At 62.9% G+C, this 56,889-nt stretch carries 53 protein-coding genes and 2 pseudogenes (2 of these 55 running past the window's edge); 26 read left to right on the plus strand and 29 right to left on the minus strand.

Annotation, left to right across the window (positions count from 1 at the left end):
• From AC07OT_RS02095 to AC07OT_RS02105, 3 genes are all read right to left on the minus strand, one after another.
• Positions 1–211 carry the start of a helix-turn-helix transcriptional regulator gene (locus AC07OT_RS02095; protein WP_495107305.1) on the minus strand. The gene continues 608 nt to the left of window position 1, outside the view, so the window shows 211 of its 819 coding nt (coding positions 1–211); it begins with the start codon at positions 209–211; its stop codon lies off the left edge, out of view.
• Between the two features lie 5 nt (positions 212–216).
• Positions 217–756, minus strand: coding sequence for a kinase inhibitor (locus AC07OT_RS02100; protein WP_495107306.1), 540 nt, complete (start codon positions 754–756; stop codon positions 217–219).
• 139 nt (positions 757–895) lie between these two features.
• Positions 896–1,378, minus strand: a complete 483-nt coding sequence (locus AC07OT_RS02105; protein WP_495107307.1) for an Lrp/AsnC family transcriptional regulator — start codon at positions 1,376–1,378, stop codon at positions 896–898.
• 143 nt (positions 1,379–1,521) lie between these two features.
• On the opposite strand from AC07OT_RS02105, the gene AC07OT_RS02110 reads away from it, so the two are divergent.
• The 14 genes from AC07OT_RS02110 (at position 1,522) to AC07OT_RS02175 (ending at position 16,815) form a co-directional block, all read left to right on the plus strand.
• Entirely contained in the window at positions 1,522–2,562 is a 1,041-nt protein-coding gene (locus tag AC07OT_RS02110) for a zinc-dependent alcohol dehydrogenase family protein (RefSeq protein ID WP_137212280.1), read from the plus strand.
• A 327-nt stretch (positions 2,563–2,889) separates the two neighbouring features.
• Positions 2,890–4,515, plus strand: coding sequence for a methyl-accepting chemotaxis protein (locus AC07OT_RS02115; protein ID WP_495107308.1), 1,626 nt, complete (start codon positions 2,890–2,892; stop codon positions 4,513–4,515).
• A gap of 208 nt (positions 4,516–4,723) precedes the next feature.
• Complete coding sequence (locus AC07OT_RS02120) at positions 4,724–5,740, plus strand: iron ABC transporter substrate-binding protein (RefSeq protein WP_495101460.1); 1,017 nt, start codon at positions 4,724–4,726, stop codon at positions 5,738–5,740.
• A gap of 3 nt (positions 5,741–5,743) precedes the next feature.
• Positions 5,744–7,342 (plus strand): ABC transporter permease, encoded by a 1,599-nt coding sequence (locus AC07OT_RS02125; RefSeq protein WP_373682403.1) that lies wholly within the window; start codon positions 5,744–5,746, stop codon positions 7,340–7,342.
• Positions 7,339–8,385 carry an ABC transporter ATP-binding protein gene (locus AC07OT_RS02130; protein WP_115487378.1) on the plus strand — a complete coding sequence of 349 codons (1,047 nt, stop codon included), beginning with the start codon at positions 7,339–7,341 and terminating at the stop codon, positions 8,383–8,385. Before AC07OT_RS02125 ends, AC07OT_RS02130 begins: the two co-directional genes overlap by 4 nt.
• A gap of 82 nt (positions 8,386–8,467) precedes the next feature.
• Positions 8,468–9,232: a COG4705 family protein gene (locus AC07OT_RS02135; protein ID WP_115487379.1), complete on the plus strand. Its 765-nt coding sequence runs from the start codon at positions 8,468–8,470 to the stop codon at positions 9,230–9,232.
• A gap of 25 nt (positions 9,233–9,257) precedes the next feature.
• Positions 9,258–9,689: a hypothetical protein gene (locus AC07OT_RS02140; protein ID WP_027606657.1), complete on the plus strand. Its 432-nt coding sequence runs from the start codon at positions 9,258–9,260 to the stop codon at positions 9,687–9,689.
• A gap of 91 nt (positions 9,690–9,780) precedes the next feature.
• Complete coding sequence (locus tag AC07OT_RS02145) at positions 9,781–10,446, plus strand: response regulator (RefSeq protein WP_115487380.1); 666 nt, start codon at positions 9,781–9,783, stop codon at positions 10,444–10,446.
• Complete coding sequence (locus tag AC07OT_RS02150) at positions 10,422–11,777, plus strand: ATP-binding protein (protein ID WP_115487381.1); 1,356 nt, start codon at positions 10,422–10,424, stop codon at positions 11,775–11,777. Before AC07OT_RS02145 ends, AC07OT_RS02150 begins: the two co-directional genes overlap by 25 nt.
• Positions 11,774–12,082: a cysteine hydrolase family protein gene (locus tag AC07OT_RS02155; RefSeq protein ID WP_495107309.1), complete on the plus strand. Its 309-nt coding sequence runs from the start codon at positions 11,774–11,776 to the stop codon at positions 12,080–12,082. Before AC07OT_RS02150 ends, AC07OT_RS02155 begins: the two co-directional genes overlap by 4 nt.
• Before the next feature lie 319 nt (positions 12,083–12,401).
• On the plus strand, positions 12,402–13,253 hold the full coding sequence (locus tag AC07OT_RS02160; RefSeq protein WP_495107310.1) for a sugar phosphate isomerase/epimerase family protein: 852 nt from the start codon (positions 12,402–12,404) through the stop codon (positions 13,251–13,253).
• Positions 13,254–13,266: 13 nt separating this feature from the next.
• Positions 13,267–14,319, plus strand: coding sequence for an isopenicillin N synthase family dioxygenase (locus AC07OT_RS02165; protein ID WP_495107311.1), 1,053 nt, complete (start codon positions 13,267–13,269; stop codon positions 14,317–14,319).
• A gap of 77 nt (positions 14,320–14,396) precedes the next feature.
• A complete protein-coding gene (locus tag AC07OT_RS02170) occupies positions 14,397–15,200 on the plus strand; it encodes an ABC transporter substrate-binding protein (protein ID WP_495107517.1) in 804 nt (267 codons plus the stop codon).
• A 106-nt stretch (positions 15,201–15,306) separates the two neighbouring features.
• Entirely contained in the window at positions 15,307–16,815 is a 1,509-nt protein-coding gene (locus tag AC07OT_RS02175) for an amino acid ABC transporter permease/ATP-binding protein (protein WP_495107312.1), read from the plus strand.
• A gap of 67 nt (positions 16,816–16,882) precedes the next feature.
• Here AC07OT_RS02175 and gbdR read toward each other — a convergent pair whose 3' ends face one another.
• From gbdR to AC07OT_RS02205, 6 genes are all read right to left on the minus strand, one after another.
• Positions 16,883–17,962, minus strand: a complete 1,080-nt coding sequence (gbdR, locus tag AC07OT_RS02180; RefSeq protein ID WP_495107313.1) for a choline metabolism transcriptional regulator GbdR — start codon at positions 17,960–17,962, stop codon at positions 16,883–16,885.
• The gene (gabP, locus tag AC07OT_RS02185; protein WP_027606665.1) at positions 17,959–19,368 is read right to left on the minus strand and encodes a GABA permease; all 1,410 of its coding nucleotides are present in this window, start codon (positions 19,366–19,368) and stop codon (positions 17,959–17,961) included. The genes gbdR and gabP overlap by 4 nt, the downstream gene beginning before the upstream one ends.
• A gap of 164 nt (positions 19,369–19,532) precedes the next feature.
• Positions 19,533–20,381, minus strand: a complete 849-nt coding sequence (locus tag AC07OT_RS02190) for an alpha/beta fold hydrolase (RefSeq protein WP_495107314.1) — start codon at positions 20,379–20,381, stop codon at positions 19,533–19,535.
• 12 nt (positions 20,382–20,393) lie between these two features.
• Positions 20,394–21,686: an NAD(P)/FAD-dependent oxidoreductase gene (locus tag AC07OT_RS02195; RefSeq protein ID WP_495107315.1), complete on the minus strand. Its 1,293-nt coding sequence runs from the start codon at positions 21,684–21,686 to the stop codon at positions 20,394–20,396.
• Positions 21,687–21,743: 57 nt separating this feature from the next.
• On the minus strand, positions 21,744–22,166 hold the full coding sequence (locus tag AC07OT_RS02200) for a RidA family protein (protein WP_027606668.1): 423 nt from the start codon (positions 22,164–22,166) through the stop codon (positions 21,744–21,746).
• A 35-nt stretch (positions 22,167–22,201) separates the two neighbouring features.
• Positions 22,202–23,341 (minus strand): ornithine cyclodeaminase family protein, encoded by a 1,140-nt coding sequence (locus AC07OT_RS02205; protein ID WP_146476295.1) that lies wholly within the window; start codon positions 23,339–23,341, stop codon positions 22,202–22,204.
• Positions 23,342–23,527: 186 nt separating this feature from the next.
• On the opposite strand from AC07OT_RS02205, the gene AC07OT_RS02210 reads away from it, so the two are divergent.
• The 6 genes from AC07OT_RS02210 to AC07OT_RS02235 all read left to right on the plus strand — a co-directional run bounded on the left by AC07OT_RS02210 (position 23,528) and on the right by AC07OT_RS02235 (position 27,857).
• Positions 23,528–24,355, plus strand: a complete 828-nt coding sequence (locus AC07OT_RS02210) for a helix-turn-helix domain-containing protein (protein ID WP_495107316.1) — start codon at positions 23,528–23,530, stop codon at positions 24,353–24,355.
• Positions 24,356–24,501: 146 nt separating this feature from the next.
• A complete protein-coding gene (locus AC07OT_RS02215) occupies positions 24,502–25,248 on the plus strand; it encodes a response regulator (RefSeq protein WP_495101470.1) in 747 nt (248 codons plus the stop codon).
• Complete coding sequence (locus AC07OT_RS02220; RefSeq protein WP_065927442.1) at positions 25,245–26,321, plus strand: ATP-binding protein; 1,077 nt, start codon at positions 25,245–25,247, stop codon at positions 26,319–26,321. The genes AC07OT_RS02215 and AC07OT_RS02220 overlap by 4 nt, the downstream gene beginning before the upstream one ends.
• A 24-nt stretch (positions 26,322–26,345) precedes the next feature.
• A complete protein-coding gene (locus AC07OT_RS02225; RefSeq protein WP_495107317.1) occupies positions 26,346–26,546 on the plus strand; it encodes a hypothetical protein in 201 nt (66 codons plus the stop codon).
• 19 nt (positions 26,547–26,565) lie between these two features.
• The gene (locus tag AC07OT_RS02230) at positions 26,566–26,964 is read left to right on the plus strand and encodes a hypothetical protein (RefSeq protein ID WP_065941637.1); all 399 of its coding nucleotides are present in this window, start codon (positions 26,566–26,568) and stop codon (positions 26,962–26,964) included.
• Complete coding sequence (locus tag AC07OT_RS02235) at positions 26,937–27,857, plus strand: ABC transporter six-transmembrane domain-containing protein (RefSeq protein WP_027606673.1); 921 nt, start codon at positions 26,937–26,939, stop codon at positions 27,855–27,857. The genes AC07OT_RS02230 and AC07OT_RS02235 overlap by 28 nt, the downstream gene beginning before the upstream one ends.
• 12 nt (positions 27,858–27,869) lie before the next feature.
• On the opposite strand, the gene AC07OT_RS02240 is transcribed toward AC07OT_RS02235, so the two are convergent.
• The 9 genes from AC07OT_RS02240 to AC07OT_RS02280 all read right to left on the minus strand — a co-directional run bounded on the left by AC07OT_RS02240 (position 27,870) and on the right by AC07OT_RS02280 (position 37,336).
• Entirely contained in the window at positions 27,870–28,811 is a 942-nt protein-coding gene (locus AC07OT_RS02240) for a helix-turn-helix domain-containing protein (protein ID WP_495107318.1), read from the minus strand.
• A gap of 77 nt (positions 28,812–28,888) precedes the next feature.
• Entirely contained in the window at positions 28,889–29,668 is a 780-nt protein-coding gene (locus AC07OT_RS02245) for a 2-keto-4-pentenoate hydratase (protein WP_495107319.1), read from the minus strand.
• Positions 29,665–31,272 (minus strand): bifunctional 3-(3-hydroxy-phenyl)propionate/3-hydroxycinnamic acid hydroxylase, encoded by a 1,608-nt coding sequence (locus AC07OT_RS02250; RefSeq protein WP_495107320.1) that lies wholly within the window; start codon positions 31,270–31,272, stop codon positions 29,665–29,667. The genes AC07OT_RS02245 and AC07OT_RS02250 overlap by 4 nt, the downstream gene beginning before the upstream one ends.
• A gap of 62 nt (positions 31,273–31,334) precedes the next feature.
• A complete protein-coding gene (locus AC07OT_RS02255) occupies positions 31,335–31,937 on the minus strand; it encodes an amino acid synthesis family protein (RefSeq protein WP_027606677.1) in 603 nt (200 codons plus the stop codon).
• Positions 31,938–31,947: 10 nt separating this feature from the next.
• Positions 31,948–32,406 (minus strand): VOC family protein, encoded by a 459-nt coding sequence (locus AC07OT_RS02260; protein ID WP_012724261.1) that lies wholly within the window; start codon positions 32,404–32,406, stop codon positions 31,948–31,950.
• Positions 32,407–32,417: 11 nt separating this feature from the next.
• Positions 32,418–33,458 carry a WD40/YVTN/BNR-like repeat-containing protein gene (locus tag AC07OT_RS02265; RefSeq protein WP_495107321.1) on the minus strand — a complete coding sequence of 347 codons (1,041 nt, stop codon included), beginning with the start codon at positions 33,456–33,458 and terminating at the stop codon, positions 32,418–32,420.
• 12 nt (positions 33,459–33,470) lie between these two features.
• Complete coding sequence (locus AC07OT_RS02270) at positions 33,471–34,265, minus strand: SDR family NAD(P)-dependent oxidoreductase (RefSeq protein ID WP_495107322.1); 795 nt, start codon at positions 34,263–34,265, stop codon at positions 33,471–33,473.
• 27 nt (positions 34,266–34,292) lie between these two features.
• The gene (locus AC07OT_RS02275) at positions 34,293–35,783 is read right to left on the minus strand and encodes an aldehyde dehydrogenase family protein (protein ID WP_495107323.1); all 1,491 of its coding nucleotides are present in this window, start codon (positions 35,781–35,783) and stop codon (positions 34,293–34,295) included.
• Between the two features lie 11 nt (positions 35,784–35,794).
• Complete coding sequence (locus AC07OT_RS02280; RefSeq protein ID WP_495107324.1) at positions 35,795–37,336, minus strand: acetolactate synthase large subunit; 1,542 nt, start codon at positions 37,334–37,336, stop codon at positions 35,795–35,797.
• 237 nt (positions 37,337–37,573) lie between these two features.
• On the opposite strand from AC07OT_RS02280, the gene AC07OT_RS02285 reads away from it, so the two are divergent.
• Positions 37,574–38,332 (plus strand): IclR family transcriptional regulator, encoded by a 759-nt coding sequence (locus tag AC07OT_RS02285; protein WP_065941646.1) that lies wholly within the window; start codon positions 37,574–37,576, stop codon positions 38,330–38,332.
• Positions 38,333–38,341: 9 nt separating this feature from the next.
• Here AC07OT_RS02285 and AC07OT_RS02290 read toward each other — a convergent pair whose 3' ends face one another.
• The 3 genes from AC07OT_RS02290 to AC07OT_RS02300 form a co-directional block, all read right to left on the minus strand.
• Positions 38,342–39,667: a hypothetical protein gene (locus AC07OT_RS02290; RefSeq protein WP_495107325.1), complete on the minus strand. Its 1,326-nt coding sequence runs from the start codon at positions 39,665–39,667 to the stop codon at positions 38,342–38,344.
• Between the two features lie 3 nt (positions 39,668–39,670).
• The gene (locus tag AC07OT_RS02295; RefSeq protein WP_495107326.1) at positions 39,671–41,101 is read right to left on the minus strand and encodes an aldehyde dehydrogenase family protein; all 1,431 of its coding nucleotides are present in this window, start codon (positions 41,099–41,101) and stop codon (positions 39,671–39,673) included.
• Between the two features lie 91 nt (positions 41,102–41,192).
• Entirely contained in the window at positions 41,193–42,641 is a 1,449-nt protein-coding gene (locus tag AC07OT_RS02300) for an APC family permease (protein ID WP_495107327.1), read from the minus strand.
• A gap of 712 nt (positions 42,642–43,353) precedes the next feature.
• On the opposite strand from AC07OT_RS02300, the pseudogene AC07OT_RS02305 reads away from it, so the two are divergent.
• Both AC07OT_RS02305 and AC07OT_RS02310 read left to right on the plus strand, forming a co-directional pair.
• Positions 43,354–44,163, plus strand: a pseudogene (locus AC07OT_RS02305) (HAMP domain-containing protein); the annotation flags it as partial.
• 315 nt (positions 44,164–44,478) lie between these two features.
• A pseudogene (locus tag AC07OT_RS02310) lies at positions 44,479–45,021 on the plus strand (methyl-accepting chemotaxis protein); the annotation flags it as partial.
• Positions 45,022–45,069: 48 nt separating this feature from the next.
• Here AC07OT_RS02310 and AC07OT_RS02315 read toward each other — a convergent pair.
• Together AC07OT_RS02315 and AC07OT_RS02320 are read right to left on the minus strand one after the other, a co-directional pair.
• Entirely contained in the window at positions 45,070–46,518 is a 1,449-nt protein-coding gene (locus AC07OT_RS02315; RefSeq protein WP_495107328.1) for an APC family permease, read from the minus strand.
• 223 nt (positions 46,519–46,741) lie between these two features.
• Positions 46,742–47,710: a helix-turn-helix domain-containing protein gene (locus tag AC07OT_RS02320; RefSeq protein WP_065927427.1), complete on the minus strand. Its 969-nt coding sequence runs from the start codon at positions 47,708–47,710 to the stop codon at positions 46,742–46,744.
• A 191-nt stretch (positions 47,711–47,901) separates the two neighbouring features.
• On the opposite strand from AC07OT_RS02320, the gene AC07OT_RS02325 reads away from it, so the two are divergent.
• The 3 genes from AC07OT_RS02325 (at position 47,902) to AC07OT_RS02335 (ending at position 51,406) form a co-directional block, all read left to right on the plus strand.
• On the plus strand, positions 47,902–49,278 hold the full coding sequence (locus tag AC07OT_RS02325; protein WP_065927426.1) for an aspartate aminotransferase family protein: 1,377 nt from the start codon (positions 47,902–47,904) through the stop codon (positions 49,276–49,278).
• A 27-nt stretch (positions 49,279–49,305) separates the two neighbouring features.
• Entirely contained in the window at positions 49,306–50,760 is a 1,455-nt protein-coding gene (locus tag AC07OT_RS02330) for an aldehyde dehydrogenase family protein (protein ID WP_098479422.1), read from the plus strand.
• Positions 50,761–50,842: 82 nt separating this feature from the next.
• Positions 50,843–51,406 carry a cytochrome b gene (locus tag AC07OT_RS02335; RefSeq protein WP_027606691.1) on the plus strand — a complete coding sequence of 188 codons (564 nt, stop codon included), beginning with the start codon at positions 50,843–50,845 and terminating at the stop codon, positions 51,404–51,406.
• 91 nt (positions 51,407–51,497) lie between these two features.
• Here the strand turns inward: AC07OT_RS02335 and AC07OT_RS02340 are convergent, their stop codons facing one another.
• From AC07OT_RS02340 to AC07OT_RS02365, 6 genes are all read right to left on the minus strand, one after another.
• Entirely contained in the window at positions 51,498–52,433 is a 936-nt protein-coding gene (locus AC07OT_RS02340; RefSeq protein WP_495107329.1) for a FecR family protein, read from the minus strand.
• The gene (locus AC07OT_RS02345) at positions 52,430–52,939 is read right to left on the minus strand and encodes a sigma-70 family RNA polymerase sigma factor (RefSeq protein ID WP_065927404.1); all 510 of its coding nucleotides are present in this window, start codon (positions 52,937–52,939) and stop codon (positions 52,430–52,432) included. The genes AC07OT_RS02340 and AC07OT_RS02345 overlap by 4 nt, the downstream gene beginning before the upstream one ends.
• Before the next feature lie 228 nt (positions 52,940–53,167).
• Positions 53,168–54,715 (minus strand): MFS transporter, encoded by a 1,548-nt coding sequence (locus AC07OT_RS02350; RefSeq protein WP_495107330.1) that lies wholly within the window; start codon positions 54,713–54,715, stop codon positions 53,168–53,170.
• Positions 54,716–54,729: 14 nt separating this feature from the next.
• Positions 54,730–55,947, minus strand: a complete 1,218-nt coding sequence (locus AC07OT_RS02355; protein ID WP_495107331.1) for a cytochrome P450 — start codon at positions 55,945–55,947, stop codon at positions 54,730–54,732.
• Entirely contained in the window at positions 55,947–56,624 is a 678-nt protein-coding gene (locus AC07OT_RS02360) for an HAD family hydrolase (protein ID WP_495107332.1), read from the minus strand. Before AC07OT_RS02360 ends, AC07OT_RS02355 begins: the two co-directional genes overlap by 1 nt.
• A protein-coding gene (locus tag AC07OT_RS02365; protein WP_495107333.1) for a ScbA/BarX family gamma-butyrolactone biosynthesis protein crosses the window boundary here: on the minus strand, positions 56,621–56,889 show its end. Its footprint extends 742 nt past the window's final position; 269 of the gene's 1,011 nt are visible here — the last part of the coding sequence; its start codon lies off the right edge, out of view; its stop codon occupies positions 56,621–56,623. Before AC07OT_RS02365 ends, AC07OT_RS02360 begins: the two co-directional genes overlap by 4 nt.

The following is a 56,889-nucleotide window of genomic DNA, read 5'->3' on the forward strand; positions in this document are numbered from 1 at the left end:
CCAGCTCGCGCCCGGCCGGCATCAGAATCAGATGCCGAGGCCCTGCGCGCATTTCCCGGTCATCCCATTGCAACAGTTTTTCCCCCTGCCGCACTCGACACAAGGTGGTCACGAACACCGGCACCCTGGGCAAGGTAAGGGCATGTCGCGCCCGTATGACACAGGCATCGATAATATTTTCCCGGTGCTGTATGCCGTCACAAGGGCGCATGGTTCTTAACGTCCGTAAGTGGAAGTAATGGTCGCTTTGGCCAGGACGTTGGCGTTGAGCATATAACCGACCAAGGCTCCGCTGGCCTGGTTGTCGAGCGGTAGCTTATCGACTTTCAAGGCCCACACGGTGAATTGATAGCGATGAGGTTTATCGCCGACAGGAGGGCAAGCGCCACCGAACCCCGGCTGGCCATAATCGGTTCGCCCTTGTACTGCACCCGCAGGCAGGCTCGCCCCCACGCCGCTGGGCAAACTATGGGTGGAGGCTGGCAGGTTGACCACCGTCCAATGCCACCAACCGCTGCCGGTGGGGGCATCGGGATCGTAAACGGTGATCGCGTAGCTTTTGGTCCCTGCCGGGGCGTTTGTCCACGAAAGCTCAGGAGACGTGTTGCCCCCGTCGCAACCGAAGCCCTGGAACACTTCGCGACGGGTCAGCGGGCGGTTGTCTGCAATATCCCGGCTGGTCAGTGAGAAATCCGCAGCGTAGCCACTGAGTGTGACGGCCATGGAAAGTGCTGGCAGGATCAATCTGATGTTCATCGCGGCTCCATCTGAGTCTGAAAGTGAAGCTCGAGTCTAGGTTGAACAAAACCGGGAGACTGTGCCGAAATGCTCGATAACAGTGCCGAAATGCTCGATTGTCCGGACGAACGATGGCTCTCGACGTGCCCGACCGCCTTCAGATGCTCAAGAGCTCGCTGACGGGCAGTCGATGAGTGGTCTTCATCTCGCGCAGGGAAAGGTTCGAGCGAATACTGGAAACCCCCGGGAGCTTCCTCAGCACTGTTTCGACAAAGCGGCTATAGCTGTCCAGGTCCCGTGCAACCACCTCAAGGAGAAAGTCCGCCTCCCCCGTTGTGTTATGGCAACTCAATACCTGCGGGGCCGCCTGGATAATCTTTTCAAACGTTGTCGTGGCTTCTTCGCTGTGATCCGTGCAGGAGATCTGGACAAACGCCTTCAGGCCCAGCCCAAGTTTCTTTCGATTGAGAATGGCCTGGTATCCCTCGATAACCCCGCATTCTTCCAGGCGTCTTTGCTTGCGCCAACAGGACGCTTCGCTGAGGGACAGCTGCTCGGCCAGCTTGACATTCGACAGCTTGCCGTCCCGCTGCAAACGCTCCGATATTGCAATGTCCGCTTTATCGAGTTGTTCAATCATGAAATAACCCCTCAAATTCATACTTAAAAATGAAGGCTAATTTCAATTCTTGCGTTCGGTCAATGGCAACTTGAAGGGTAATTTCAAGGCGCTCATTCATAATGGCAATGCCTGAATCGCCCCTCCAAGCCTAGGTAATTTGAATGAAAGCAGTCGTCTACGAAGCCTTTTCCAAACCGCCGCGCCTGATGAACGTGGCCGATCCATCCCCGGAACGCCATGGTGTAGTGATCCAGGTGCTTGGCACCGGAGTGTGCCGCAGCGACTGGCATGGCTGGAAAGGTCATGACCCCGACATTGAACTGCCCCATGTACCGGGTCATGAGCTGGCCGGCATCGTGGCCGAGGTGGGCCACGACGTCACGCGGTGGAAGGTCGGTGACCGAGTGACCGTGCCGTTCGTGGGTGGCTGTGGTGCTTGTGCGCAGTGCAACAGCGGCAATCAGCAGGTGTGTCACACGCAATTCCAGCCGGGCTTCACTCATTGGGGGTCGTTTGCCGAGTACGTCGGCATCCATCAGGCCGATCTGAACCTGGTCGCGCTGCCTGAGAGCATGGACTTCGCTACCGCCGCAAGCCTGGGTTGTCGCTTCGCCACCTCGTTCCGTGCAGTCGTCGACCAAGGCAACGTCAGCGCCGGTCAGTGGGTCGCGGTACACGGCTGCGGAGGTGTAGGCCTGTCTGCGGTGATGATCGCCCAGGCCATTGGCGCGAACGTGATCGCCATCGATATTTCCCAGGAAAAACTCGATCTGGCACGCGCCCTCGGCGCTGTCGCCACCATCAATGCCCAGTGCGTCGCGGACGTCACCGAAGCCGTGCTGGAAATCACCCAGGGCGGTGCCCACGTATCGCTGGACGCCTTGGGCCACCCAACCACCTGTTTCAACTCCATCAACAACCTGCGCCGTCGCGGCAAGCACGTCCAGGTCGGGTTGATGCTCGCTGATCACGCCACGCCGGCCATCCCCATGAGCAAGGTCATCGCCCACGAACTTGAGATCTACGGTAGCCACGGCATGCAGGCGCATCGCTATGGCGCCATGATCGAGATGATCACCTCAGGCAAGCTGGCGCCTGAAAAACTCGTGGGCAAAACCATCAGCCTGGAACAGTCCATCGACGCGCTGACGAACATGGACCGCTTCGAGACGGCAGGGGTAACCGTCATAACCGAGTTTTGACGCATAGCGCCACCCTGAACATCCACCTATCAAGGGCTTGCCTGATTAACCTCATGCAGGCCCTTGTTTCCTTCCCACGAATGTCCGGCCGCTTTGACAAAGGATCAGGCGCCCACGGAAATATTTAATAGACTAACGATTAGCGCGCAATAATTTATCGCAACTATCACCTCGATTCATTTTTTTGAATTCCTCACTGTACGCATCGCCGCCAGGATGACAGTCAGCGCCAATGTGCCGCCTGCAAAGGCAGCCCTTGTTCGTGATCAACAAAAACTGACGCAGGGGCTGCCCCCTCCCCTGACACCTCGGCCTTCGGAGGCCTATATGAAACTAAGATCCTTGAATATCGCGCGCAGAGCGTTCGTCTGCTTCGGTCTGATCACCCTCTTGCTGATCAGTTTGGCAGGCTTCTCCTATTTACAAATCGGTCATTTGCGCACGGCGGAGCAGAACATCGAGAAAAACTCCCTGCCGAGCATCCAGGTGATTGACGATATTCAGATCGCCCTTCTGCATGCGCGCCTTGAGAGTATCCGCATGCTCTCGAGTACCTCCAAAGACGTGCATGATGCGTCGCTGTCAAAGGTCGAAGAGGCCATGCGAACGCTTGAAGCGAAGAGCGCGTTTTATCGTGACAACCTGATCTCCGGCGAACAGGATCAACTGCAGTTTGAGAAGGCCAGCCAAACAATGGATGCCTACATTGAGGGCCTGAAAAAAGTACTCGCCCTCGATCAGCCTGACCATGAACAAGCGATCTCGTTCGCCAACACCGAGCAGGCACAGCGGGCCAGTGCCTATCAAGAGCAGCTCACACTTCTACGTGAGCAAAATGCACGCCAGGCGGTTTTGTCGGGGCAGGATGCAGCAGAGGTTTATACCCATAGCGTCAGGGTACTGATAGCTGTGCTGGTGGTGGCTTTTGCGCTCACTACCCTGCTGGCCACGTTGTTCACCAACAGTATTGTGAACCCCATCAGTTCGTCCCTGAAACTGGCGGAAGATATCGCGGCCGGCGACCTTACCCATGACCTGGAAGTCACCGGTTCGGATGAAGCATCCCGCTTGATGCATGCGCTCAATATCATGCAGAAGAACCTCCGGAGCACGATACTGGAAATATCAGGCGCCTCAGCTCAACTCAGCAGCGCTGCCGTCGAGATGATTTCGATCACGGAAAGTGCTGATCGCACCTTGCAACAGCAGAACAGCGAGATAGAGCAGGCTGCCACGGCCGTCACCGAGATGAGCGCTGCTGTCGAAGAGGTTGCCCGCAATGCCAACTCCACCTCGGAAGCCGCAATGCAGTCCAGCCTGGCAGCCGATCTTGGCAATAAAAGGGTCACTGAAACGCTCACGGCCATGCGCGGCCTGACGGGGTTAGTCGAAGTTTCCTCGGAGCAGGTAAAAGCGCTAGCAGGCCAGGCGCAAGACATCAGCAAGGTACTCGGCGTTATCCGGGCGATTGCCGAGCAAACCAATCTGCTGGCGTTGAACGCTGCAATTGAAGCAGCCCGCGCAGGAGAACAAGGCCGCGGTTTTGCAGTGGTCGCCGACGAAGTCAGGGCACTGGCGCACCGCACCCAAACCTCTACCCAGGAAATTGAACAGATGATCTCGACGATTCAAACAGGCTCCTCAGCCGCCGTCGAATCGATGCAGATGAGCACGTCTGAGGTCTACAGCACGCGAGATACGGCGGAGCAAGCCGGCCAGTCGCTGCGCCAGATCATAGATTCCGTACTCGAAATCAACGATCGCAATATCCAGATCGCAACCGCCTCCGAGGAACAGGCTCACGTAGCGCGTGATGTGGATCGCAGCCTGATAAGCATCCGCGACCTTGCCGTTCAAAGCAGCGAAGGCACTCGCCAGACGCTGACGGCAAGTAATGAGCTGTCACGGTTGGCTGTAAACCTGAACGACCTGGTGCTTCGCTTCAGAACTTAGTAATTGCCGTAGCGCGCCATTTCGGGTGAATGACACATGCCTGCAAACACCGTGGGGCGCGCTCGGTAAAACTCACCTTTTTTTCACGTTTTTTTTTCATTCCCGGCTCTACATTCGCCGCGCCTCAGCATGCAAATGATTCCTATTGGTCAGGAATCTCCAGCTATATTCCTCAAGCACACCCTCACCATCAGGAGCTTGCCCTCTCATGACTATCGGTTTTCCGTCGTTCCTTGAAAAAGCCCTGCTGGTCGGCGCGCTGCTTGCGGCCGGGCACGTCTATGCCGCGAGCGACAGCGTTGGCATCGTGGTGTACAACGCCCAGCACGAGAGCCTGACCAAGGCGTGGGTCGAAGGGTTTACCCAGGAAACCGGGATTCCGGTGACCATCCGCAATGGCGATGACACCGAGATGGGCAACCAGATTGTGCAGGAAGGTGCTGCCTCCCCGGCCGATGTGTTCCTCACCGAAAACTCACCGGCGATGGTGCTGGTCGATAACGCCGGGCTGTTTGCCCCCGTGGCGCCGACCACCCTGGAACAGGTCGGTGCAGCCTATCGTCCGGCCCACGGCAAATGGGTGGGTATCGCTGCGCGCTCGACGGTGTTTGTGTATAACCCGGGCGCGCTCAAGGAAGCCGACCTGCCCAAATCCCTGATGGACCTTGCCTCTCCACACTGGAAAGGCCGCTGGGCCGCCTCCCCGGCCGGGGCCGACTTCCAGGCGATCGTCGCTGCCGTGCTCGAACTCAAGGGCGAGGCCGCCACCCTCGACTGGCTCAAGGCAATGAAAGCCAACGCGAGCATTTACCGCGGCAACAGTGCGGTACTCAAGGCCGTCAATGCCGGCCAGGTCGACAGTGGCGTGATCTACCACTACTACAGCTTCGTCGATCAGTCCAAGACCGGCGAAAACAGCAAGAACACTTCACTGCACTACTTCAAGCACCAGGACCCGGGCGCGTTCGTCAGCATCTCCGGTGCCGGCGTGCTGGCCTCCAGCACACACAAGGAGCAGGCCCAGGCTTTCCTGGCGTGGATCACCGGCCCGGACGGCCAGGCGATTCTCAAGAGCGGCAATTCGTTCGAGTACGCCGTGGGCCGGAACGCCGAGTCGAACCCCAAGCTGGTACCGCTGACGCAGCTCGATGCTCCCAAGGTTGATGCGTCCAAACTCGACAGCAAAAAAGCCGTCGCATTGATGACCCAGGCCGGACTCCTCTGATTGTTGCCTGAAACCCTGGAGGCGGCTGCCGCCCGGTCGATACCCGCGCGACCTTCACAGCGCAGCCACGCGCGTTTTTTCAGGCGTGGCGGCGCATGGGTCACCGGTTTATCGGTGCTGGTTTCGCTGCTGGCCCTGTTGCCCATCGCCTTCGTGATCGGTGTGTCCTGGCAAATCGGCTGGGCACAGATCGAGGCCTTGGTGTTCCGGCCTCGGGTTGCCGAGTTGCTGGTCAACACCGTATTGCTGGTGGTCATCACCCTGCCCTTGTGCGTGGCGCTGGGCGTCGCGCTGGCCTGGTTGACCGAACGCACCGACCTGCCGGGACGCCGTCTGTGGTCATTGCTGGCAGTGGCTCCCCTCGCGGTGCCGGCCTTTGTGCACAGCTATGCCTGGGTCAGCCTGGTGCCGTCGATCCATGGCTTGCCGGCGGGCGTGCTGGTCTCGGTCATCGCCTACTTTCCGTTTCTGTACCTGCCAGTGGCGGCCACGTTGCGGCGGCTCGATCCTGCTATCGAAGACGTAGCCGAATCCCTGGGGCTCAAACCCTGGGCGGTGTTCTTCAGGGTGGTGGTGCCGCAGTTGCGCCTGGCGATCTGCGGCGGCGCGCTGCTGGTGGGCCTGCACCTGCTGGCCGAATACGGCCTGTACGCGATGATCCGCTTCGACACCTTCACCACGGCGATCTTCGACCAGTTCAAGTCGACCTTCAATGGCCCGGCCGCCAACATGCTGGCGGCGGTATTGGCACTGTGCTGCCTGGCGATGCTGACGATCGAATCGGCGGCCCGCGGTGCCGCGCGTTATGCACGGGTCGGCTCGGGCAGTGCCCGGGACCAGCGCACCCTGCGCCTGGGCACTCCCATCCGCATCGCCGCCCTTGGCCTGCAAGCGTTCACCTGCGCGCTGGCCCTGGGTGTGCCGCTGATCACCCTGGGCAAATGGTTGGTCGCCGGCGGCGTGGCCGTGTGGCAGATGAATGAACTGCTGCCGGCCCTCGAGCAAACCCTGTTGCTCGGCGCTGCCGGAGCGCTGCTGACCACCGGCGCGGCGGTACCGATTGCCTGGCTGTCGATACGTGCGCCAGGGCGCTTGCAGCGCATCCTGGAGAGCTGCAACTACATCACCAGCTCTTTGCCCGGCATCGTCGTCGCGCTGGCACTGGTGACCGTGACCATTCACTTCGCGCGACCGATCTACCAGACCACGATCACCGTGCTGCTCGCCTACCTGCTGATGTTTTTGCCAAGGGCGCTGGTGAGCTTGCGGGCCGGAATCGCCCAGGCGCCGGTGGAGCTGGAACACATGGCACGCAGCCTCGGCCGCTCGCCCGCCCGTGCACTCTGGCTGATCACCCTGCGCCTGGCCGCACCAGGTGCAGCGGCCGGTGCCGCACTGGTGTTCCTGGCGATCACCAATGAGCTGACCGCCACATTGCTGCTGGCCCCCAACGGCACCCGCACCCTGGCCACCGGCTTCTGGGCAATGACCAGTGAAATTGACTACGCCGCCGCAGCCCCCTACGCGCTGATCATGATCCTGTTGTCCCTGCCGTTGACCGGCCTCCTCTATCACCAATCCAAACGCACGGCTGGCCGATGAACGCCCTCGAACTCAATGCAATCTGTAAGTCCTTCGGCAGCCAGCGCGCCTTGGCCGACGTCAACCTGTCGGTGCCCACCGGCAGCCGAACGGTGATCGTCGGGCCGTCAGGTTCAGGCAAGACCACGCTGCTGCGGATGATCGCCGGATTCGAGTTTCCCGATAGCGGCAGCCTTGCGCTCAATGGCCAACTGCTGGTCGACGCCACGCACGCCGTCCCGGCCCATCAACGCCAGATCGGTTATGTGCCGCAGGACGGTGCGCTGTTCCCGCATATGAGCGTGGCCGACAATATCGCCTTTGGCCTGGCCGCCAAGGGCGCGCAACGCGAAACACGCATCGCCGAACTGATGGACAGCGTGGCCCTTGACGCCAGCATGGCGCGGCGCTGGCCCCACGAACTGTCCGGCGGGCAGCAACAACGGGTGGCCCTGGCCCGTGCACTGGCGCAACAACCACGCCTAATGCTGCTGGATGAACCCTTTTCGGCGCTGGACACCGGCCTGCGAGCAGCGATGCGCAAGATGGTCGCACGGCTGCTGAGCGACGCCGGTATTACCACGATTCTGGTGACGCACGACCAGAGTGAGGCGCTGTCGTTTGCCGATCAACTGGCCGTGATGCGTCAGGGACGCCTGGTGCAGTCCGGCCATCCGATGGACCTGTACCAGTCCCCCGGCGACCAACAGACCGCCTTGTTCCTGGGCGATGCAGTGATCCTGCCTGCCAGGCTCGAAGCCGGATGGGCCCATTGCGAACTGGGCCGTATCGCGGTCAACAGCCTGGACAATTGTCCCGTTGCACAGATCATGCTGCGCCCCGAGCAGTTGCAGGTCAGCACGGGGTCAGGCGCCGGCTGCCAGGGCGTGGTGACCGAGCGTGATTTTGGCGGGAACACCTGCACCCTGACCGTGGCGCTGCAGCCTGACGATGGCGCACCGGGGCGCACGATCCTGGTACGCAGTTCGGGCCTGCAGGCGCCCTTGACCGGCAGCACGGTGCAGCTGACGACAATCGGCGTGGCGCATGTATTTTCCGCATAGGTCGCCGGCCCTCAGTCCCGGCTAAGTTTCGTGCCGTACCTTCTCCCCTGCGCCACCACCGCGCACAGGAGAGGTAAACCCGATGAATGCCACAGCAGCCCGCTGGCTGAACAAAGTACCCGAGGTGACCCTGTCATTCTGGGTGATCAAGATCCTGTCCACCACCGTGGGCGAAACCGGCGCGGACTATCTCGCCGTCGATGCGGGCCTGGGTGCCGGCTGGACCAGCATCGGCATGGCCGCCCTGTTGGCCATCGCGCTGTTTTTCCAGCTGCGCACCAAAGCCTACACCCCCTGGATCTACTGGCTGACCGTGGTGCTGGTGAGCATTGTCGGGACGCAGATCACCGACATCCTCACCGATAAACTCGACGTCAGCCTGTATACCAGCACGGTGATCTTCTCGGTCCTGCTCGCCCTCAACTTCCTGGTCTGGTACCGCACCGAACGCAGCCTGTCGATCCGGGCCATCGTGACCCCACGGCGCGAGGTGTTCTACTGGGCCACCGTGTTGTGCACCTTCGCGCTCGGCACCGCCGCCGGCGACCTGGCCACCGAAGCGCTGGGCCTGGGCTTCACCCTGGGCGCGGTGATTTTTGCGCTGATGATCGGCGCAACCCTGCTCGCCTGGCGCCTGGGTGCCAATGTGGTCCTGACCTTCTGGATCACTTACATCCTGACTCGCCCCTTCGGTGCCTCCCTCGGCGACTTGCTGACCCAGGCCAAGACCTACGGCGGCCTGGGCATGGGCGCCAGTTGGACCAGCGCGATCTTCCTCTGCGTGATTGTCCTGTTGGTGGCCGTCGCACAAATCGGCGTCGGCAACCGCAGAACCCTGCGCCCATAACTCAATTACCCTCAAGGACCTCATCATGCGCCCTGTTCAAAACCTTATTCGCCGCGCCGCAATCGCCGCTTCGATCCTGTTGTTGGGTATCGCTGCCGGCTGCTCGAAACCTGCCGATAAACCCCAGGCCCCCGTCACGCCAGGTTCGACCAACAGCCAGGGCAAGGCCGCCTCGAAACTGGGCGACCTGTCCGAGTTCCGCAGCATCGCCGTCGAAGTGGCCGGCCTGGTCGACAAAAACGACCTGCCTGGCGCGAAAGCCCGGATCAAAGACCTGGAGTCCACCTGGGACTCGGCCGAAGCCGGCATCAAGCCGCGCGCGGCCAGTGACTGGCATGTACTGGACAAAGCCATCGACCGTGCCCTGTCGGCACTGCGTGACAGCAGCCCGAAACAGGCTGATTGCAAGGCTGCTATGGACGACCTGCTCAAGGCATTCGACGCGATGAAAGGCTGATACCGTCCGGTGCGGACAAATACCCGCGCAGGTGCTTCAATACAGGCGCGACAGTCAGCCCTGCCGCGCCTGTTTTTTTGCGGAGAGGGACATGCGGATACTGTTGGTCGAAGACGATTCGATGATTGGCGATGCTATCCAGCGCGCACTCAGCGACGCCAGCTATGCCGCGGACTGGGTCAAGAACGGCCTCAGCGGCCTGGCCGCACTCGACACCCATCACTATGACCTGGTGCTGCTGGACCTTGGCCTGCCCGGCAAGGACGGCCTCGACGTGCTGGCGACCATCCGCGAGCGTAACAACCCGGTGCCCTTGCTGATCATTACCGCCCGAGACAGCCTGGATGATCGCCTGCGCGGCCTGGATGGCGGCGCCGACGACTTCCTGCTCAAGCCGTTCAACATGGCGGAATTGCTCGCGCGCATGCGTGCCGTGCTGCGCCGCAAGGGCGGCAATGCATTACCCGTGCTCAGTAATGGCGTGGTCTCGCTGGACTTGCTGTCCAAGCAAGCGACAACCGTCGAACTCAGCGATATAGCGCTATCCAGCCGCGAGTTCGCGCTGCTGCAAGCCCTGTTGATCCGTCCCGGTGCGATCCTCTCGCGCAGCGAACTGGAAGAGCGCCTGTATGGTTGGGGCAATGAAGTTGAAAGCAACGCCATCGAGTTCCTGATTCACGCCTTGCGGCGCAAGTTGGGCAGTCATGTGATCAAGAACGTCAGGGGCATGGGATGGATGGTGTCAAGAAACGCTTGAGTGAATCGGTACAACTGCGGCTTTCGGTGGCCCTGTCGCTGGCCATTTTGCTGGTCGCCTTGATTGCCAGCGGGTTTGCATTCGTCTCAGCCTTCGAAGAAGCCCACGAACAGCAGGACGACACCCTGCGCCAGGTGGCGATCCTGTTTGATCGCCAGCACATGACCCTGCAGTACCCGCAAGGCACCACCATCGACGGCGACGACGAAGAGTCCCGGTTGATCATTCAACACCTTGGCGACGGTATCGATCCCTCGGGTCTCACCGATGAGGTCATTCCACTGCCATTCCCGGCCAACTTGGCCGAAGGGTTGTCCACGGTCGAGGTGGCGGGCGAGGCTTTCCGTGTACTGGTCAGGACCACCGCCAACGGCGAGCGTATTGCGGTGGCCCAGGAGTCCGACGCCCGCGACAACGATGCACGAGAAAGCGCCTGGCGCAGCCTGCTGCCGTTCCTGATCCTGTTTCCCGTGCTGTTGCTGGTCGTCGGCGACCTGGTGCGCAAGCTGTTTCGCCCCATCGCCAGCCTGTCGGCGGAAATAGATCAGCGCGCCGAACAGGAACTGCACCCGATACATGAACAGCATCTGCCCACCGAAATCCGCCCGTTTGTGGTGGCCATCAATCGCTTGCTGGCACGGGTTGCCCGGTCCATGGACAACCAACGCCGTTTCGTTGCCGACGCGGCCCATGAATTGCGCTCGCCCATGACCGCCCTGTCCCTGCAGGCCGAACGACTGGCCGCCACGCACATGTCATCCCAGACCCGCGAGCGCTTGCTGCCTCTTTCACGGGGTATCGAGCGCGGACGCCAATTGATCGACCAACTGCTGAGCCTGGCCGCGGCGCAATCGGAGGCAGCCCGGGATCAAAGCGTGGTGTCAGTGCATGAAATCTACCGACAGGTCCTGGAAGACCTGTTGCCATTGGCTGAATGCAAACAGCTCGATATTGGCGTCGAAAGCACCCAGGATGTGCACCTCACCTTCAACCGGATGGACCTGTTTACCCTGGTCAAGAACCTGGTGGATAACGCGATCCGCTATACCCCAGCGGGCGGCCGCGTCGATCTGTCGGTGGCGTCGGCGCCCGGTGCGGTCAAGCTGCTGATCCAGGACTCAGGGCCTGGAATCCCCCTCGAGGAACAGGCACGGGTATTCGATCCGTTCTATCGAGGCCTGGGCACCGATGAGGCGGGCTCGGGGCTCGGTTTGTCCATCGTCAAGGCGATCACCGAGCGCACCGGGGCACGCGTCCAATTGTCGTTTACCGATACCGCGCAACAACGCGGACTGAGTGTCACGGTCTGGCTCGATTCAACCCGTACATGAACGGTTGGGGCGTCGACATCAGCGAGGCGATTACCCGGGAAGCCGGCGACATCCTCGTGGAGGGCAAGCGCGGGCTGGACGGTTTTGCTACCACAGGCCTGGACCTGGTGCTGCGCAACAACGGCATCCAGACCCTGGTGGTGGCGGGCTTCCTGACCAATTGCTGTGTCGAAGGCACGGTTCGATCGGGTTATGAGAAGGGCTATAACGTGGTGACCCTGATCGATTGCACCGCGACCTTCACCGACGAACAACAACAGGCCGCAGAACGCTTCACGCTGCCGATGTTTTCCAGGACGTTGTAACACACAGAGTTTCTCGACGGGCTGAACGCCCAGTAGCCATAAAGCAGGAGGCGGCTTTACCGTCGCCTTCAGATTCGCAGTCACCCGCGCGTTACGCGTCGCCCCTCAATAGTTTAGAAATCTCTGAACTATCTATTTGCACTTCCCTATTCTTTCCGCCAAGCGCCTCTCCCTACTATTGGCGGCAACAAAGGAGCCTTTCCACAGAGATGCGGCCCGAAGATTGCCTTTTCTGATTGTCACTGCCGTTTTTGTGCGTTTCGGTCCACGCCGAAACGCCGCTGTGTCAATCATGCGAAGGCACCTTTGGAGCAGATCGATGAAGTTGGAAATATTCCGGACGTTGTGGGGCTACACCGCGAGCAAGGCACAAGCGCTCGAAGAGTTGCTTGAAGCCGGGTTCGATGGCATGGAAGCCCGCCTGCCCATGACCGCCAGCGAACGCGCCGAGTTCGCAGCCTTTCTACGCGCCAACCACGTCAGCTATATCAGTACTGTCTTCAGCGCCTACGATGTGCTGCCGCAACAATCGGCGAGCGTCGACGAACACCTGCTGGACCTCGATAAAAAACTCGCTTGGGCGGCTGAGTTGTCGCCGCGCTTCATCAACCTGCTGGCTGGCAACGACCGCTGGCCACTGGCACAGCAAGTCGACTTCTTTGGCCGCGCAATGGACGTCGCGCGCAAGCACGGCCAGGTGTGCGCCTTTGAAACCCATCGTGCGCGCTCGTTGTTCAACCCCTGGGTCACCCTCGAGCTGATTTGCCAACTGCCGGACCTGCGCTTCACCAGCGACATCAGTCATTGGGTCGTCACCTGCGAGCGCCTGCTCAACGATCCGGAAGATGACCTCAGCGCTTTCGTCGAGCGCGTTCACCACATTCAAGCCCGGGTCGGTTATGACCAGGGGCCCCAGGTTCCACACCCCGCCGCTCCCGAGTACACCCAAGCGCTGGCCTTCCATCAGCAGCATTGGGAGGCCATCTGGCGATCCCAGGAAAGTCGCGGCTATCAGGTCAGCACGCTGACACCGGAGTTTGGTGCCGACGGCTACCTGCATCACCTGCCCTTCACCAATGTGCCGGTGGCCGACCTGTGGTCGCTGAACGTATGGATGGCAACTACCGAGCGCGAGCATTTCCGGCGCTTCAGCGGTGCCTCAACCCGATAAGGAGCGTTACTTCATGCCTGACCAAACGCCAAAGGCCGCCAACTTCAATCGCATTCCGCTGGTGGACATCGCCGGGCTGTACAGCGACGACATCACACAGCGCCAGGCAGTGGCCGAAGAACTCGGTAACGCCGCCCGCGCAGTGGGTTTTCTGTACATCAAGAACCACGGCATCGAGTCGTCGCTGATCGACGGCTTGCGTCACGCGGCGAAGGACCTGTTTGCGCAATCTCTTGAGTACAAGATGCAGCATTACATCGGCACCTCCCGCAGCCACAAGGGGTTTGTGCCTGAAGGCGAAGAGGTCTATGCCAAAGGCAAACCGGACCACAAGGAGGCGTTCGATATCGGTTTTGAAGTGGGTGAAGACGATCCGCTGGTCAGGGCCGGGACCCCCTTGATCGGGGCCAATGAATGGCCGGACCTGCCGGGATTCCGTCCCGCCGTCGAAGCGTACTACGCTGCGGTGTTTGCGCTGGGGCGTCGCCTGTTCAAGGGCTTCGCGCTCGCATTGGGCCTTGAAGAGGACTATTTCGAGGCACTGGTTACCCGCCCACCGTCGAAACTGCGCCTGATTCACTACCCCTTTGACCTGGCCGCCCAAGACGCACCCGGCATTGGTGCGCATACCGACTACGAGTGCTTCACCATTTTGCTTGCCGACAAGCCAGGCCTCGAGGTGATGAACGATCAAGGGCAATGGATTGATGCGCCGCCCGTGGACGGTGCCTTTGTGGTCAACATCGGCGACATGCTGGAGGTCATGACCGCGGGTGCGTTCGTCGCTACGGCTCACCGAGTGCGAACCGTCAGCGAAGAGCGCTACGCCTTCCCACTCTTCTACGCGTGCGACTTCCATACGCAGATCAAGCCACTGCCACAGTTTCTTGAAGGCGCTAAGGATTACGAGGAAATCACCATCGGGGAGCACATGTTCGGCCAAGCGTTGCAGACCTATCAGTACCTGCGCCGCAAAGTCGAACGGGGCGAACTCAAGCTGTACGAGAAAGCACGCAAGCCGTCGAGCTTCGGTCACTTGAAGAGCCAGGCGCAGGACGCGTCCTGATGCAACCCTCAGCCTGGTCACACCGCCCTGTTTAACCACCCGCCCAACCCTACTTTACCGACGTGGAGTCATCGATGATGCGCAATCCAATCAATCATGCTGTCCGCTTGACCCTGCTGGCCGTCGCACTCCTTGGTGCGGCCGGCGCCCATGCAGCAACGACGGTGACACCCGGCGTACTCAAGGTCGGCATGGAAATCACCTATCCGCCCTTCGAGTCATACGACGAACATAAAAACGTCGTCGGTTCCGACCCCGAGCTGGCGCACCTGCTCGCCAAGCACCTGGACCTCAAGGCCGACTTCGTCGACGCCAAGTTTTCCAACCTGATCCTCAGCCTGAACGCCGGCCACTACGACGCGATCATCTCCGGCATGTACATCACGCCCCAGCGGCAGACGCAAGCGCAAACCATCCCGTACGCCAAGACCGGCGCAGCGATCATGGTGCTGAAGGACAGCCCGCTGAAACCGAAAGTACCGGAAGACCTCTGCGGCCTGAAAGTCGGCCTGGAAAAAGGCACCACGTGGGTGACGCAGTTCAACACGCTCTCAACCGACTACTGCACCCCGAATAACAAGGGCGCGATTATGGTCAGCGAGTTCCCGTCCGCACCGGAGGTAACCCAGGCGCTGCTCTCCGGCAATGTGCAGGCTCAGGTGGAGATCGACGGCGCCGCCGGCATGATCGCAGAACGCACCAAGGGCCGCGTCGTGGTGAGCACCGAGCACTCGATCTACCAGCAAACGCTGGGTATTTACGTCAAGAAAGGCAACGACGCGCTCTATCAGGCACTGCTCAAGGCCTTTGAGGCGAGCAAGGCCTCCGGTGAATACACCGCCCTGTTGAAGAAATACAACCTCGAAGAACCGACTAACTGACCCGGTGCAGCCCTGTGGGAGCGCAGCCGCTCCCACAGTCGGCGGCTTTCGCTTGACTGCCCGGCCCAGGTAAAGCCTGTGTCGACGCCAGCAGTTGGAGAGACACATGCAATTTGAATGGCCTTACTTTTTTTCACTGTTTTCGCTCTCGGACTTCTGGAAAGCCTGCATTACGGTGGTGGAGCTCAGCACGCTGGCCTGGTTCATCGGCATGCTGCTGGGCTTCCTGCTGGCTTCGGCCAAGCTTTCGGCCGCGCGTTGGATCAGCGTGCCGGCGTCGATTTATATCTGGTTCTTTCGCAGCGTGCCGCTGCTGGTACTGGTGGTGTTCGTCTATAACCTGCCGCAGATGTTCCCGGTCACCCGTGGCGTCCTGTCCAACCCGTTCTATTCCGGCCTGTTGGCCCTGGTGGTCACCGAAGCGGCCTATATGGCGGAAATCCACCGTGGTGGCTTGATATCCGTGGCCAAAGGTCAAAAAGAGGCCGGCCGCGCGCTGGGCATCGGCCTGATCGGTTTGCAGCGCCTGATCGTGATTCCCCAGGCGTTCCGCATTTCCCTGCCGACGCTGATCAACGAATACATCACCGTGGTGAAACTGACCTCGCTGGTCTCGGTGATTTCCTTGACCGAACTGTTGACCGTGGGCCAGCGCCTTTACGCGCAAAACTTCCTGGTGATGGAAACCCTGTCGGCTGTGGCGGTGTATTACGTGCTGATCGTGACCGTGCTCGGCTGGCTGTTTCATTGGCTGGAGCACCACCTGGAACTCAACAACCGCACACCCCGGACGCTGGATGACACCAGCATGGGGCGCCTACGCGCCTCACAACCCGCCCCTCCTTCGGCAAGCGCTCGGAAAGCCTCCGGGCCTGGCTCGGCACCCGCCCTGCAACTGGTCGACATTCACAAGCGCTACGGCCAGCACGCTGTGCTCAAAGGCATCAACCTTGATGTAAATGTGGGTCAGGTGGTTTCCATCATCGGCCCGTCCGGCTCGGGGAAAACCTCGCTGATTCGCACCGTCAACGCCCTGGAAAGCATCGACCAAGGCGAGATCATTCTGTTCGGCGAAAGCTATATCCACGCCGGTGACAACACCAACACGCTACAAGTACGCCGTGGGGTACAGCACATCGGCATGGTGTTCCAGGGCTTCAACCTGTTTCCCCATCGCACCATTCTCGACAACGTCACCCTCGCGCCGCGCTATCACGGCCGCGACAAGCTCATCAGCGAGCAGCTCGCCTACGCCCTGCTGGACAAGGTCGGACTGCTGGCTCACGCGCACAAGTATCCGCATCAGTTGTCTGGGGGTCAGCAACAACGCGTGGCAATCGCCCGCGCATTGGCCATGGATCCACATATCATGCTGTTTGATGAGCCGACGTCAGCCCTCGACCCGGAACTGGTAGGCGACGTGCTCAAGGTCATCGGCGACCTGGCCAAAGAAGGCATGACCATGCTGATCGTGACCCACGAGATGGACTTCGCCCTGTCCATTTCCGACCGGGTGATTTTCATGGAGGACGGCCTGGTTGCGCTGGATGCGGCGCCTGGGATGATTCGCGCCGATCAGTGCGGCGAGAGAATCAAGGCGTTCATGCGGGTTTGAACCCGGCGTGAGTGGGGCCTGAAATTCGAAACGCAAGCGTCGCTGATTAGCGCCACTCAACGTACCCTCAGCGCCTGGCCTTGAGCCGGACACTGGCAAAGGTCGACTCCCCTCGCGCCTGCTCCAGGGCACTCATTGGCATCGGCACAGGTACGGCTCGAATCATCGGCCTCAACATGCCAACTCGCTCGCCCGCCGTCACCTGTCGCTCGTCGCTGGGCGGCACGCCAAAGTACTCGCGGTAGCATTTGGAGAAGTGCGGCGTGGACACAAACCCGCAGAGCAAGGCAAGCTCCACGATCGAAATGGGGGTTTGCTTGAGCAACTGGCGCGCACGGATCAGCCGCAACCGCAGGTAGTAGCGCGAGGGCGAACAGTGCAGGTACTTCTGGAACATGCGCTCAAGCTGCCGGCGTGACAGGGCCACGTACTCGGCCAATTCATCCAGGTCGATCGGTTCTTCCAGGTTGGCCTCCATCAGCGCGACGATTTCCTGCAGCTTCGGTTGCTGGGTGCCGAGCATATGCTTGAGCGGCACGCGCTGATGATCCTGCTCGTTGCGCATGCGCTCGTACACGAACATGTCCGAAATCGCCGCCGACAACTCATGCCCATGCTCACGCCCGATCAGGTGCAGCATCATGTCCATGGGCGCGGTGCCGCCCGAGCTGGTCAGGCGATCGCGGTCGAGGGTGAACACGCTGGCGCTGAGGCTCACCCGTGGAAAGGCTTCCTGCATGGCCGCCAGCCATTCCCAATGCACGCTGCATTCAAACCCGTCGAGCAGCCCCGCACGAGCCAATACCCAACTGCCGGTACAAATACCACCCAGGCGCTTGGAATAACGCGCCTGGGTCCGCAGCCACTTCATCAGCTCATCGCTCAGGGTGTGTTGAATACCCGTGCCGCCGCACACCACAACGATATCCGCAGAGGGCGCAGCGGCTATGGAACAGTCCGGCGTGATGGGCATGCCGTCGCTGGCCCACACAGGATGGCCGTCGACACTGGCGGTGTGCCAACGATACAACTCCTGGCCGGACAGTTGGTTGGCCATGCGCAGCGGCTCTACCGCCGACGCCAACGAGATCAGGGTGAACTGATCCAGCAGCACGAATACCAAACAGGTGACCGGCCGGGGGTTCATGGGCGCGAAGCCAGGGGGATCGGTTTTTGGGTGCGGTCGGGCTGCCTCGCCGTGATCACGCCGACCAGGGAAATCAGCAAGGCCAGGCCGATGGTCGACGACACCTCGAAGCGGTGCTCGGGCGTCAACAGCATCACCGCCAATGCGCAACAGATGAAGACGATGACCACCCAGGTCAGCCAGGGAAACAGCCACATCTTGAACGTCAGGGTGACATTACGGCGTTGCAGGACCTTGCGCATGCGCAGTTGCGACACGGCGATCACCAGGTACACCAGCAAGGCGATGGCGCCCGAGCTGGCCAGCAGAAACTGGAACAATCCGGCGGGCATGAAGTAACTGAGCAAGGTCACGCCAGCCCCGAGGATCGTGCTGGCGATCACGGCGGCCCTCGGCACACTCGCGGCGGAGGTCTTTTTCATCAGCGTGGGCGCATCCCCGCGCTTGCCCAGGGAATACAGCATGCGTGAAGCAATGTAGATGGACGAGTTCATGCAGCTCGCCACGGCAATCAACACCACCACGTCCACCAGTAACTTGGCGTGGGGAATGTTCATCAGCTCCAGGGCACGCTGATAAGAGCCTACCGACGCCAACAGCGGGTCATTCCACGGCACCACGGAAATCACCACGAAGATCGACAACACGTAGAACACGCCGATGCGCCACATCACCGAGCGGGTGGCCCGGGCGATATTCTGCGCCGGGTTATTGGACTCGGCAGCCGCGATGGTGACGGCTTCCGTGCCGATAAAGCTGAACATGATGGTGATGAATGCCCCGACCACCGCCGACAAACCGTTAGGCGCGAAACCGCCGTGCTCTTCCATCAGGCGACTCAAGCCGCTGGCCTCCCGCTCGGGAATCCAGCCCATCAGCACCGCGCCTCCCAGGCCGATGAAGCCGATGATCGCCACCACCTTGGCCATGGCAAACCAGAACTCGAATTCACCGTACTTGGAGACGCTGAACAAATTGGTGACCACCAACAAAAAGATCGACAACAAGGCGAACAGCCAAGCGTCGATCTGCGGCAACCACTGGTTGAGGATATGCCCGGCGGCCAGGGCTTCGATGGGAATCACCAGCACCCAGAACCACCAGTACAGCCAGCCGATCGTAAACCCGGCCCAGCGGCCGATGGCCTGGTCGGCGTAGGTCGAGAATGAGCCGGTGTCGGGGTTGGCCACCGCCATCTCCCCCAGCATGCGCATGACCAGCACCACCAACAGGCCGGAAAACAGATACGCCAGCATCACCGCCGGCCCCGCCGCCGCGATGGCGTGCCCGGAGCCGACAAACAGCCCCGCGCCGATAATGCCTGCAATGGAGAGCATGGTGACATGACGCGGCTTGAAGCCCTGCGCCAGCTGGCCGTTGGAATCCTTGGAAATCAGGCTATTCATCGTTGTTTTTTATTCTCTGTGATCGACGTTAAGACGTACTGACTGGAAGGTCAGGCGATCATCATTTCTTAATGACGGGTCACAGTACGCGGCCTGCGCGCCGCAAAAATAGCCTCATAGCGGCACGCCGGTGCCTGATATCGACATTGGCGGGCGGCCGCCGCTCATTGCCTCGGCGGGTCAAGGTTCGCCAGAAAGCCTGCGATCAGCGCGTTAAACACCGCACCCTGATCGTCGTGCACATAGTGGCTCGCGTCGGCGACCTCCACCGTCCGCACATGGGGGTTGCTGGCCCTCATCGCCTGCAGCGTCGCCGGCGGCAGGAAGTCCGAGCGACCACCGCGAATGAACAGGCTGGGGCAATCCAGCGCGCGCACCGCTGGCCACAGGTCCGTCGGCTCGATACTCAGGCGGGCCTGGGCAATCCCCTGCTGATCATGGCGCCAGCCAATCACACCGTCGCGCTCCTGCATCGAATGTGCCAGCCTCGACGCCAGGCCCTGCTCCGACAACCCTGGGCGCGAAGCCTTCCAGAACGCGCGGGCCGCGTCCCAATTGTCGAACTGCAACGGCGTCTGGCCCATCTCGCGGCGGATACGTGCGGCGCCATCGCCCTGGGTTGAAGAGCCGGGGCCGATGTCCTCGATCAGCAACCCCAGCAAGCGTCCCGGATGTTGCCGCGCATACTCGAGGGCGTTGGCGCCGCCCAATGAATGCCCGAGCAGGACAAAACGCTGCAGGCCGACATGGGCGATCAGATCCTCAAGGTCCTCGACATAGGATTGGGTGTGATACGTGGAGGGCTCGGCCCAGTCGCTCAACCCACGACCACGTTGGTCGAGGGCATAGATGCAGTAGCCCTCCCCCAAGGATTGCACCAGCGACTCCCAGGTCTGGGCATAGGCGCGCAGGCCGTGCAACAGCACCAGGGGCACGCCACTCGATGCGCCCCAGCGCAAATAATGCAGGCGCAGGCCCGAACGGTTGGTGAAGAAACAGCTGTCTGCAGGCATGGGCTTGCTCCTTTAGAAACGGTCGAAGCGATAAGGGCTTGGGTCAATGATCGGCGCATGCCCACTGACCAGGTCCGCGGCGAGATGACCCGCCGCCGGCGATGTACCGAAGCCGTGCCCCGAAAAACCGGTGGCCACGGTCAGCCCCGGAATCTGCGCGACCGGGCCGATGACCGGGTTGGAATCGGGGGTCACGTCGATAGTGCCGGCCCAGGCCTGGGCGATCCGTGCCTGTTCAAACACCGGCCAGGCGGCCATCAGGTTGTTCATCGCGTCGTTATTGAGCTGCGGGTTGGCCGCCGGATCCTGCACCCTGACGCGCTCGAACGGGCTGACGCTGTCGGCGCGCCAACGCCGCGCCAGGGCCAGGTCATTGATGAACGGCTTGCCCAGCGACACGTTCAGCACACTGCGTTGCGCACGGAACTGCGGCATGTATTGCTTGGCGAGCAGCAGATGGTCGAGGGTCAGGAACGCATCCAACTTACCCCGTTGGGTAATGATGAAACCGCCGTCCTGGTGCTTGCGAAACGAAAAGTCCGGCGCGCCGACCGCGATCTGCGTCGGCCCCTCCATGGGGTAGGTACGCAGCACCGAGCAGGTCAGGGGCAGGGTCGGCAACGCCACACCGAGGTTGCCCAGAAAGCGCCTCGACCACATACCCCCCGCCAGCAGCACATGATCACAACGGATTTCGCCCTTTTCCGTGACCACACCGCTGACCGCGCCGCCGGACATCTGCAGCGTACGTACCGCGCACTGCTCGATGATCACCACGCCCTTGTCCATGGCGGCCCTGGCAATCGCGCTGCTGGCCAGCGTCGGTTCGGCACGCGCATCGGAAGGGGTAAAGATGCCGCCGGCCCAGTCACCCGTGCCGCCTGGCACCAGCGCGTCGATCTCACGCTTGCTGAGCAGGCGTGAATCCAGCGACAAATGCTCCACCGACTTGAGCCAGCCCTCGTGCATTGCCATTTGCGCCGGGGTGCGCCCGACAAACATGATGCCTTCCTGACGATACCCCACATCCGCCCCTACCCGCTCGGGCATCTGCGCCCACAAGCGGTCGGCGGCCAGGGCCAGCGGGATGTCGGCCGCGTGGCGGCTGGTCTTGCGCACCCAGCCCAGGTTGCGGGACGACTGTTCGGCGGCGATCCGGCCTTTTTCCAGGACCACCACGGCGATATTGCGCTCAGCCAAGGTCAGGGCAGCCGTGAGGCCGATGATCCCGCCGCCAATGATGACGACGGCGGTCGCGCTGGGAAACACGGTGGAGGTTGTCACGGGCGCTATTGTCGGTGCCATGGTCAGGACTCGGTAAACGAATAAGGGCGGCCAGGCCTGTGCATGGCCGCGTGACGATTATTGCGACAGGCGAATGAGATCGACCTGCGCCTTCGACGCGTTGCGATACGCCGTCACTTCCAGCTCTACCTTGTAGACCGTCGAGCCCAGTGGCGGGCAGGTCACGGTGCTGGCCGGGTCGACGCCGCGAAACTTCTCGCCGATCAGGCCCATCACCGCCGGCACGTCCTTGGGGTCCTGGATGAACACCCGCGAACACACCACGTCGGCCAGGCTCGAATCGACAGCCTTGAGGGCCGATTCGATGTTGGCGAACACCTGGTGCGCCTGTTCCAGGACATCCTCCGGGATCAGCTTGGTCTGGGGGTTACGGCCGGCGGTGTTGGACACGTAGATCCAGTTGTCCACGCACACCAGGCGCGAATAGCTGGCCTGGTCTTCGAACGGTGAGCCGGTCTTGAGCTTGGTGATTTTTGTCATGTCGAATGCCTCGTCAAAGTGAATGAAGCTACGGCTCAGCGCAGCTCCGGGGTTTCCCACAGGTTCAAGGTCACGCCGATGCCGTGCTTGACGGCGTTGCGGTACACCACCGTGCCCCAGGCCACGTCTTCGACGGGCATGCCGCCCACCGACATGATGATGATTTCCTCATCGTTCCTGCGGCCAGGCGCGGCCCCGGCGATGATCTTGCCGATGTCTTCGACGTCATCGAGCTGCATCTTGCCTTCGGCAATCATGTCCATGAAGCGCACGCCAATGACCGGCACGTTGTGATGCGCAGGCTTGGGCAACTCCTCGAACCAGGCCTGGTACAGACCGGTGTTGTCGAGCACCTTGCGTACGTCGGGCTGCTCCATTCCCGCGTCGAGGGAGCAAGACGCCGGCATCGCGAGGAAGGCACCTGGCTTGACCCACTCACGCCGCACAATTGGGTAGATCGAGGGGTCCCCCGTGGCACCGGAGCTACAATAAGTAACAAGGTCCGAGTCGCGGACCACCGCTTCGAGGGTGTCGACCACCTCTATCGTGGTGATCTGCGGATACGTCTGTTCCACCCACGCAATAAAGTTGTCGAGGCTCTGCTGGCCACGGCCCTTGATCTTCAGGGTGTCGATATGCGGGCACACCGCGATGAAGGCCGCCAGGGTGGTCTTGCCCATCACGCCAGGGCCAAGCAGGCCGACGACTTTCGAGTCCTTGCGCGCCAGGTGGCGTGCGCCCACGCCGGGGATCGCACCGGTGCGGTACGCCGACAACAGGTTGGCCGACATATGGGCCAACGGCGCGCCGGTGTCGGGGTCGTTCAGGGTGAACATCAGGATCGAACGCGGCAGGCCTTTTTCGCGGTTGGCGATATTGGAGCCGTACCATTTCACCCCGGCGGTGCAGAAGCTGCCGCCCAGGTAGGCCGGCATGGCCATCATGCGCCGATCCGCCGTGGGCTTGGGCATGTTCGGGAACGGCGAATCCTGCGGGAAAATCACCATCGCGCCATGGGAATCATTGTTCGGGCCGGCCATGCGGTAGTCACCGGCATACAGCAGGCCGAACATTTCCTCCATGGTGTTCACGCAGGCCAGCATGTCGGTCACACCCGCGCGGATCATGTCCTGCTCGGAGAGGTAGATAAAATCGATTTTTGTAGTTGCAGACATAGTTATTCTCGGGCTGAAGGTGATATCGCTGCGGTAGGCGCAGCTCCACGCTGTCGAGATCGAGTATCGGGCGGGGGATGGCGGCGGTATTGTAAATTTCGGACATACCGCTCAGTCGGGCATGACGATAGTTGGCGCGATTAATGCGTTAATTTTTCCCTGGCGCTGCCTGCCCAAGGAGCAACCATGATCAAACCGAGTATGCCGACTCCCCGGCTCCACACCGCGAACGAACAACCCTGGTTCGTGCTCAACTCTTCACGCTATTCAGTGATGCCGTCCGCGCACCCGGCAATCTCGCATTTCTATGCCTTCGATGTGGCGCAATCGACCAACCTGCTGGCCGTGCCGGATGGCTGCGTGGATATCCTGTTCGACTGTGATGCGACGCGACCGACTGCGCGCATCTGCGGCACCCCGCTGGTGGCCCAGGCGGTCGAGCTGCACCAGCACCACCATTATTTCGGCGTGCGTTTTTCGCCGGGTGTGATTCCCGGTTTCGTCAATGTACTGGCCGAAGAATTGACCGAGCGGGAGCTCGATCTGCTGGAAGTCTCCGAGTTCGCCCAACGCCTCTTCGAAAGCATCGTCCAGGCACCGCTGCTGGGCGACCAGATGCGGCTGTTCAACGACTACCTGACCCCGCGCCTGATGGGCAAGACGTCACGACTCACCGCCATGATCATCCAGCAGGCGCTGCACCATCGCGGCGATATCCGCATCCAGCAACTCGAAGACCTCAGCGGCTACACCAGCCGCACCCTGCACCGCCAGTTCAACCAGGACACCGGCATGTCACCCAAGGCGTTTTGCCGGATCATCCGCTGCCAGGCGGCCCTGGACACCCTCAATACCCAGCACGATGTATCGTTTTCGCAGTTGGCCCTCGACCTGGGGTTTTCCGACCAATCCCACTTCCTGCGCGACTTCAAGAAACTGGTCAGCACCACCCCCTGTGACTACCAGCGCACCATGACGCAAAACGCCTACAACGACAGGATCAGCTACGCCTGATCACGCTGTTTGCGAATAAACCCGCGTCTCCATCGTTTCTCCATAAAACCTCCCATGAAAGCGCATGCTCGTGGTGCACAGTAGCCTTCGTCGCCCCATGGTAATTCGCCATACTGCGATGACCGAACAGCACGACCGAGCCGACCATGACTGAATCACACCCTGTATCGACACCGACGGACCTCGCGGCCCCACGCCAGGCGTTGGTACTGATCGCCGAAGACGAGCCGGAAATCGCCGACATCCTCGCGGCCTATCTCAAGCGCAGCGGCTTCCAGACCGCCCATGCCCTGGATGGGCGCCGTGCCCTTGAACTGCATCAATCCCTCAAGCCCGACCTGGTGCTGCTGGACGTGCTGATGCCGAAGCTGGATGGCTGGATGGTCCTGGCCGAGATCCGCCACCGGGGCACCACACCGGTGATCATGCTGACCGCCCAGGACCAGGACATGGACAAACTCATGGGCCTGCGCATCGGTGCCGACGACTACATCGTCAAGCCGTTCAACCCCGCCGAGGTCGTCGCCAGGACCCAGGCGGTGCTGCGTCGCTCCCTCGATCATGGCTACGGCGCCCGCCAGCGCGTGCTGCGGGTGAATGCCTTTGAAATCGATATCGACAGCCATGAAGTCAGCGTGCAGATCGGTGCCCACACGCACAGGCTCAACCTGACGGTGACCGAGTTCAGATTGTTGGCGCAACTGGCCAAGGCCCCCAAGCGCGTATTCAGTCGCGCCGAGTTGCTGGCCCTGTGTTCGCCCGAGAGCGACAGCCTGGAGCGCACCGTCGACAGCCACATCAGCAAGTTGCGGCGCAAAATCGAAGACCTCGGCCTCCAGGGCGTACCAGCCAGCATCCGTGGGGTCGGCTACCGGTTCGGGAGCCAGCCATGAAGACCGCCAACAGTTTGAGCCGGCAGATCATCGTGTCGATGTCCGCCGTGGTGCTCTGCGTGATTGCCCTGGCCGTGGTCGGCTCCTACGTGTTTTACGCGCTGCTCTGGACGTTCTGGCCGCCGTCGGATCTGGACGTGGACGAATGGCTGCCCACCGGCATGGAGTGGGCCTGGATGGCGCTGATCACCTGCATCAGCCTGGCGGTGGGCGCCGTGGTGGCGATCAAACTGTCCCGGCGCATTCTGATGCCCTTGAACTCGGTCGCAGCCAGCCTTCGCCGGCTCGCCGATGGTGACCTCGATGCCCGGGCGACGGCGTCCGACCGCTCACTGGCAGAGGCCACCTTGCTGGTGGATGACTTCAACAGCATGGCCCAACGCTTGAAACGCATGGCGCAAGAGCAGTCGTTCTGGAACGCCGCGATTGCACATGAACTGCGCACCCCGCTGACCATCCTGCGCGGCCGCCTGCAAGGGTTGGCGGAAGGCGTGTTCACCCCGGACCAGGCACAGTTCTACAGCCTGCTGAGCCAGGTCGAAGGCCTGACGCGCCTGATCGAGGACCTGCGGGTCGTGGGCCTGGCGGACAACGGCTACCTCGAAGTGCAGATCCAGAGTGCCGACCTGGCCGAGGAGATCAAGGCCGACGCCTGCCTGTTCGAACCGGGCCTGCAGGCCTGCGGGTTCGTGCTGCACCTGGACCTGCTCGAACGGCCTGTGCAGTGTGATCCGGCGCGGATTCGCCAAGCCTTGCTGGCCATGCTCGACAACCTGAAACGCCATGCAACCCCCGGCAACGTCACGGTGCGCCTGGGCAACCAGGATGGCCTGAATACCTTGAGTGTCGCGGACGAAGGCCCGGGGATCGCAGAAGCGTTTGCAACGCACATCTTTGAGCCGTTCCAGCGCGGCGAAAGCTCGCGCTCCCGCGCCCAGGGCGGCAGCGGCCTGGGGCTCGCCGTCGTACGCGCGATTGCCCTGTCCCATGGAGGTCGCGCGACCTGCCGGAACCTCGACAACGGCGGCACCTTGTTCGAGCTGAGCTGGCCCGACCAGTTGGTCGCCATCTAACCCCAACCGCCCCCAGGTGAAGGCATGCGCCTCTGTATTTTCAGGGTCAATCGGTACCGCCACTTTGCCTTGCTCGATGCACAAGGACGTTGCATTGCTTTCAAGAGCTGCGAAGGGATTCCACAGAACGGCGAATGGGTACAAGTCAACGAAGTCAACCTGGCCTGGTTGAATCGCGCGCTGCCTGCGCGCGCCATGACCAGGCCACACACCCGCCGCTTGTAGTCAGCCTGGAATTGCCTGTATGCCTTTCAACTATCGTGATCGAAACGTGATTGACGTGGCGCTGCTTGAAGACTCGGTACGGCTCTATGGCGCCAAGCTCAAGCGGTTGCAGCGCTTCTGGATTCCCCTGCAGAAACAGGCGCCACGCCTGGTGTTGTCACTGTGGGTCCTGGGGGTTGTCGCATCGCTGTTCAGCCAGTCCTATTACCACTGGTTATTTACCGCGCCGGCGATTTGCCTGCTGATCACCCTGGAAATCGTGATCGAAGAAGTGCAGATCGACTTGTTATTGATGACCGAGGAAACGCGCTATCTGCTCGACATCACCCGCGGTCTTTATACCGGGACCCTGAGTTCCCGCCCCCCTACTTTGCGTAAACCAGGTGGCCCATGCCCTCCGTCACACCTCCACTACTGATCGAGCAGAGCCGCAAAATCGGTCAACAATCCGCCAGCCAGACACTCAAGGCGATCGCCAAGGCCTACCCCGGCAAGTTGTCCGGCACCCTGTCGCTGGTGGCGCTGGAAAACGCGCTGCTGCTGGCCTACCCGTTGTTTGCGGGGTTTGCCGTCGACGCGATTATCCGTGGCGACACCGGCAATGCCCTGCTCTACGCCGCCGTGGTCCTCGGGTTCTGGGTGGTGGGCGCCGCCCGACGGGCTCTGGACACCCGCACCTTTACGCGTATCTACGCCGACCTTGCCGTGCCGGTGATTCTTAACCAGCGCCTGCAACGCCACAGCACCTCAACGTCCGCCGCGCGGGTGGTGCTGGCACGGGAGTTCGTCGATTTCTTCGAAAAACACGTGCCCACCATTGCGACGGCGCTGGTCTCGATCATCGGTGCGGCGGCCATGTTGCTGGTAATCGAACCCTGGGTCGGCCTGGCGTGCCTGGTGGCGCTGGGCCTGTGCCTGGTGGTGGTGCCTGGCTTTGCACGGCGCAACCAGCGCTTGCATGAGCGGCTGAACAACCGCCTGGAAAAGGAAATCAGCCTGGTGGAAAAGGTCGGCGCCCCCACGCTGCGCCGCCACTATCAGGTGCTGTCGCGGCTGCGTATCGGGCTGTCGGACCGTGAGGCGGTTGCCTTCCTCACCATCGGCATCCTTGCGGCCCTGCTGTTCGTGGTCGCCATCAGCCAGTTGGCACTGGCGCCCGCGGTGAAGGCCGGCCATATCTATGCGGTGATGACGTACCTGTGGACGTTCGTCAGTTGCCTGGATGAAGCCCCCAGCGTGGTCGACCAATTGGCCCGGCTCAAGGACATCGGCAAACGCGTGGACCCGGGACTGGATGACACGGCGGCCTGACCCTTCGTCTATTCAGCCGACCGCCCGCTGGGTGTGCGAAGGCGACTCGCCAAACAACTCGCGGTAATGGGCGGCAAAGTGGCTCAGGTGGAAAAAGCCCATCGCCACCGCCACATCACCGACGTTCTGGCTGCAGGCCGGCGTTGCGATCAGGCGTCGACGCACCGCATTCAGGCGCAGGTTGCGCAGGTACTCGACCGGGCGCATGCCGGTCACCGCCTGGAAACTGTTCTGCAGGGTGCGCCGGCTGACCCGCAGGTGTTCGCACAGGTCGAGGATGCTCAGCGGGGTATCGCCGCTGGCATCGATCAACTCCTGGCAACGCTTGACCAGGTACGCACTCACGGCGAAGTTGCCACGCCGACAACGCACTTCGTCGGTGGCATTGCTGAACAGGTCGAGAAAGGCGCCAAGCAGCTCGTCTTCAAGCATCTTTTCGGCGCAGGCACTGATAGGGTCCGTCTGTTGCAATAGGTGACGAAACAGCGGGTAGATACGCTGGCGTATCCGCAACAGTAACGCGTCATCCACGCAAATCTGGGAACGGGTGGTGACGCGCTTGAGTTGGTCGCTGGACAATTCGAAAGCGGCGAGTTTGGCAAAACGTACGGTGTCGACGTTAAGCGCGAAGAAATGCGTGCCTTCGGGCGCATGCAGCACAAACTCCTCGCCATCGCGCAACAGCACCACGTTGTGCGCGCCCACCTGCTGCCCCTGTACCACCGGTGCACTGCCCAACGACATGGCCACGCACAGTCGTCCTTTAGGCGCAAAGCCACGCTGCACCACGCGCTTGTCCAGCACTTCCTGGAAGATCTGAAAGCGCTCGGCAGACAATTGGCACAGCCCACTGGTCAGGCAGCCACGCCCCAGTTGGTCATACACCTGCTGCCAGCCCTGGATGGAACCGGCGTGCAGTTGAGGGTCATTGAAGGTTCGAACTTCGGCAAGCATGGTGGTCGTTCCTCGGGGGCCCCGTTGTTGTCATCGGCCTGAAGGGGACTGGAGTCATCCTTGACGGCAGCTAGGGCTCACACTGCGGCAGTGTCCGCGGTGAAAAGCAAAGCCAGTTCCGTGCCAAACATCTGCAGGCGGTAGGTGGCGGGCTGGATGTCCATGGGCGCCAACAACGCACCGGACAGCACCACCTGCCCGGCCTCCACCGGCTGACCGTCGGCCAGCAGACGGCGAACCAGCCAGCACAGGTTGGTCAGCGGCGAGTCCTCCCGGCCCTCGGTATCGCCTTCGCCGCACAGCGCACCGGCACATTCCAGGCGATAGGCGACGTGGGTGTGCGCGACGGCATCGAACGCGCTTCGTGGCCCCAGGCAATACAGCCCCGCCGCCGCATTGTCGGCAAGAAAGGCTCCGACCTCGAACGCCCAGCCCCGCCAACGGCAGTCGGCAATCTCGAACGCCGGCGCCACTTCGGCAATCGCGTCCAGGATCTGGTCATCGCTGTAGTCGCCCGGCGCGAGGCTGCGCCCCAGTACAATCGCCACTTCGATCTCCAGCTTGGGCTGGATCAACCGTGAAAGCGCCACCGCCATGTTCGACGGCACGCGCATCTGATCGGTCAGGCCGCCATACACCGGTTCGTCAATGCCGAAGCGCCGTTGCGCGGCGCTGCCAGCGAAGGCGATTTTCCAACCGCTGAACTGTTCGCCCGCCGCCAGGCGCGCATCCAGCGCCTGGCGTTGCAGTGCGTAGCCGCCGCGCAGGTCCAACGCCTCGGGGGCCAGTGGCGCAATCGCTTGCACCGTACGCGTGGCCTGGTCTAACTGGCTCAATACGCCCGTATCGATGCTCATGACAGTTGCCCCGCTAACTTGCGTAATACCGCGTCAAGCCGCTCCGGCGTGGTGATGGCGGCAACAAACCGGTCCGGACGCACCACAACGATGCAATCGCGCACCCTGGAGAACCATTCGCCGAGGCGGTTATCCACGTCCTCCACGCTGATGGCGTCCGTCGCCGTCAATGGCTGGTGGCGGCCCAGGCCGCTGCGCGAGCGATTGACCTGGATAAAGCGCGTGTCCCAGCGCGCCCAGAACCTTGCCATGTCTTCGCTCAGTGGCTCACGGGGATTGACCCGGTAACCCAGCACCGCATAGGAATTGCCCAGCACGTCATCCAGGCGCCGACGCTGGCCCTGGGCGTCTTCGATAAACGGCTGCACAAACAGCTGGCCCACCAGGTCGTCTTCACGCAGTTCGGCACGTTCGTGATAGACCAGCCCTTTGGTGAGGGTGGCCTTGGGTTTGAACTTGAACTCCAGCAGGTGCGAACGCAGGTTATCGACGCTGTTCACCGCCTGGAACAACCAGTCGCGCACGCCGGCCATCAACGGGTTGGTCAGCCCCAGTACCGTGCCCATATTGTCGGCCAGGGCGACCAGTTCGGTGGCGTGTCCGCGACGTTCCTGCTCGTAGCTGGCAAGGATCCCATGGGCCGCACGCCCCTGGATGATCGCGGCCAGTTTCCAGGCCACGTTGGCCACGTCGCGCAACCCGGAATTAAGGCCCTGCCCGGCCCAGGGTGGCGATATATGCGCGGCATCGCCGACCAGTGCCACACGCCCCTGGACAAACCGTGCCGCCACACGCGAATGGTGGGTGTAGGCGCGGATACGGATGATATTCAGCGCGTCCACGGCGTCGCCGATATGCCCACGGATCAGGTCGCGGATGGTGTTCTCGTCACACATCTTCGCCTCGTCCTCGCCCTCCATCAGCATGAACTCCCAGCGCCGCTGCTGGTACGGCAGGTAGATGCACACGAAGGGCCGCTGCGGGTCGGCGTGCAGGGCGGTGTAAGGCGCATCCAGGGTGTCATTGGCGGTATCGACCACCACCCATTTGCGCGCATGGGTCAGCCCCAGCAGTTCGACGCCCAGCTTTTTGCGTACGGTGGAGCGCCCGCCATCGGCGCCGATCACGTAATCGGCGCGCAGCTGATAGACCTCGCCCTGGGCATCGCGCACCTGCAAGGTCACGCCCTCCCCATCCTGTTCCAGCTCCAGCATTTCATGGCCCTGGCGCAACACCACAGTGCTGCGCTGCCCCAGGGTTTCGCGCAGCGTGCCTTCGAGCAACTGCTGCATGAAAATGTTGCGCATCGGCCAGCCGTACTGCGCGGCACTTGGCTTGACCTCGGCAAAACACACGCCCCGCGCGTTGTAATAACGCAGCGGCACATCGCAGATCATGTCACGCACTGCCAATTCGGCGATGCCGATCGCCTGCAACACGCGCAGCGCTTCATCATCCATGCCCACCGCGCGTGGGTAAGGCAGTATGCAGTCGGCAAGCTCAAGGACGACGCAGTCGATACCGTACATTCCCATATAGTGCGCGGCCGTGATCCCATTGGGCCCGCCCCCGACAATCACAACCTGGGTCTTCTCCTGCTTCATCGCTGTTCACCGCTTTCTTGTTGTGGTTTTAAACCGGCGTTGCCAAGGCCGCACGCGTGTCATCAGTGCAGCCCGTCAACGCCCTGGATGTCTTCGGCACGCAGGCCACCCAGCCGTGCGTGCAGGCGCCCGCGCGTGGCGAAGGCCCAGATCACGATGACTTCGTCCGGCGCGGGGCCGTCGCCGAACATCAGCGACATGCTGTCGTAGTGGGAACGTACGTAGAGCGCATCCTTGTGCGCCAGGGGGACGTCGATGGTCGAACCCGGGCCGCCGCGCTTGCCGGTGGAAGGCACCCACGACTTGCCACCGCCCAGCGCGACGCGAATCGGATCGGCGGCCGGGTTGGTCAGGAACGCGTTGCCGTGCTCGTATTCGCCCGCGCTGCCCACCAGGATCGCCTTACCATAGCTGACAATCTCATGGGCACCGGCCAGTGCCTGTATGCGCCGGCCAAACTCTTCGCCCAGCAACGGCGAAGGGTCGACCAGTTCGGCGAGCGACTCGCTGTAACGACCGGCATAGGGGTTGGCGATCACGGCGGCGATCGCGTACTTGAACAGGGGCTCGCCATCGGCCAGCTGGCCGGTTTCGTTGGCCAGGGTTTCTTCGACAAAGCTGTACCATTTGCGGATGTGATACGTAGCAAAATTCGCGGTTTTCATCAGGGTTGCCTCAAAGTGGGTCGAGTGGATCCAGGTTGAAATGTCGGCTCGGCGCACCGGCGGCCTTGAACCGGGCCTTGCCGCGCGCATCGTCGTGTTCGGTCTCGAGGAAGAACTCCATGCGATTGCCGTCGGGGTCGTTGAAATACACGCCATGGCCGATCTCGTGATCGGTGATCTTCACCACCTCGACGCCCTTGCCCAGCAACATGCCGTAGAGCTGGCGCAGGGTGGTCATGTCCCCGGCGATTTCCAGGCCGTAGTGCTGCAGGCCCAACCCGCCTTGATGGGCGCCGGGGTCGGCGCGAATCAGGGCGATGTCGTGGTGCTTGCCGCCAAATGCCATCATGACCCAGCTCTCGCCCCGGGCACTTTCGTGCATGCCCAGGATGTCGGCGTACCAGCGTGCCGACACGTCAGGGTCACTGACCCACAGCGATAAGTGAGTCCGCAGGATCTCGATCTTCATGGCGCTATCCCTCAGTGCTTTTTGACGATGGATTGATGCGCGGACTTGATCTGCGCAACCGCAGGCGTCCAGAGCACATCAGCGATCTCGCTGAATTCCCGCCAATGCTTCTGCCAGCCGTCACCGCCATTGTCGGAGGTGAACAAATGCCCGTACTTGGTGCCCGCCACGATCTGTCGCGGGTTGGCCGGGTTGAAGGCAATCGCCCAGACACAGGAGTTGGGCTGCTGTGGCAGCGGCAGCACGTTCCAAGTGAGTGCGGCATCACGGGACACCAGGATCTTGCTGGTGGTGCCGGGGGTGCCATCGGAAATACTCAGGTACAGCTCGTTCTGCGTGCCCAACGGCGCGTTCATGGCGCGTATGTAGTACAGGCCGAAGGCTTCGCGACCGATGATGCCGGTCCAGGTCAGCCCCTCGTCCAGGCTGCGGTACACCGCATTGACGCAGACCACCACAATGACTTTCTCACCGTGGTTGGGCAGCACCAGTATGTTGTGGACGTCGGAGTTGTAGTCCCACAGCAGCCGGTCGTCGACGCGGGTCCAACTGTCGCCGCCGTCACGGGAATGGAACAGCCCACCCTCTTCCAGGCCGAACCACAGCTGGTTGCGGTCGGTGGGGTCATAGGCGAATGCCAGCAGGCGTGGACGGCTGACACCATCGCAGAACTCGGGGATTTCCACCGGTGCGCGGTCCCAGCTCAGGCCGGCGTCGAGGCTGCGCCACAACACGGCGCGTGACGGTGCACCGGTGCCGACGAAGATCCGTTTGGCGTCCTGGGGGTCGACGGCGACTTTCCACACCGTCTCGCCGTTGAACGGCGAATCGACCCGCCGCCAATGGCCGCCGGTGTCGTGGCTGACGCACAAGCCCACGTCCGTGCCGGCGTAGATCACCTCGGGCGCGTCGGGGTGCAGGCTCAACGACCGGGTAATGGCATCGAACTCAAGGTCTTGCCCCAGGCCGAGGCGATGCCAGGTACGGCCATCGTCGGCACTGCGGATCACCGCTTGCCCGACGGTAGCGACTAAAAGGGTTCCGTTACTCATCACAGATGCTCCTCAGATGTAGATACCACGGGTCAAGCCACCGTCGATGCCGATGGATTCGCCCGTCACTGCACCGGCTTTTGGCGATGCCAGGAAGCCGATCAACCAGCCCATTTCAATCGGTGCGAGGGTGCGGCGAATCGGTGTCGCGTCGATGTAGGCCTGCTCGACCTGCTCGGCGGTCTTGCCCTGCTTGACTGCTTCGCGCTCGTACAGCTCCTGGATATGCGGGGTGTCGACGACGCCAGGGTGAATCAGGTTGACCGTGATCCCCGACGGGCCGAGCTGGTCGGACAGGGTCTTGGTCATGTGCGCGATCGCCAGGTTGCGCATGCCCGAAAGCACCTTGCTGCTGCGCCCGGTGAGGCCGCCGATGTTGATGATGCGTCCGAAGCCGCCCGCCTTCATGTGCGGGGTCACGGCCTTGGCGCAGCGGAAGTAGCCGATCACCTTGGTGTTGAGGTCCGACAGCAGCTCATCGTCGCCGGCGTGTTCGATGTCATTGCGCACCACACCCGATGGCGCCGCAGCACCGTTGACCAGGATGTCGATGCGGCCGAAATGCTTGTGCGCCGCCTCGACCATCTCCGACACGGCCTTCATGTCATTGGTGTCGCAGAACAGCGGCAGCACTTCATTGCCGGTCTGTGCACTGATCTCCTCGGCCGCCAGTTGCAGGAACGCCATGCGCCGCGCGCAGATCACCACCTTGCAGCCTTCCTCGGAGAGAAAACGTGCGACTTCCTTGCCGATGCCCATACCGCCACCGGTGACAATGGCCACGCGGCCTTTCAATTCCAGATCCATAGCAATTACCTCGTGTGATTATTCAGTTCAGGCCAGATCGACAAACACGCTTTTGGTCTCGGTGTAGGCATCGATCACGTTCTTGCCCATTTCCCGGCCCCAGCCGGATTGTTTGTAGCCACCGAACGGTGAAGAGGGATCGACCACGTTCCAACAGTTGATCCATACCGAGCCGGCCTTGAGCTGTGCCGCCACGCGGTGCGCCGAACGCAGGTCGCGGGTCCACAGGCCGGCGGCGAGGCCATACGGCGAATCGTTGGCGCGCAGCACCAGGTCGTCGATGTCGGTCCAGCTCATGACGGTCAGTACCGGGCCGAAGATTTCTTCGCGGGCCACGCAGGCGCGCTCGGCACGGTCGAGGAACACGCTCGGTTGAATGAAATGCCCATGCTCCAGGTGCTCGGGACGGCCGCCGCCGCAGATCAGTTCGGCGCCCTCTTCCTGGCCCCGCTGCAGGTAACCCTTGACGGTGTTCAACTGCCGCGCGGACACCAACGGCCCCATGCTGTTGGCCGGGTCCAGGCCATTGCCCAGCACATAGGCGGCGGCATGGCGCTGCAATTCTCCGAGCACCTGGTCGAGCACACTGGCGTGCACATACAGGCGCGAGCCAGCCGTGCACACCTGGCCCTGGTTGTAGAAAATCCCATCGGCAGCCCCCTTGGCGGCGCGCACGATGTCGGCGTCGGGCAGGATGATGTTCGGCGACTTGCCGCCCAGTTCCAGCGAGACCTTTTTCATGTTGCGGGTAGCCGCCTGGGCGATCAGCCGCCCGACCTGGGTCGAGCCGGTAAAGGCGATCTTGTCCACCTCGGGGTGCTGTGCCAGTGGTGCCCCCGTGTCGGCGCCCAGGCCGGTGACCAGGTTGACGACGCCGGCGGGGAAACCTGCGGCCTCGATCAGTTGCACCAGGCGGATCGCGACCAGCGGGGTCTGCTCGGCGGGCTTGAGCACCGCCACGCAACCGGTGGCCAACGCCGGGCCGAGCTTCCACACGCACATGGTCAACGGGAAGTTCCACGGCACGATCAGCGCGCAGACCCCCACCGGTTCGCGCAACGTATAGTTGAGCATCGGCGCGCCGCTGGCCGGGGATACGGGCAGCGTGCTGCCTTCGATCTTGGTGGGCCAGCCGGCGAAGTAGCGAATGATGTTTGCCGCGCTGGCCGCCTCACCGCGCGCGTTGGCGATAGGCTTGCCGTTCTCCAGGGTGATCAGTTGCGCCAGCTCCTCGCGGTGCTGGTCCAACAGATCGGCTAGGCGAAACAGCAACAGGCCGCGCTGCGCCGGTGACTGCAAGGCCCACGTGCCGGTAAAGGCTGCGCGGGCGGCCGCGACGGCCGCATTCACATCGCGTTCATCGCCTTGGGCGACTTCGGCCAGGGTCTGTTCGGTGGCCGGGTTTTCCACGGCAAAGCGACGACCGCCGGCGGCGTCCTGCCAGGTGCCGCCGATAAACAGGCGACCGGGCTGCGCCAGGAATGCCTGGACGGCAGGTAATAATTCGGGCTGATGCATAGTCGACTCCTTCACAGCGCCATTTCGATCAGGCAAGGGCCACGGTCGGCCTTGGCATTGGCCAGGGCCCGTTGCAGTTCGGCATTGGTCTGGACCGTGCAGGCCGGTACTCCGTAGCCCTTGGCCAGGGCCTTCCAGTCGATACGCGGGTTGTCGAGCACGGTCAGGCGCAGGGCCTGGGGGTCCATTTCGGTCATGCCGAAACGGCGCAGTTCGTTCTGCAAAATCGCGTAGCGATGGTTGGCGGCAATCAGGATCACCACCGGCAACTGCTCGCGGGCGATGCTCCACAGGGTCTGGATGGTGTACTGGGCGCTGCCGTCGGATTGCAGGCAAAACACGCTATTGCCGCGTTCCGCCAAGGCGGCGCCGAAGCCCACCGGAATCCCCTGGCCGATCGCGCCACCGGTATTGGTCAATACCCGATGCCGCGCGGCGCGGGCGGAGGCGGTAAAGAACGGGTAGCCGCAGGTGCCGCCCTCGACCGAGACAATGCTGTCGTGGGGCAGTGACGCGGCCAGCACTTGGCCAATGGACTGCGGTGTCAGTTCGGCATGGCCGGGCGGCAGTTCGATCCCCTCCGGCGTCGGCACGTAGGCCGGTGCAGCCAGGGCATCGGCCAGCGCCGTCAACGCGCCGGCGACATCGTCACCGACCTCGGCCAGGCTCAGCAGGCGCTCACGCTCGGCGAGGCGCGACGGGATGCCTTCGTAGCCAAAATAACTGATGGGCTCCGGCACGCCCGCACAGATGACCAGGTCGTACTGCTCAAGGATTTCAATCGCCACTTCCGGGAAATACGGCAGGCGATCCAGGTCGGGCAAGCCACCGCCACGGTAGCTCAGGCGCGGAAAGGTCTCGGCAAACAGGCGTACGCCGGGCAGTTGTGCCAGGCGCCCCGCCGCTTCCAGGCCGGCGACCGACAAGCCCTCATCGCCGACGATAAACACCAGCCGCTGGCCGTCACGCAATGCCTGCGCCACGGTTTCGATCCGGTCACCGGCAAACCGACGAACCGGTGCGCGCAGAGGGGCGAATACACCGTTATGGGTCACTGCGTGGGCCTGCAGGTCCATGGGCAGGATCAGGCTGGCGATCTGGCCTTTGGCCTGCCAGGCCGCACGCACGGCTTCCTGCAGATCCTCACCGATACCGGCAGCGGTGCGCGAGGTGCGCACCCAACCGGAAACGGCACCGGCCAGGGCCTGGATGTCGCTGGCCAAGGGCGGATCGTAGTTGACATGCCAGGAGGCGTGATCGCCGATGACGTTGACGATCGGCGTATTGGCCCGACGCGCGTTGTGCAGGTTGGCGATGCCATTGGCAAAGCCCGGCCCCAGGTGGGTCAGGGTCATGGCCGGCTTGCCGGCGATCCGGCCATAGCCGTCCGCAGCCCCCGTGCAGACCCCTTCGAACAGCGACAACACCGGCTTGAGAGCAGGTGCGCTGGCCATGGCGGCCACCAGGGGAATCTCGGTGGTCCCGGGGTTGGCGAAGCAGTACTCGATACCGCTTGCCGCTGCCGCATTCACTATCAGTTGCGCACCATTCATTTTCAGCCCTCTTGCTTGAGCATTTGCAGTGATGAGATTTATCACATACAAATCCGCAACCAACAAGAACTTTATGTGTGTTTTTCTCACTTAATGAGATTTATGAGATTTTAGTAGCCTCAAAAGCTAACCCGCGATTGCGTTTTTCTCTCACTGCGGTAGTGTTGCGCCAGCGCTTGGGCAACCGGCTCCCCGTGGGGACGCCACAAGCGCCCTTCCCTTTTTTTTAGGAACACAATGAGCAGCCTGAGCAAATTGCTGAGCATCCTCGACCTGTTCGGTCCGCAAATGCTGAAGATCGACCCCGACACCATTGCCGAGCGCATGGGCCTGTCACGGGCGACCGTGTACCGCTACGTCAAGGATTTGTGTGACGCCGGCCTGCTGACCCGCGTGGACGCCGGCAGCTACGGCCTGGGCCCGCGGGTCATCGAGCTGGACTGGATGATGCGCCAGTACGACCCGATCCTTCTCGCCGGGCGCGAGCTGATGCACGAGCTGTCGGCGCAAACGGGCCTGGCGGTGTTCGCCAGCGTGTTTTACGACGGGCGCATCATCAACACCTACATCGCCGAACCCACCGACACCTATCACTTCGCGTTCGGGCGCGGGCAACCGCTGCCGTTTTTCCGCGGGGCACAATCGAAGGTCTTGATCGCCTTCCAGAAAGGACGTCGCCTGCAACGCCTGTTCGACGAGCACATGGCCAACGACCCGGACAGCCCGTATGACTGGGCGGGCTTCTCCAGGGCCGCGAAAAAAATCCGCAAGGACGGCTACTGCCTGACCCACGACGAACTCAACCTGGGCCTGACCGGTATCGCTGCGCCGATCATCCAGGCGGACCTCGACGAGGTGGTCGGCAGCCTGTCGGCCGTCGGCACCACCCAGAACTTCAAGCTGCTGCGCCAGGAAACCGTAATCGAAATGGTCATGGACACCACCCGGCGGATTGCCGAAAACATGCGCAACCCGCCGAGCCACACCGCCCCCTAGGCGTCATGTTCAGAACGGCACGGCCACCGTCAACTGGCTGTACAGGTTGGTGCCGTTGCCGCCGACCTGATTGCCCCCGGTGGTCGCGTCCTGCCTGGGTGTGTACAGCCCCACCAGCGGGGTGATGATCAAGTGCGGGTTGACCGCCCACTCGGCGTACACATCCAACTCACGGCCATCGAGGTTCAACGCGTTGCTTTTGCGCACGGTGGCGTAGTCGAAATACAGCGCGCCCAGGCTCAGGTTTTCCAGTGGGGTTGCCTTCAGCCCGACATGGTGGATGCGGGTATTGGTGTTGAACGGCCCGGCGTAATTGCCGGCCACTTCGCCCTGGAACCAGGTGCCGTAGCCCGTGCTCTGGCCGGTGAACAGTGCATCCCAGTTCTGCGAATAGCGGGTGTAGCGATACGTCACCTTGGGCGCCCAGGCGATATCGGCGAAGGTGTAGCCCGCTTCGCCGTACCAGGCTTTTTCTGGCCCGGCGTCCTTGTCCTGCCAGGCATACTCGAACGCCAGGCTTACGTTCTTGATGCCCGCATCGCCTTCACCGCGCACGCTATAGATGTTCATGCCCTTGCGCTGGCGTTGAAAGTCGCTGGCCCATTGATCGTTCACGTCCATGCCGTGCACCCAGGTCAAGCCGAGCGTCCCCGGCTGGGCGGTGTAGTCCAGGGTCGCGGCGGCCAGTTCGGTTTCGGCCTGGATACGGTTATCGGACTTGAGCCACAGCACACTGCCGTGCAGGCCATCCTGCCCCCCCAGGCGCACCACCGCGGTTTGGTCGAACGCGTGCCGGGCCGCCAGGTAGTAGGCGCCTCCACGGTTCAAGGTGCCATCCGCCGGGCCTTTGCCCGGGTTCAGCCCATCGTCGTTGATCAGGAACCCTCGGCCGACCTTGACCACCTGGCGCCCGCCGGAAATATCCACGCCGTCCTGACCGAGTGCCGGGAACAGGTCGCCGGAGCGCCAGCCCAGGTAGGCGTCTTCAATCTTCGTGGTGCGCTCGGTGCCAACGCTGTTGCCACCCGGATCGCCATCGCCCCACGTGGCGGAGCTGACCAGGGCAAATGCCCCGTAGGCGCGGCCATTGCCGCCGAGTGCCTGGTCGCCACTCACGCCATACTTGATAAAGCCTTCACGCCAACTGGAGCCGCCCGGCGTGCCGTCGTAGTTCTTGCGACTGTTGAACTGACCGAACACTGCGGTCATGTCGGCGTTGAGGTGACGGCTCTCATCGCTGTACAGCTCATAAGCGTGCACCTGACTGATAGCGCCGAGCGTCAGGGTGCACACAAGCGTGCAACCGAATACGGGATGACGGGATAGATAACGCATGGCTCAAACTCCTTCTTCGACAGCCTGCTTGCGCACAAACAACAGTTGCTGCCCCGTGAACTCCAGCAGCCCCTCCAGACCGAACTCGACACCGAACCCCGACATCTTGCTGCCGCCAAACGGCGTGTTCGGCTGGATCTGTGCGTGGCAATTGACCCACGCCACACCACTCTCCAAGCGACTGGCCAAGGCCTGGGCCTGCTCGACATCCGGCCCCCAGACCGAGCCGCCGAGGCCCATGTCACCGGCATTGGCGCGCTTCAGGACATCCTCGACATCCCGGTAGGCAATCAACGGCAACACCGGGCCGAACTGTTCTTCGTCGACCAGGCGATGGCCGTCGGTCACGTCTGCAACCAGCGTCGGCGGATAGAAATAGCCCGGATGGTCCAGGCGCGCACCGCCACATAACACGCGCGCACCCTGTGCCCGTGCGTCGTCGACCAATGCCTCCACCAGTTCCAGTTGCTCAAGGTTCTGCACCGGCCCGAAGGTGACACCGGCGTCCAGGCCGTCGCCCACGACCTGGCGCGCCGCAATGTGCGTCAGCGCGTCGGCAAAAGCCTCGTACTGCGACTCATGGATATACAGGCGCTTGAGCGCAGCACAGGTCTGGCCCATGTTGAGAAAGGCCGCCTGGAAAATTTCCTCGGCCACGGCCTCCACGGAGGTCCCCGGCAATACGATGGCGGCGTCGTTACCACCGAGTTCCAGGGTCAGGCGCTTGAGGTTGCTGGCGGCACCGCGCATCACGCTTTGCCCGGTGGCGGTGGAACCGGTGAACACGATCTTCTGGATCCCCGGGTGCGAGGTGATCGCACTGCCGAAGCCTCGCTCGCCGGTCACGCAGTTGATCACGCCACGGGGCACATGCCGGGCAATGATCTCGGCCAGGCCCAGGGTGCTCAGCGGCGTCAGGCTCGACGGTTTGCTGATCACGCAGTTGCCGGCACGCAGCGCCGGCATGATGTGCCAGACGGCGATCATGAACGGCCAGTTCCAGGGGGTGATCGACGCCACCACGCCCAAGGGTTTGCGGTGCAGCTCAATACGCTGGGTGGGCGTTTCTTCCACCCGTTCCACCGCAATTTCCTGCCCGGCCGCGTAGCGAGTCCAGGCGGCGGCGCCCATGACCTCGGAAAAAGCCAGCTCCAATGGCTTGCCCTGTTCCAGCACAATCAGCCGGGCCAGTGATGGGGCCTCCTGCTCGATATCCGCGGCAATCGCCAACAAACGTTCACAGCGATCAGGGTGACTGCTGTGGCGCCAGCTCTTGAAGGCCAATTGCCCGGCGTTCACCGCCTGGTCGAGTTGCCCCAGGGAACCGGCCGGGCACTGGGCGAACACGGCCCCGGTGGCCGGGTTGATCACATCGAACCGGCCTTCTTCACCGGCCACCTGGATCCCATCGATGAGCATTTTATAGTTGTGCATTTGAAACCTTCCTTTCACACGCTGGCGCGCCATGCCGAGCAACGGCAGGCTGCGATTGTCTGGTTAGTCGAGCGATAAAAACGCGGGGGCCTTAAAGCTTGTGGCTGCCCAAGGCCAGGAAGCGTTGCGGCGAGCTGTTGCGCAGTCGCGCGGCGAGCACGATGCCGATGATCAAGGCCGCCGGAATAATCGCGCAGAGGCTGTAGGACAGCAGTTGGCTGGCACCGGTCAGCACATCGAAATGCACCACCGCCAACACCAGCACCATCACCAGCGCCAGGCACGAAATACCGGGCAGGATCCGTCCACGCAGCAGCCCGACCTTAAGCTCGGGATGGCGATGAAAGTAGACGCACACCGACACCGAGGTCAGCGCCATCAACAGGATCACGCACAGCGTGGCCAGGTTGGACAGCCAGGCAAACAGTTGCAGGATCGGATCGGCGTCCATCGCGGCAAACATCAGTACCACGACCGCCGCGATCAGGCTTTGCAACGCCGAGCCCATATGCGGGCTTTGGTGCACCCGGTGGGTGGTGCCCAACAGGCTGTGCAACAGGCCGTCGCGGCCGATGGCGTAGAAGTAACGCGCGGCGGCGTTGTGAAAGGCCAACAGCCCGGCATAAATACTGACCATGAACAGCACGCGGATGATCTGGGTCAGTTGCGGGCCGACAAAGTGGTCGGACATGCCATAGATAAAGGTGGTCGGGTCCTGCAGGGACTGCAGCAGCGGCACGATTTTGTCCGCCCCCACGCCCACCACCATCGACCACACCGACAACGCGTAGAAACCGCCGATCAGCAACACCGAACAGTAGGTGGCAATCGGGATACTGCGCTTGGGGTTCCTGGCCTCTTCGCCGTAGATAGTGGTGGCCTCGAAGCCGATAAAGGCGGCGAAGCAGAACAGCAAGCCGATTGACGGCGTACCACTGAACACATGATGACTGCTGAACGAATCCAGGTTGATGCCGCTGTCGCCGCCGGACTTGAGGATGGCGAAGTCCAGGACCAGGATCGCCAGGTACTCGGCGATCACCACCACCGACAGCACCCGTGCCGACAGGTCAATCTTGCGATAGCCCAGGATCGCGATGCTCACCATCGCCATCAGCGAGTAGGCCCACCAGGGCAGCACCAGGCCGAAGGCGGTTTCCATGGTGCCACTGACCACACCACCGAACATCCCGTACAACCCGACCTGCAGGATGTTATAGGCAAACATCGCCAGCACCCCAGCGGCACCGCCCGCCAGGCCACCCAGGCCACGGGACGTGAACGCGTAAAAGCCACCGGCATTGGTCACGTGGCGCGACATGGTGGTGTAACCCACCGAGAACGCCAGCAGCACCAGCAAGGCCAGGATCAGCAACGCCGGGGTGCCCGCACCGTTGCCCAGCATGATGCCGATGGGGAAGCCGCCGGCGATCACACTGAGCGGGCTTGCCGCCGAGATCACGAAGAAGATGATGAAGCCCACACCCAGGGCACCACGCTTGAGCTCCGTAGAGCTGTTGACCGGGATAGATACACTCATGTTGTTGACCTTATTGTATGAGGCAGTCGCTTTTGGGTTGGCCCGACCACACCGCATCGGCACCGGTTAGCGTTTTGTTTTAGTTGCGCGCTGAATTTGATCCTATGCCCGCCCTGGAACGGCTCGCTATCCCAAATCGGTAGCATCCAAAGCCCCGCCCCAAAACAGGTCGGGGCCGCCCGATCCCTCCTCGCGCTGTTGCCGATTTGGGATAGCCGCCCGGCCTGTCATGCCCGCACCCTAGCCTCACCCGTGCTATGCGCGGATGCCGGCAACAAGAATAAGAACGTGCCCATCACCGCCAACGCCTCCGTAGGAAGCCCCAGCCATGCGTCCAACCCATCTCACCCTCCAATGGCGTATCACCCTGCTGAGCGGACTTTGCCTGCTGGCAGTCGTGGGCGCGCTGATTGGCGCCAGCGCCTACCAGAATCAAACCAGTGCAAAGCTGCTCAAGGAGCAGAGCAGCGCGTTGCTGACACAGGCCGCGCTGGAACGCTTGCAGGCCCAGGCCGTGGCTCATGGCCAACAGGTGGAGCGTTTTTTCAATGAAACCGCGCTGTATGGCGAAGGGTTCGCCCAGCAGGTTCTGCAACTGCGCGAGCAAACCCTCAATGGACGCCTGACGGTCGTGCAATTGCGTCAAGCCCTGGTCGGCATCGCCCGAGAAGCCCTCAGGCAGCGCGAAAAAGTCCTCGGCCTGTACGTGATCATGCTGCCCGATGCCCTGGCCGGCAGCGACGCCGATTGGCGCGACCAACGCGCCCTGGCCGCGAATGAAACCGGGCGCTTTGCGCTGTACTGGTCCCAGAGCCAGCCGGGGCAACTGGTGCAGGAGGTGTTGAGCGAGGCACAAATCGCCGCCAACACAGCGCCCCCCGGCAGCGCACCGGCAAACGCCTGGTACGCTTGCCCTCAGGCGCAACGACAGGTGTGTGTGGTCGAGCCGTACACCATCGAAGTGGAAGGCCACAAAGCCCTGATGAGCAGCATTTCCATCCCCCTGATCGTCGACGGCAACGTGCTCGGCGTGGTGGGCATGGACATCAGCCTCGACACCTTGCAGAAACTGGCCGCCAACCTCAGCCAGGACCTGTACCAGGGCGACAGCGAGGTCACCCTGGTGTCGGCTTCGGGTCAAGTGGCGGGACGCAGCGGCGATGTCGCGGGGGAAACCCTGGACATCCGCCAAGCCGTGCAAACAGCAGCGGGCACTCCAGCCTGGCAACTGCAGATCAAGGTCCCGCAGTCGCGGGTGCAGGCCTCCGCCCGGCAGATGCAGAGCGAACTGGACGACAAAAGCCGTGAGTCCAATTGGCTCAACCTTGGCCTGGGCATCCTGGCCAGCAGCCTGGGGATGCTGCTGATCTGGCTGGCGGCCTACGGCGTGACTCGCCCATTGCTGAAGATGGCCGAGCTGCTCGATGCCATTGTCGAAGGCGACGGGGACCTGACCCAGCGCCTGCCCGTCGGGCGACGCGACGAGCTGGGCCGCCTGGCCAATGGTTTCAACCGTTTCCTCGACACCTTGCAGCCGATTATTCGCGCCATCCAGACCGCGTCCCTGGACACCCGCGACAGCGCCGACACCTCCTCCGGTATTGCCCGCGAAGTCAGCGCCGGCATGCAGCGCCAATACCGCGAAGTGGAGCTGGCCGCCACCGCGTTGCACGAAATGAGCGCCAGTGCCCAGGAAGTGGCCCGTCACTCCCACAGCGCCGCCGACGCCGCCACCGCCGCCGAAAACGCGAGCCGCTCAGGCCAGGCGGTGTTCTCCACCGCCGAACGCAGCATCGAGGCCCTCGACCAACGCCTGGAAACCACCCTCCAGCAAGTCAACGCCCTGGCCGACAGCAGCAACCAGATCGGTCAGGTACTGGACGTGATCAGCGCCATCGCGCAACAGACCAACCTGCTGGCGTTGAATGCGGCCATCGAAGCGGCCCGGGCCGGCGAACAGGGTCGCGGTTTTGCGGTGGTGGCCGATGAAGTCAGGCACCTGGCCAGCAACACCCAGAGTTCGGTCGAACAGGTGCGCACAGTGATCGAAACGTTGCAACAGCTGAGCCAGGCGGTGGTACACGGCACCCAACTGAGCCGCGAGCAAGCCGGCGGCAGCGTACTCCAGGTGCAACAGACCCGAGTGGCGCTGGGGCATATTTCCCAGGCCGTGGATGTGATCGAACAGATGAATCAGCAGATCGCCAGTGCGGCCCTGGAGCAGAGCAGCGTGGTGGACGATATCAGCCATCGCGTCAGCGACATCCGCGGTATCAGCGAAACACTCGCCGGGCGCATGCACGAGGCGTCGCAGGCCAGTGACGCATTGCATCAGATGGCCAATCACCAACAACAGCTGGTCGGGCATTTCCGCGTGTAATGGCGTGCTGCTGGTCAGGCGGAGCAGGCAGGCACCGCCGCCCACGCCTTAAAGCTTGTGGCTGCCCAAGGCCAGGAACCGCTGCGGCGACGCCTTGCGCAGCCGCGCCGCGAGAAATACACCGCCCAGCAACGCCAGGGGAATGATCGCGCAGAGGCCGTAGGACAGCAGCTGGCTGGCACCGGTCAGCACATCGAAATGCACCACCGCCAGCACCAGCACGGCCACGAGCGCCAGGCACGAGAAACCGGGGAGGATCTGCCCACGCCAGAGCCCGACCTTGAGCTGCGGATGGCGCCGGAAGAACACCAGCACCGCGGCCGAGGTCAGCGCCATCAGCAGGATCACGCACAGTGTGGCCAGGTTGGACAGCCAGGCAAACAGCTGCAGGATCGGATCGGCGTCCAGCGCCGCGAAAATCAACACCACCACGGCCGAGATCAGGCTCTGCAAGGCCGAGCCCATATGCGGGCTCTGGTGCACCCGATGGGTGGTGCCCAACTGGCTGTGCAACAAGCCGTCACGGCCGATGGCGTAGAAGTAACGCGCGGCGGCGTTGTGAAAGGCCAGCAGGCCGGCATAGATGCTGACCATGAACAGCACGCGGATAACCTGGGTCAGTTGCGGGCCGACAAAGTGGTCGGACATGCCATAGATAAACGTGGTCGGGTCCTGCAAGGCCTGCAGCATCGGCACGATCTTGTCCGCACCCACGCCCACCACCATCGACCACACCGACAACGCGTAGAAACCGCCGATCAGCAACACCGAGCAGTAGGTCGCAATCGGAATGGTGCGCTGCGGGTCCCGGGCTTCTTCACCGTAGATGGTGGTGGCCTCGAAGCCGATAAAGGCGGCGAAGCAGAACAGCAGGCCGATTGACGGCGTGCCGCTGAACACATGGCGGCTGCTGAACGAATCCAGGTTGATGCCGCTGTCGCCACCGGACTTGAGAATGGCGAAATCCAGGACCAGGATCGCCAGGTACTCGGCGATCACCATCACCGACAATACCCGCGCGGACAGGTCGATCTTGCGATACCCCAGGATCGCGATGCTTGCCATCGCCATCAGCGAATAGGACCACCACGGCAGCACCAGGCCGAAGGCGGCTTCCATGGTGCCGCTGACCACCCCACCGAACATGCCGTACAAGCCGACCTGCAGGATGTTATAGGCAAACATCGCCAGCACCCCGGCCGCGCCACCGGCCAGGCCGCCCAGCCCACGGGCGGTGAACGCATAGAAACCGCCGGCATTGGTCAGGTGGCGCGCCATGGTGGTGTAACCCACCGAGAACGCCAGCAGCACCAGCAAGGCCAGGATCAGCAACGCCGGGGTGCCCGCGCCGTTACCCAGCATGATGCCGATGGGGAAGCCGCCGGCGATCACACTCAGCGGGCTTGCCGCCGATACCACGAAGAAGATGATAAAGCCCACACCCAGGGCGCCACGCTTGAGCTCCGTGGAGCTGTTGATCGAGTTGGATACACTCATGCTGTTGACCTTATTGTATGAGGCAGTCGCTGTAGGATCGGTGCAGCCGGCTGTCGACCGGTACCGAATAGCTTGTCGTTCTTGTTGCACGCTGGCATCGATCCTATGCCTGCCCGACAGCGTGCCGGTATCCCAAATCGGTAACGCAAGCGCCCACGGCGAAACACCTGCGCATCCCGAGCGGACGACGCAGGCTGATTCCGATCTTGCTAAAGGCTAGGGTTCAGGCGCGCACGTTGCCGGTAATGGCGGCGCGGGTCGTGTGGGACGGCAACTGCGCGAACAGTTCCTGGTACTCCGCGGCAAAATGGCTCAGGTGATAGAAGCCCCACTGGGCGGCGGCATCCCCAATCGACAGCTCGGATGCCCGGGTAGACATCAAGGTTCGGCGTACGCCGTTGAGCCTCACTGAGCGCAGGTAATTCAGCGGTGTGGTCTCGGCGACCGAGCGGAAGCTGTTCTGCACCGTGCGCCGACTCACCTGGAGACGCTGGCACAAATCGATCACGCTGGGCACGTTGATCATTTCGGTCGTGGCCAGGCGATGACATTTCTCGACGATAAAGCTGCGCGTGGAACTGGGGCTGCGCTGCTGCTTGTCACAGGCCGGGTCGGTCATCAGTTGCAGCAGCTCGCCGAGCATGGCCTGTTCCAGCGCCGACTCACGCTCGCGCGTGTAGTCGAGGTCATCGTTTACCAGGGCCTCGGAGAACAATGCCAGCAATCGACGCCGGGCCTGGGCGAAACGCTGGGGAGACACCTTTATCACCGGTTGGCGCAGCAACCGATTGAGTTCTTTCGCCGACGCCGTCTGTTCCAGCGCCTCTTCGAACAATTCACGCTCAAAGGTAATGGACAAAAGCTCCATGCCCATCGGCATATGGAACATGAACTCCTCGCCACCGTGGAGGAAGAACAGGCTGCTGTCATCCACCTCGCGGCCCTGCATGCGAACCGAGCCGGGCACATTGATCGGCACCGCAAAACACATCTTGTCGCGAGGCGCCACGCCGTTCTGCACCACACGCTGGTTGATCTGCTCGAGGAACAGGTGGCAACCGGTCGTCGTCAGTTGCATCAGCGAACTCTCGGCCGAACCGGCGGTGAGCTGGCTGTAGTCCTGGCTCCACTGTTGGATGGTGGCTGCGTGGACGTGGATATCGCGGAAATGGCTGATCGTCTGGTTTTTCATTGGGGGGTGTGCCTCTACCAACATTCTTGTTTTTAGATCGCCGATGCCTTTGATACTCGCACATCGGTCACATCCTGCAAATTGTTTATGCGCTGGAATGCCCGCGTCTCATGTGCCGATTCGGGCTACCGGCCGGGAACCCGCGGCGGAGATGATCGGCACACTTAAATCGACATTCCAGAGAGACCGTCATGAGTGAAGCCAACTTTCAAGCCCTGCACTTCGCGGATGCCCCGCACATTGTCTCCGGCACACTGCCCGGCCCCAAGACCCGCGAGGCCCTGGCGCTGTCGGCGCGCACCGAGTCGATGGCACGCGGCGGCGGCCGCATGCCGGTGGCCATGGACCGCGCCTTCGGTGCGACCTTCAAAGACCCCGACGGCAACACCTACATCGACCTGTCTGCCGGCGTGGGCGTCAGCAGCGTCGGCCGCTGCCACCCCAAAGTGGTGCAGGCGATTCGCGAACAGTCCGAAGTGCTGATGCACGCACTGGAAATCAACAGCACGCGGCGCACCGAATTGGCGGCCAAGCTCTCCGAGATCGCCCCCGATGGCTTGCGTGGCGACTGCGTGACCTTCTTCACCCAGAGCGGCAGCGATGCGCTGGAGGCCGCGATCAAGTTTGCCCGGCGCATTACCGGACGCCACCAGATCATCGCCTTCCATGGCGGCTACCACGGCGTGTGGCATGCCTCGGGCGCGCTGACCACCGGCACGGCCTACCGCAAGGGCTTCGGTGCCCAGATGGGGGGCGTGATCCACGCGCCCTACCCGTACGCCTACCGTTTCCCCTTCGACACCACCCACAAAAGCGCCGAGCAGATCGCCGGCGAGTACATCGACTACCTGTTGAACACCCCGTACACGGCCGCCGATGACGTGGCGGCCGTGATCGTGGAGCCGGTCCAGGGCGAAGGCGGCTACGTGCCACCCTCGCCGGAATTCCTGCAATTGCTGCGCCAGGCCTGCGACCGCAGCGGCACATTGCTGATTGTCGATGAAGTGCAATCCGGCGCAGGACGCACCGGCAAGATGTGGGCGGTCGAACATTCCGGCGTGAAGCCCGACATGCTCACCTTCGGCAAAGGCATCGGCAGCGACCTGCCCATGGCCGGGCTGATCATGCGTTCGGACCTGGCGGCCAAGATCCCCGACGGCTCGATGCCCAACACCTTTGCCGCCAACTCGTTGTCGGCGGCCGTGGCGTTGACCAACATCAGCATCCTGCAGGATCCACAACTCGACCTGCTCAACCGCGCCCACACGTTGGGGCTGGAAGCCCAGGCGCATATTCGTGGCTTCAACAGCCCGCTGGTCGGCGAAGTGCGCGGGCGCGGCCTGATGATCGGTATCGAACTGGTCGAGGATCCGCTCACCAAGGCGCCCCTGGCGGGCGAAAAGATCGGCCAGTTGATGGGCTACCTGCTCAACCACGGCGTGCTGATGATCCCCTGCGGCCGCTACAGCAACGTGATGCGCGTGATGCCCTCGCTGACGATCTCCCGCGAACTGTTCTTCAAGGCCCTGGACATCTTCGGCGACGCCCTGGCGTCCCTTAAGGCGTGAGCCTGCCCACTACTCGAGGACCGCAACATGACTGAGCACTTGAATCATTTCATCGAAGGTACGCCCTGCGAAGCCTTCGACCGTCGCCGTTTCGACCTGGTCAACCCCGTGACCGAGCAGGTGTATGGCAGCTCCGCCCGTGGCACCCGCGAAGACGTGGAACGTGCCGTGGCGGCGGCACGCCACCAACTGGAAAGGGGCGACTGGAGCCAACTCGGCGGCGCCCAGCGTGGCCGACTGTTGGCGAAACTGGCCGACCTGGTCGAGCGCGACAGCGAACGGCTGGCCGATCTGGACGCCAATGCCATCGGCCGCTCGCCCATCGAACCGCGCCGGATGGACCTGCCCAACGCGATCGCCAACCTGCGCGCCGCCGCCGGCTGGGCCAATCAGCTCGAAGGTCGCACCATTCCCACCGGCGGTTACTTCGGCACCAAAACCCTGTCGTACACGGTGCGCGAGCCCGTCGGCGTAGTCGGTGCCATCGTGCCCTGGAACTCGCCGCTGATGATCACCGTGTGGAAGCTCGCCGCGTTGCTGGCGGCGGGCTGTACCGTGGTGGTCAAGCCTTCGGAGGAAACCCCGCAGTCGGCCCTGCACCTGGCGCTGCTGGCGCAGGAAGCCGGCTTCCCGGACGGCGTGATCAACGTGGTCACCGGCTACGGCAACGAAGTCGGTCGCGCCCTGTGCGAGCACCCGGATGTGGCCAAGATCAGCTTCACCGGCAGCCCCGAGGCCGGGCGTGAAATCCAGCGCACGGCCGGCGTGCTGTTCAAGCGCGTGGCCCTGGAACTGGGCGGCAAGAGCCCGCAGATTGTGTTCGACGATGCGTCCTTCGACGATGCCCTGCGCGGCTGTGCACTCGGCCTGTTCGCCAACCAGGGCCAGGTGTGTGCCGCCGGCTCACGGATCCTGGTGCAGCGCAGCCTCGCCGAGCGTTTCGGCGCCGCGCTGGCCGAGGCCGCACACGCAGTGAACGTCGGCGACCCGCGCGAGCCCGGGGTACAGATGGGCCCGGTGGCCAAGAAAGCCCAGTTCGATCGCGTCAACCGCTACATCCAACGGGGCATCGATCAGGGGGCAACACTGCTGGCCGGCGGTGTCTCGACGCCCGAGCAAGGCTGGTTCGTGCGCCCGACGATCTTCGCCAACGCCCGCAACGACATGGACATCGCCCGGGACGAGATTTTCGGGCCGGTCGGCACGCTGATCACCTTCGACAGCGAAGACGAAGCGATCGCCCTCGCCAACGACAGCACCTACGGCCTGGCGGCCACGGTCTGGACCGGCGACCTGGCCAGGGCGCACCGTGTGGCGGCGGCGGTAAAGGCCGGCGCCGTCGGTATCAACTGCTGGAGCCCGCTGGACGCCAACCTGCCTTGGGGCGGCGTCAAGACCAGCGGTATCGGGCGTGAAGGCGGGTTCAGCGGCGCGCTGGCCTACACCGAGGAGAAAGTCATCACCGTGCTGCTGCCCGCCTGAGCACACGCGCTGTCCTGACCGAGCCACCCTCCAACGTCGAGGGTGACCATTCCACCGTGCATCGCTCCCTGGAGAGCCTGATATGAACCCAATGGATCAACCGACAATCGATCGCTACCCGACGTCCCTGCGCCTGTTGCACTGGCTGCGGGCCGTACTGGTGCTGGGCCTGCTCTGGGCAGGCTGGCATATGACCGGCATGAATGATGAGGTGGCGAGCAAATTCGAGCTCTATTACCCGTGGCACAAGTCCTTCGGGGTGTTGACGTTCCTGGTGGTGCTGACTCAGCTCGCCGTGCGCTTTCGTACCCCCAGGCTGCCGCAGCCGCTGGAAACCCTGGCCGGGTATGAACGCTTCCTGTCACGCCTGACGCAGCGCGTCATGTATGTCCTGCTGGTGATCGTGCCGCTGATGGGTTACTCCATGTCGAGCACCTTTACGATGAGCGACGGGGTGTTCTTTTTCGGGGTCAACCTGCCGGAGCTGTTGCCGAAGAATGACGATTGGTTCGCGGTGTTCCAGTGGCTGCACAAAGTCCTCGCCTACACGCTGCTGGTGCTGATCGTGCTGCATGTCGCAGGCGCCCTCAAGCATCGCTTCTACGACCGCGATCCGCGCAACGACGTGCTGCGCCGGATGCTCTGAATGAATGAGGCGTGCAGGCAAGGGACATGAAATAACCCCGGCAGCCAGCGTGGCGGGGTCGTCTTCAGCAATCCATGCGCCTGGCCGGCCCCTAGGCCCGCGCCCCGATCAACACCAGCACCCCACCCCACTGCGTCACCCTGATCGGCAAGCTTTGCTCCAAGGCCTCCAGGGTCTGGCGCGCATCATCCAGCGGGAACCGGCCACTCACGCGCAGCTGCGCCACCGCGGCATCCAGGCGCACGATGCCCTTGCGGTAGGGCCGGATCGCTTCCACCACGCTGGCCAGCGTCTGGTTGCGCACCACCAGCCAGCCGTCGAGCCAGGCGGTTTCGGTGGCGGCCATGGGCACTTGGGTGAGGATGCGCTGGTGGTCGAACAGCGTGCTCTGGTGCATGGCCACCCGTTGCTGGGCACCGCCGTCGAAGTGCAGCACCGCATCGGCATCCAGGGTGACCAGGCGCATCGCGCCGCCCTGTTCACTCAGCATCAGGCGGCCCGTGGTGGCACTGATGTGGGCGGCGCGGGTCTTGACCTGCAACGGACGCAGCAGGTTCACCAGCATTTCGCCGGTGCGCAGTTCAAGGCTGTGCGCGTCCCCGGCCAACGTCGAGACCACCTCGCTGCGGGCATTGAGCTTGAGGGTGCTGCCATCGGCCAGTTGCCAGGTGCGACGCTCGGCGGTGCCGGTGGCGTAGGTCTGCCCCGCGTCTTCAAAACGCCAGCCCCACCCCGCGCCCGCCGCCAATCCCAGCGCGCACAGGCTGGTGCGCAGGAAAGCGCGACGGCTGTTGGGTTGCTCCAGGCTACGCAGCAACTGCGCGCTGGAGCGCCCGCGCCAGGGTGAGGCCTTGAGCTGATCCAGGCCGGCGAGCAGTTGCGCGTATACCTGGCGATGATGGGCCGAGGTGCCCCGCCATTCATCCAGCGCCTGCTGCTGGGCGGGGCTGAAGTCGCCGGACTGGATCTGCACCAGCCAGCCGATGGCTTCCTCGGCCACCGGGTCGTTCAAAGGCTGTTTGCTCACTCGCTCAACCCCAGGTAACAGGCGCGCAGGGCCTGGGTCATCAATTGGTGGATGCGCCCCAGGGACAGGCCCAGGCGTTCACTGATCTGCGTGTAAGTCATGCCGTCCAACTGGCTGTGCACGAACACCGCCTTGGCTTGCCCCGACAGGCCGTCCAGCAGTCGGTCGATGGCCAGCAGGCTCTCGATCAGAATCAGCTGTTCCTGGGGCGATGGGTGCACGTGTTCGGGCACATCGGCGAGGATCTGCAAGTAGGCTTTTTCCAGGTCGCGCCGGCGCCAGCTCTCGTACATCAGCCGCTGGGCGATGGTGGTCAGCAGCGCGCGCGGTTCGCGAATGGCCGTGGGGTCGGGCAGCATCCACACCTTGAGGAAGGTCTCGGCGGCGATGTCCTCGGCGCTGTGGCTGCAACCGGTGCGGTACGACAAACGCGCGCACAACCAGCTGTAGTGCTGCTGGAAAATCTGGCCGATAAGGCGGGTCTTGAGCAAAGCATTCGGGTCCATAGGTCCATAATCTTCATGGACTGCACACGCCAGCGGACAAGTGGTGGTGGGCCTGTCGGTTTGAGGTAGACCTGCGTCCGGGCAGGTGAGTCCAGTTTGCCCCAGGGAGCATCACCAGATAAAAGAATAAAAAAAGCCATCAAGCTGCATTTTTTGCATAACCTTCCGCGCTTTTACGGGCACGCCAAAGCACCGCCTGCGGCTGTCGCAGGCGGTACGGCGCGTGGCTCAGTGCGTGGCCAGTTGCGCCTCGCTGCGTTCCTGTTCGCGCAATGGGCGTACCAGCCAGGTGACCACCACGGTCAGCACCAGCAGGATCACCGCCAGCGCCCAGAGCACACCATGGAAGGCGCTGTCATAGCCGCCGATAAAAAGGCTGTGCACCGTCGCCGCCTGCTCCGTGCCCAGGGTTTGCAGGGAACCGGTGAGGTTGCCGGCCGCGACGTCGTCGATCCAGCGTTGCAGGGTCGCCGGGTCGGGCGCCAGGCGGCTCAGCGTGCCGCGCAACTGGCTGTCGAGCAAGGTCGCCAGCAGCGAGCCATACAAGGCCACCGCAATCGCCTCACTGCCCAGGCGGAAGGTGTTGAGCAGGCCCGCCGCCATCCCGGCCTTCTGCTCCGGCACGGTCTTGAGCGCCAGGCCATCCACCAGCCCGGCCGACAGGCCCATGCCGATGCCCACCAGCAACAGCGGCACTGCCAGTTGCCACAGCGCCACACCGACCTGGCTGACCAGCGCCAACGCCACCACACCGACCAGCAACGCAATCAGACTGGCCTTGAGAATGCCGATCGCCGACACCCCGCGTGCCGCCCACTTGCCCGCCAGGATCGGGCAAAACAGCATCGGCACCGTCAACAGCAACATCGCCAGGCCCGCATGGGTCGCGCTCAATTGCAGCACGCCGAACAGGTAGCTCGGCAGGTACGTGAGCAAGGTCACAAAGCCGAACGACGCCGCCACGGTGACCAGCGCCAGGCCGACGAAGGGCCCGCGCGCCAGCAACGACAGGTCGAGCATCGGCTGCAGGTGGCGGCGCTCCTGCCAGGTGAATACCGCCAGCAACACCACGGCGACCGCCACCAGGCCGAGTACACCGCGGCTGCTCCAGCCCCACTGCGAGCCCTGCACAATCGCCACCATCAGCGCCAGCAATGCCAGCACAAACAGCGTCGCCCCCGGCACATCGAAGCGCGCGGTGCGCTCAGCCAGCACGCCATCGCGGGTAATCAACGGGCTGCCCAGCAGCACGATCACCAGGGTCACCCCATGGGCCCAGAAAATCGCGCGCCAGCCGACGCTGTCCAGCAGCAGGCCGGACAAGGTCGGGCCCAGGCTCACGCCCAGGCCGGCAACGGTGCCGAACAGGGCAAACGCGCGCAGCCGCGCCGGGCCGCTGAAGTGGGTGGACAAAATCGCGATGCCGCAGGAAAAGATCGCCGCCGCCCCGATGCCCGCCAGCCCCCGCGCCGCATCCAGCAGCCAGGCGCTCTCGGCCACGGCGGACAGCACCGAGGCCACCACGTACAGCGAAGCGCCGGCGACAAAACAGCGTTTGCGCCCGAGCCGATCCGCCAGCGCGCCCCACGCCAGGGTGAAGCAGGCAAACGCCAGGTTGAACGCATTGACCACCCATTGCAGGCTGGTCAACGGCGCCTGGATGTCGGCGCCGATGGCCGGCAACGCGAGCGCCGTACCCGAGATGGAACTGGGCACGACGAAGATCGCCAGCAGGATGATGGTCAGTAAAGCCGTATCGGCAAAGGTCGTTTTCATGGGTCCTTCCAAGGTCAGGTTGAAGTGAAGCCGTGCACCGGCAAGCGGGCAGGACGGCGCAGGATGATGCCGTCGACCCAGGGCACCTGGTCCGCCGGCACCGCCAGGCGCAGGTTCGGGAAGCGCTGCACGAGAATCTGCAGCACCGTGGTGATTTCCAGGCGCGCCAGGGCGGCGCCCATGCAGTTGTGCATGCCGTAGCCGAACTGCAAATGCCGCGCGCCTTTGCGGTCCAGGCGGATCGCCAAGGGCTCGGGGAACGCCGCCGGATCACGGTTGGCGGCAAACGCATCGGCGTAAATGATGCTGCCTGCGGGAATCAGCCCCCACGGCCCTTCCAGGTCGACGCTGGCCAGGCGCGGGAAGGTCGAGATGGTGCCCAGGGGAATCAGGCGCAGCAGCTCCTCGACCGCCTCCGGGATCAGCCCCGGATCGTCGACCAATTGCTGCCACAGCTCGGGGGCCGCCAACAGGGTGTACACCGACTTGGTCAACACGGTGAGGATGTTCTGGTCGCCGCCGATCAATACCCCCAGGAGGATGCCCACCAGCTCCTTGTCGTTGAGCGGCGGCTCGCTGTCGGCACGGGTCGCGACGAAGCGCTGGATCAGCCCATCGGGATCGGTGGGCCGCGCACCGGTGACCAGGTCCGTCAGGTAGTTGTACACGCCCCAGAACTGGTTCAGCAGATCCGGCACATCCGCGTCCGACGCCACCTGCACGGTGTGGCTGAGGGGCCGGTAATACTCACGGTCACTCAAGGGGATACCGAGCAACTGGCAATCCACGGTAGCGGGGATGTGGTCAAGCACCTGGGCAAACAGGTCGGCACCGGGCGCCTGGCGTTGCAGTACATCGAGGCGTTCATGGGTGGCGTGTTCGACCTTGTCGCGCAGCAACGCCACGCCACTGGGGCTGAAGTCCCGGGCCACCACTTTGCGCAGGCGACCATGGTCGGGGATGTCATTGTTGAGCAACAGTTCAGGCGGCGTGATGGTCGGCAAAAAGCTCGCGCCGTCTTCTTCGTTGCACGGCGCGCGTATCGCGCGGTTATCCAGCAGCAACGCCTGCACGTGTTCGTAACGGGTCAGGTGAAAGGCCAGGTGGCCGCTGGGCAGCAGAATCCTCGGCAGGCCATTGGCGGGGCTGGCGGGTTGATAGGCCGGCGGTGCATCCAACTGCGGGATGCGCGCCACGGTGACCTCGGGTCTGGCGATCACGGCGATATTCATCAGGCAGGCTCCACGGCAGGTTGCAACAGGCTGACACCGGTGAGGCGCTGCAGCTGCGCGAGCGCCTGGTGGTTGTCGATAAAGTGCAGCACTTGCCAGCCGAGCGCGGCGGCGGCTTCGATGTTTTCCGCGACGTCGTCGATCAACAGGCTGTGCTGCGGTGCGACGCCCGAGCGCGCGGTCGCCACCTGGAAGAACGCCGACTCCGGCTTGCGGCTGCGCTCCTGGCTGGAATCGACAATCAGGTCCACCACCTCATCCAGGCCCACCATCGCCCGCCAATGCCGCTCCCACTCCACCACGTTGTTGGTGAGGATGCCGACGCGAAAACCGGCACGCTTGAGTGCGCGCACGGCGGCCACCAGCGGCGCATTGGCCGGCACCCCGGCGAACCATTGCGCGCCGAAGGTGTGCAGATGAGCGCGGGATAAATCGACCTGCGGGTCACGGCGGCGCAGAGCCTGCGCCAGACGCTCGCCCCACTCGCGCTCGGTGAGCAAGGCACTCTCCACCGGCGCGAGCATGGGCACGCCCAACTCATCGGCCACATCGCCCATGGCCTGTTGCAGCACGTGCGGGGCCAGGCCGGTCTTGACCTGGTATTGCTCGAACAGCGCCGGAATCGGCGGCGACAGCACGCCACCGAAATCGAACCAGATAAATTGCAGGTCGCTCATCGCACACCTCCCGCCACCAGGGCCAAGGGTTGGCTGGCGACCAGCGGCAGCAACTCGAGCTCAGCGGTGGCAATCACCGCACCGCCCTGCTCGACCTCCAGCGCCAAGGTGATGCGACCGTGTTCGTCACGGGCCAGGGAGGTCAGGTCCGCACGGACCCGGGTTGGCAAACCAAACTCACCGAAGCGGGTGAACACCACATGGCAGCTGGATAACAGCAACTGCTCGGGCCCGACCTGCAACTGCCGGTCCGCCGCCACCAGCG

This window comes from Pseudomonas sp. GW821-FHT09C10, assembly GCF_059418085.1.

Bases quoted from the DNA above. Each gene is read 5' to 3' on its own strand.
- AC07OT_RS02100 (WP_495107306.1), bottom strand. From the start codon at position 756: ATGAACATCAGATTGATCCTGCCAGCACTTTCCATGGCCGTCACACTC.
- AC07OT_RS02105 (WP_495107307.1), bottom strand. From the start codon at position 1,378: ATGATTGAACAACTCGATAAAGCGGACATTGCAATATCGGAGCGTTTG.
- AC07OT_RS02110 (WP_137212280.1), top strand. From the start codon at position 1,522: ATGAAAGCAGTCGTCTACGAAGCCTTTTCCAAACCGCCGCGCCTGATG.
- AC07OT_RS02115 (WP_495107308.1), top strand. From the start codon at position 2,890: ATGAAACTAAGATCCTTGAATATCGCGCGCAGAGCGTTCGTCTGCTTC.
- AC07OT_RS02120 (WP_495101460.1), top strand. From the start codon at position 4,724: ATGACTATCGGTTTTCCGTCGTTCCTTGAAAAAGCCCTGCTGGTCGGC.
- AC07OT_RS02130 (WP_115487378.1), top strand. From the start codon at position 7,339: ATGAACGCCCTCGAACTCAATGCAATCTGTAAGTCCTTCGGCAGCCAG.
- AC07OT_RS02135 (WP_115487379.1), top strand. From the start codon at position 8,468: ATGAATGCCACAGCAGCCCGCTGGCTGAACAAAGTACCCGAGGTGACC.
- AC07OT_RS02140 (WP_027606657.1), top strand. From the start codon at position 9,258: ATGCGCCCTGTTCAAAACCTTATTCGCCGCGCCGCAATCGCCGCTTCG.
- AC07OT_RS02145 (WP_115487380.1), top strand. From the start codon at position 9,781: ATGCGGATACTGTTGGTCGAAGACGATTCGATGATTGGCGATGCTATC.
- AC07OT_RS02150 (WP_115487381.1), top strand. From the start codon at position 10,422: ATGGATGGTGTCAAGAAACGCTTGAGTGAATCGGTACAACTGCGGCTT.
- AC07OT_RS02155 (WP_495107309.1), top strand. From the start codon at position 11,774: ATGAACGGTTGGGGCGTCGACATCAGCGAGGCGATTACCCGGGAAGCC.
- AC07OT_RS02160 (WP_495107310.1), top strand. From the start codon at position 12,402: ATGAAGTTGGAAATATTCCGGACGTTGTGGGGCTACACCGCGAGCAAG.
- AC07OT_RS02165 (WP_495107311.1), top strand. From the start codon at position 13,267: ATGCCTGACCAAACGCCAAAGGCCGCCAACTTCAATCGCATTCCGCTG.
- AC07OT_RS02170 (WP_495107517.1), top strand. From the start codon at position 14,397: ATGCGCAATCCAATCAATCATGCTGTCCGCTTGACCCTGCTGGCCGTC.
- AC07OT_RS02175 (WP_495107312.1), top strand. From the start codon at position 15,307: ATGCAATTTGAATGGCCTTACTTTTTTTCACTGTTTTCGCTCTCGGAC.
- gbdR (WP_495107313.1), bottom strand. From the start codon at position 17,962: ATGAACCCCCGGCCGGTCACCTGTTTGGTATTCGTGCTGCTGGATCAG.
- gabP (WP_027606665.1), bottom strand. From the start codon at position 19,368: ATGAATAGCCTGATTTCCAAGGATTCCAACGGCCAGCTGGCGCAGGGC.
- AC07OT_RS02190 (WP_495107314.1), bottom strand. From the start codon at position 20,381: ATGCCTGCAGACAGCTGTTTCTTCACCAACCGTTCGGGCCTGCGCCTG.
- AC07OT_RS02195 (WP_495107315.1), bottom strand. From the start codon at position 21,686: ATGGCACCGACAATAGCGCCCGTGACAACCTCCACCGTGTTTCCCAGC.
- AC07OT_RS02200 (WP_027606668.1), bottom strand. From the start codon at position 22,166: ATGACAAAAATCACCAAGCTCAAGACCGGCTCACCGTTCGAAGACCAG.
- AC07OT_RS02205 (WP_146476295.1), bottom strand. From the start codon at position 23,341: ATGTCTGCAACTACAAAAATCGATTTTATCTACCTCTCCGAGCAGGAC.
- AC07OT_RS02210 (WP_495107316.1), top strand. From the start codon at position 23,528: ATGATCAAACCGAGTATGCCGACTCCCCGGCTCCACACCGCGAACGAA.
- AC07OT_RS02215 (WP_495101470.1), top strand. From the start codon at position 24,502: ATGACTGAATCACACCCTGTATCGACACCGACGGACCTCGCGGCCCCA.
- AC07OT_RS02220 (WP_065927442.1), top strand. From the start codon at position 25,245: ATGAAGACCGCCAACAGTTTGAGCCGGCAGATCATCGTGTCGATGTCC.
- AC07OT_RS02225 (WP_495107317.1), top strand. From the start codon at position 26,346: ATGCGCCTCTGTATTTTCAGGGTCAATCGGTACCGCCACTTTGCCTTG.
- AC07OT_RS02230 (WP_065941637.1), top strand. From the start codon at position 26,566: ATGCCTTTCAACTATCGTGATCGAAACGTGATTGACGTGGCGCTGCTT.
- AC07OT_RS02235 (WP_027606673.1), top strand. From the start codon at position 26,937: ATGCCCTCCGTCACACCTCCACTACTGATCGAGCAGAGCCGCAAAATC.
- AC07OT_RS02240 (WP_495107318.1), bottom strand. From the start codon at position 28,811: ATGCTTGCCGAAGTTCGAACCTTCAATGACCCTCAACTGCACGCCGGT.
- AC07OT_RS02245 (WP_495107319.1), bottom strand. From the start codon at position 29,668: ATGAGCATCGATACGGGCGTATTGAGCCAGTTAGACCAGGCCACGCGT.
- AC07OT_RS02250 (WP_495107320.1), bottom strand. From the start codon at position 31,272: ATGAAGCAGGAGAAGACCCAGGTTGTGATTGTCGGGGGCGGGCCCAAT.
- AC07OT_RS02255 (WP_027606677.1), bottom strand. From the start codon at position 31,937: ATGAAAACCGCGAATTTTGCTACGTATCACATCCGCAAATGGTACAGC.
- AC07OT_RS02260 (WP_012724261.1), bottom strand. From the start codon at position 32,406: ATGAAGATCGAGATCCTGCGGACTCACTTATCGCTGTGGGTCAGTGAC.
- AC07OT_RS02265 (WP_495107321.1), bottom strand. From the start codon at position 33,458: ATGAGTAACGGAACCCTTTTAGTCGCTACCGTCGGGCAAGCGGTGATC.
- AC07OT_RS02270 (WP_495107322.1), bottom strand. From the start codon at position 34,265: ATGGATCTGGAATTGAAAGGCCGCGTGGCCATTGTCACCGGTGGCGGT.
- AC07OT_RS02275 (WP_495107323.1), bottom strand. From the start codon at position 35,783: ATGCATCAGCCCGAATTATTACCTGCCGTCCAGGCATTCCTGGCGCAG.
- AC07OT_RS02280 (WP_495107324.1), bottom strand. From the start codon at position 37,336: ATGAATGGTGCGCAACTGATAGTGAATGCGGCAGCGGCAAGCGGTATC.
- AC07OT_RS02285 (WP_065941646.1), top strand. From the start codon at position 37,574: ATGAGCAGCCTGAGCAAATTGCTGAGCATCCTCGACCTGTTCGGTCCG.
- AC07OT_RS02290 (WP_495107325.1), bottom strand. From the start codon at position 39,667: ATGCGTTATCTATCCCGTCATCCCGTATTCGGTTGCACGCTTGTGTGC.
- AC07OT_RS02295 (WP_495107326.1), bottom strand. From the start codon at position 41,101: ATGCACAACTATAAAATGCTCATCGATGGGATCCAGGTGGCCGGTGAA.
- AC07OT_RS02300 (WP_495107327.1), bottom strand. From the start codon at position 42,641: ATGAGTGTATCTATCCCGGTCAACAGCTCTACGGAGCTCAAGCGTGGT.
- AC07OT_RS02315 (WP_495107328.1), bottom strand. From the start codon at position 46,518: ATGAGTGTATCCAACTCGATCAACAGCTCCACGGAGCTCAAGCGTGGC.
- AC07OT_RS02320 (WP_065927427.1), bottom strand. From the start codon at position 47,710: ATGAAAAACCAGACGATCAGCCATTTCCGCGATATCCACGTCCACGCA.
- AC07OT_RS02325 (WP_065927426.1), top strand. From the start codon at position 47,902: ATGAGTGAAGCCAACTTTCAAGCCCTGCACTTCGCGGATGCCCCGCAC.
- AC07OT_RS02330 (WP_098479422.1), top strand. From the start codon at position 49,306: ATGACTGAGCACTTGAATCATTTCATCGAAGGTACGCCCTGCGAAGCC.
- AC07OT_RS02335 (WP_027606691.1), top strand. From the start codon at position 50,843: ATGAACCCAATGGATCAACCGACAATCGATCGCTACCCGACGTCCCTG.
- AC07OT_RS02345 (WP_065927404.1), bottom strand. From the start codon at position 52,939: ATGGACCCGAATGCTTTGCTCAAGACCCGCCTTATCGGCCAGATTTTC.
- AC07OT_RS02350 (WP_495107330.1), bottom strand. From the start codon at position 54,715: ATGAAAACGACCTTTGCCGATACGGCTTTACTGACCATCATCCTGCTG.
- AC07OT_RS02355 (WP_495107331.1), bottom strand. From the start codon at position 55,947: ATGAATATCGCCGTGATCGCCAGACCCGAGGTCACCGTGGCGCGCATC.
- AC07OT_RS02360 (WP_495107332.1), bottom strand. From the start codon at position 56,624: ATGAGCGACCTGCAATTTATCTGGTTCGATTTCGGTGGCGTGCTGTCG.